Below are 56,708 nucleotides of genomic sequence, written 5' to 3' on the forward strand. Positions count from 1 at the left end.
ATGAGCGAAGCAGAACAGGATCTTGATATCGCCATCGGGCACTACGCGGAACTTCTCGCGTCGAACCTGCATGCTCAGCGCGCTGCGCACTTCCCACCAGATGCAAAGAAGGTGATGCGCACTTTGACCAGCGGCGAAGCTGCTGAGCTCCTTGGCGTCGACCATACCTATCTTCGGAAGCTTCATCGAGAAGGAAAGATCGTTGACGTCGAGACGACGGCGGGAAGTCATCGCCGCTATACGCTCGACGATATCTGGGAAATCCGGCAGACGCTTGAAGGAAATGCAAAAAAGTCTGGAACTTACGTGCCTGGGCGTCGCGACGGTGACGAGCTTCAAGTCATATCAGTGGTGAACTTCAAGGGCGGCTCCGGCAAAACGACGACGTCTGCTCACCTCGCTCAGCGCTTGGCGCTAAAGGGGTACAGGGTTCTTGCGATCGATCTCGACCCCCAAGCATCTCTTTCGGCTCTTCATGGAATCCAGCCAGAACTCGACCTTATGGAGGGCGGAACCCTCTATGATGCCGTTCGCTACGACGATCCGGTTCCGATCGCCGAAGTGATCCGCAAGACTTACATCCGCGGCCTTGATCTTATCCCGGGCAACCTTGAACTCATGGAGTTCGAGCACGAGACGCCTGCTGCTATCCAGCGAGGCGGAGCGAAGGCGTTCTTCGCGAGAGTTCATGACGCACTCGATAGTGTTGAAGCAAACTACGACGTTGTTGTGATCGACTGCCCGCCGCAGCTTGGTTTCTTGACGATGTCAGCACTTTCTGCGTCCTCGGGTGTCCTCGTGACGGTTCACCCGCAGATGCTTGACCTCATGTCGATGTCTCAATTCCTGCGAATGACTGCGGATCTCCTGGGAGTGATCAGGGATGCAGGCGCAAATCTGCGCTTCGATTGGCTGCGCTTCTTGCCAACGCGATACAAAGTCGGCGACGCGCCACAAACCGAAGTCATCGCCTTCATTCGCGGGCTGTTTGGGAGGTCGGTCCTGACCAATCACATGGTTGAATCGACCGCAATATCTGATGCCGGCTTGACCAAGCAAACGCTCTACGAAGCTGACAAAAAGGACTTCACGCGTCAGACGTTTGATCGTGCGATCGAATCCATGAACGCAGTGAACGATGAGATCGCTGAAATCATCCAGAACACATGGGGTCGGAATGGCAAGAAAGCCTAAACTTGGCCTGCCGCTGCAGACCCTTCGCAACGCTCCTGACGCTCTTGAAGGGCGCCGACTGCGTGGCGGTGTATTTGAGATCGATCCGGCGCAGATCCTTACCGAAGGACGGTTGGATGACAGGCTTCAGATTGAAGTTGAGGGCCTGAAGAACTCTATTTCCAAGAACGGTCAGCGTGTGCCCGTCTTGGTGCGCCCACTGGAAGGCGATCGCTACAACCTGATCTATGGCCGCAGACGCTTGGAAGCATGTCGCGAACTCGGTATCAAAGTTCGAGCCATCGTCACAGAGGTTGAGAGTGATCAAGCGCTTCGAGATCAGCTTCTCGAGAACCAAGAGCGTCGTGATCTGAGCTTTATTGAGCGTGCGCTCGTTGCGACGGCACTTCTGGACGGTGATCATTTGGAAGGGGCTGAGCGCACCAATCGAGGTGTCGCCGAAGTCCTTAACCTCCACGAAGCCGGGGTTTCACAACTCTTGAGTGTCGTTCGGACGGTCGGCGAGGAACTCATCCAGGCAATTGGTGCGGCTCCCGGGATTGGTCGCCCGAGATGGGAAGAGCTCAAAAAGGCTTTGGGTGCCTACGACGGTGATCGAGACCAACTGCAAGCCGTAGCTCATGCAGCCAAGTCCGAAAGTTCCGGCTCGGTCGATGAGGTTTCTGAGCGTGCGTTTCTCGCAGTTCTGGCAGCCGCGAAGAGCGCAGAGAAGAAAGCAAGCCCGTCTAGAAAAGGCGTGCCTGCTTTGGCGATCCCCGGTGTCGGAGCTGCGACGGTCAAGACCAGCCGCCAAGGCAAGCAGCTTAAACTCGATCTGACTACGGATGAACCTGATTTTATCAGCTGGTTGGAGGGCAATGCCCCAAAGCTGATTACCGAGCTTCATGAGCGCTGGAAGCGTTCAGAAGACTGAGGAAGAGCAACCAACAAGAAGGAGGCACGATACAGGCAAAAAGAAAAAGGCCCCGAGAAGCTAGCTTCACGAGACCTTTGTAAGGTTTCGCACCGGGATCAGCCCGCTACAAAATCTCAGTTTTCGCACTTCTGAATGTAGCGTTCTGGCCCCTACCCCGCAAGCGCAAAGCGATTCGCGGGCCCTAGAATTTTTGTCTTCGTGAACATTTTCATGGAGTACACACCAATTTCGCCGTTTATGCGGCCGATTTCGCACGCTCATTTGCGCGTCATCGAGCGACCCGAGGCATCTGTTCCGGCCAGACCCGTTAACAAGTGGGAACTCCTGCGCGAGCTCTCCAAGGCGCAAGCGGCCTTTGGGGTCTCGGAACGTGATCTGACTGTTTTGCAGGGGCTCCTCAGCTTCTTTCCGGACGATGCGCTTGGCGGGAACGCCGAGATGGTCGTCTTCCCCTCGAACAAGGCGATCTGCGAGCGCCTGAATGGCATGCCGTGCTCAACGATGCGTCGTCACCTCGCGCGTCTCGTCGAGGCTGGCTTGCTCCAGCGGCGCGATAGCCCCAATGGGAAGCGCTACGTCCGCAAGCACGGCGAAGACCGCGTCGCCTTTGGCTTCGATCTTTCCCCGCTCTACTGCCAGTCCGAGGAGATAGCACGGGCCGCAGAGGCCGTACGTGAGGCTGAGGAGCGCGTCAGGCGCCTGAGAGAGGTCGTAAGCCTCATGCGACGCGATCTCGCGGCCCTCGCCGAGTTCGGAGACGAGATGCAGCCAGGCCTAGGCTTCTGGGATCAGCTTCGCGACAAGGCTGCCCTCACAGCCCGCGCGCTTCGCCGCAAGCTTTCAATTGAGGACCTCGCGGCCTATCGAGCCGATCTTGAAGCTCTCCTTGACCAGGCACGCAACATCATTGATGGCCCTGAAACAGAAGAAATGAACACCAATGATGCCCAATCTGAGCGTCACCATCATAATTCAAATAAAGAATCTATAGATTTTGAGCCGGCTTTAGAAAAAAGCGGGGCGGCGGCGGGTGTGCCAGATGTGGATACGAATGAGCCGGTGGCTGACGTTGATGAACAGGACACAAGACATCTGCCAAAGATCCCGCTTCACCTAGTGATAGCGGCATGTCCCTCGCTGAAGACCTTCTACCAAGGTGAGATCCGGCATTGGCATCAGCTTTTCGATGCGGCGGGCCATGTGCGGCCAGCCATGGGGATCAGTGCGTCTGCATGGGAAGAAGCACAGCGGTTCATGGGTCCGGAGCAAGCGTCGATCGTCGTTGCTGCGATGCTGGAACGCTTCGCCGACATAAGATCGCCTGGTGGATACTTGCGAGCTCTGACTGCCAAAGCTGCGGCCGGCGAGTTCTCCTGTGGGCCGATGGTCATGGCATTGATTGGGCGACGATCTGCAGCTTAACAGCTGTTAAGGTTGAGAGACTGCGTACTTTTCCGCCACCTCGGGACTGTCGACTTAACAGCTGTTAAAGTCCTGCCTCGCGAGCGTCAGAATATGAGAGGGAAAGGGTTGTTGGTTTGAGGGTGACGGGAAGTGAGATCGGAAGAGTGGCTTCCGGCGCCCGTCGTGGAGGAGATCTGATGGCGAAACCTGCCCAGAAAGTCACCCAGTCCCCGTTCCGGGACATTCCCTTCGACAAGCTCGTGCTGAGCCAGTCCAACGTCCGGCGCATCAAGGCCGGCATCTCGGTCGAGGAACTGGCCGAAGACATCGCCCGCCGCGGGTTGCTGCAAAGCCTGTGCGTCCGGCCCGTTCTGGCGGATGATGGGTCCGAGACAGGCAAGTTCAAAATACCCGCTGGCGGTAGGCGCTTCCAGGCCCTGTCACTCTTGGTGAAGCAGAAGCGCCTGGCCAAGACGACGCCCATTCCCTGCTTCGTGCGGGATGCGAAGTCCACGATCCTCGCCGAAGACGACTCGCTCGCCGAGAACATGAAGCGCGCTGTCCTGCATCCACTCGATCAGTTCCGCGCCTTCGTGGCGCTGCAGGAGAAGGGTCAGGGCGACGAAGAGATCGCAACCGCCTTCTTCGTCAGGCCGCAGGTGATCAAACAGCGCTTGAAACTCGCCGTCGTGGCCCCTGCCCTGCTCGAGCTTTATGCCGAGGATGAAATGACGCTGGAGCAGCTGATGGCCTTGACGGTTAACCCGGATCATGAGCGCCAGGTTCAGGTCTGGGAGGCGATCCGCTCGTCCTGGAACAAGGAGCCCTATCAGATCCGGCGGATGCTGACGGAAACCTCGGTGCGGGCATCCGATCGTCGTGCTGTCTTTGTCGGCATCGATGCCTATGAGTCTGCTGGCGGCACCATGTTGCACGACCTCTTCCAGGGCGATGACGGCGGCTGGCTGGAAGACCCCGCCCTGTTCGATCGTCTGGTCAGCGAGAAGCTTCAGGCTGAAGCCGAAGCCATTGCGACCGAAGGTTGGAAATGGATCGAGGTCTCGCTCGACCTGCCCTATGGCTACAGCCACGGTTTGCGGCGGCTGAGCGGAGACCCGGCACCGATGACGGATGACGAAGGCGCGGCCCATGCCAAGCTTCTTGCCGAATACCGGGCGCTCGAAGAGGAATACGAGGGCCAGGATGAATTCCCCGAGGAAGTCGACGCGCGACTTGGCGAGTTGGAAATTGCGATGGAGAAGCTCGAGACTCGGCCGTTGATCTTCGACGATGAAGAGATCGCGCGGGCAGGGGCTTTTGTGACGCTTTATCGCATGGCGAGCTTGTCGTTAATCGCGGCTTTGTCCGGCCCGAGGATGAGCCTCGGGAATACGCTGATGTCTTCAGCTGTGAACCGACAGCAGGGCGCTGAGCTTTCAACGGGGAGTTACGCGGATGGTATCGGCCACGGTACGGAAATCACTTCTGCTGGTCAAGCGCTTGGCGCGAACGCACGCGACGACGAGGACGATGGTGCGTTGAAGCCCTTGCCTGAGCCCGTTCCCGACACCGAGCAGGCTGAAGATGCAGATCTTCTTGACTTCATCAGCTCAGACCGGCCAAGGATTAATGACAGGATGACAGTTCGCAAGATTACAATCCAGCGGCTTTCGTCAGGTTCACGCGGAAGCGGTCGCGGCGGCGTTGGTAGCGGCGGGTCATCTGTGCCGAAGCGTGGCCAAGGTGCTTCTGCACATACCGCTCGTCCACCTCGGCCGAACTGGCGAGACCTGCGCGCAGAGAATGGCCAGAGAACAGTGCCAGGCGTTCCTTTTCGGGCAGTTCGGATCGGATGCCGGCGTCCAGGACCGTTCGCTTGATCAGCCGCGCGACATGCTTGTCGTTCAGCCTTGTCTCCAGGGCCTTCTTTCCACCCCGAGTGGTGCCGACAAAGACCGGCCCGAAGTCGATCCTGGCGAAGTGCAACCACTGCTCGAGCGCATGCACAGGGCAGCTGGAGTTAGACGATCCCAGACCGATCTCGACCTCGCGCCAGCCGGTCTTGGCGTTGAGCGTCAGCACGGCGCCGTCGTCGAGGATCTCGATCCAGCCGCCTGAATCGGGCGTGTCGTCCTTTCCGACATCCAGGCTGACGATCTCGGAGCGGCGGAGCCCGCCGGCGTACCCGAGGAGCAGGATGGCGCGGTCCCTGAGCCCGCGCAGGTCGTAGGGCAGGGTGGCGACCATCGCGAGGATGTCCTCGGCCAGGATCGCTTCCTTCTGCACCGGCGGACGGGCGTGTTTGCGTTTGATCCCGGCCAGCACTGTTGCGATGTGGCGGTTCTTACGATCGAGGACAAAGCCGCGTTGCGCATAGTTCCAGGCAAGGCCGGAGAGGCGACGTTCGATGGTACTGACCGATAGGGCAGGGGAGGGGCCCGCTCCGGACGCCAGGTCTGCGAGATAAAGCCCGATCATTTCAGGCGACGGGGGCAGAGGCTCCGCGCCCTTCATCCGACACCACCGCGCGAAATGCGCCCAATCCTTGGCATAGGCTTTCAGCGTATTGTCAGAAGCTGCGGCGCGCGCATAATCTCGGGCGGCGTCGACCAGGCGATCAAGGCTGCCGGATCCCGCGACGTGGGCGGGTAGGGAGATGTCGTCGCTTTTTTCTTGATCGCTGTCGCCGTTCTGAGCGATACAAAACGCACCAGAGTTTGATGATGTCGACTTCTCGTCCTCTGAGGGCATTTTCCAGTGAATCCGGTGGTGAAATTAAACTGCGTCCTAGCATATCTCTTGATGTCCGATAATGTAAACTTATCGGACATTATGGCAAAAGATAGAGTGAGGCGTTTTCTGTGCTATTTTCTGGAGAAAAGCGCCGCGATGGTTTAGGCTTCAGTCATGACATTTGCCCGACCGGAACACTCCATCGACACAGACACTCTACCCCGGATGCCCGCATGGGTCACTTCGGCACGTCCTGAAGCCTTTGAAGATGTGGCGTTTTTGTCGGGCGCGGCGCTGAACCACCTGCATCTTGTGTTGGGACTCGAAGAGGTCCCCAAAGCCTTGTTGCGGGATCGGCTGGCGCTGCGAGCGGCCGAGGCCTGTGTCGGGTTTTCTGGTCGTCTGGAAAGAGCCCCAGAGCTGCGCGACGCGATTCATCTTCTGCGCCCTGGCGATCTACCTGGCCCGGCAGGGGAGACATATCTTTCTTGGCGTCGCGCCGCTGAACGACCGGTGTCGGTCAAGGCTCTGGGCCGAGCCTTGCCGGCCTTCGAGCCGGGCCATCTCGGTCTGATAGGCCATCCAGCTTTGCATCCAGTTCCCCAAACCCTGCGGCGAAAGGATTGCCTGAAGGGTCTTGGTCATATCGTCTGTCATCTGGGCGGTTTTCTGGGGGTCGATACCCGCAAACAAGGGATGGGTCTTGGCGGCCTCTTTCATCAATGTGGCAAAGGCGTCAGCGGCGTGTTTATCCATGGCGTGTTCCTTGTTTGCGGTTATGCGGTATCAGCTTCCTGTTTTAACCCGATATTCGTCACGCAGCATCCGTTTGAGCAGCATGCCCGTGGCCGTGCGCGGCAGATCGGTCCGAAAATCGATGCTGCGCGGACATTTGATGGAAGAAAGCCGCGTTCTGCAATGGGAAATCAACGCGTCTTGCAAGGCGGGGGCGCCATCTTGCCCCGGCATCAGCTGTACAATCGCTTTTACCTCCTCGCCGAAATCCTCATTGGGGACGCCGATCACGGCCGCATCCAGAACCGCAGGATGATCCAGCAGGACATTCTCGGTTTCCTGCGGATAGATATTCACCCCGCCGGAAATGATCACGAATGACTTGCGATCCGTGAGGTAAAGATAGCCCTCCTCGTCCACGCGGCCAAGATCGCCAAGGCTGGTCCAGCCCTGCGCATTTGTGGTTGAGGCGGTCTTTTCGGTGCCCGCGTAATAGTCGTGGATGATCGGGCCCCACCAGTCAATCATCTGGTGTTTGAAATTGATCGGGCAGGGCTTGGCGCGCCGCCGGTCCGGTTCTGGAAATAGGTGGGGCAGACGCGGTCGCCCAGGGCCACACGGGTGACACCTTCGCCGATGGCGACGACCTCTCCGACACCGTCGGAAACGGGGATCAGAGGCAGGTTGCCCGTCGCGCGGCCATCCGCCAGATCGGTTTCGGCCCGCGCCATGCCTCAACCGCCATCGTCTATGCGCAATGCAACCGGATCGGCGACAGCCGCCTTCGAGTTTGGTCGCCCGCATCGCTATCGCGGCAAAGTCAGAGCCGGAGGTCTTTTCCGTCAGCGCCGTGCAGGCAGTTTGGCAACCGTCCAGAAAGGCCGGAAGGTATTTCGCCTTGACCTCCGATGCCGCGCATTGTGATAGTTTATGCGTGTTGACGAGCGACATCGCAAAACCGAAATCGGCCGCCGCCAACACCTAAGAGGTCGCGGCCTTTAGGGCATAGCTGTGGCCCCGCCCCCCATCCGCGACTGGAACCTTGATGGCCATCAGGCCCAAGGCGGCGGGCTGCGGGGCAACCACTTGCGCGGCGAAATCACGGATCCGCTCAAGGGTGGCAGCTTGGCGCGGATCACATCCAGCAGCCCGATAATCCCGCGCGGCATAAAGCGCGCCCGCCAGCCCTGCAAACATCGCCGAGGTGACAAAGGCAAAGTAATGCCCCTTGACCTGCAGGCCGGGATAGCCGATGGCCAGCGCGAAAATCGCGGTCACAAAGGGCGCAAGGGTGATGGTCATCCAGACCGGAAGCCCGAAATGCATCCCCATCAAGGCGGTGCAACACGGTTTTCAGCTACGGCACCGGCCGCCTGAACGGTCTTGGTTTTCTCGACAAATACCGTCATGCCAAGGACCAGCGCCGCCGCCAGAATGACGTAAAGCCGCAATTCGGGAATGGTCACGCCGCCGATGTTGAACACATGGTTGAAATTGGTCGTAATGACGATCGGCTCGGCACCAAAGAATTGCAGGCTGATCCCCTCAACCATCATCGTCAGGCCAAGCGCTACGATAAAGGCGTTGATGTGATTGGCCTTTCATACGGGGCGGTAGGCCAAAAGCTCGATCGCGACCCCCAGAACCATACCGACCAGCAACAGCGGAAACCCCTGACCCGTTACAAGAAAAAAAGGTCAGATAGCCGCCGAACATCGATACCGATCCATGCGCGAAATGGGCAATGCCCGGAATGCCAAACACGGTTGTAAGGCCAAGTGCGATCAGCACATAGACACCGCCAATCGCAATGCCATTGATAATTTGTTGAATGATCTCAATCAGTTCACTTCTCTTTTCTCGCTAAACCGCGCAGGGCGGCGGCAATGGCTGCGGTGTCGTCAACATCGCCTGTGGCCTTTAGCGCGTCTTTTTGCGCATAGGTCTGGTCATAGGCATATGGGGGAGCTTGGCGAGGGCGCGATGCCGAATTTCCGGGTGAAATTCTCATGGTAGGCGGTGCCGTTGTCGGTGGCCGAAAACAGGGTCAGCTCTGTCGGGCGCAGGTCCCGGACGCCTTACATCTGGTCGGAATTGGCCACGCGCAGGAATTGGCCACGCTGCCGCTGGTAAAGCCGAAACGCGGCACATCGATGCCCAGTTCGACCGACTGGCGATAGATAAAGGCGGCAGGTTCCACATAGCCGACAACAAGGATCGCATCGGGTTCATGGCTGCTGCTGCCCAGCCGGAAAACCGAGGCCAGAGGGTTGGATTTCAGCGTGGCGCAGGCCCTTAGCCTGATCCAGCCAGAGCTGGACGCGGGCGTTTTGGTTCAGCTCTTTGATCAGACGTTCAAAAGCGCTTTTGCCTATCATCTTGTTGTCCCCAAGGAGACAATCCTGTCGCCCGCAGCAACCGGTTTCAAAGACTGGCTTTTGCCGCTGTGCCGCAGCGGGGCTGATGCTGCGTAAATTCCCCCGCGGCCTCGCCGCTTCATCTGGTCTTTTGCCGTGACAGGTCTTATCGGACCAAAGCCAGCTGAAATGTTTTGAAAGATCCCTGAATGGAAATTGCAGTTATCGGAAATATTCACCCCCGCGGGATCGCGTTTCTGGAAAATACGCCCGGTATCACGCCGGTCATCGTTGACGAGAATGACAGCGCCGGCGTCATCGCCGCCACCCGGACCGCGACCGCGATCCTGGTCCGGACCCTGCCCCTTACGGCCGCGCATATCGACGCTGCGCAAAATCTGAAAATCGTCTCGCGGCATGGCGTGGGGATCGACAATATCGACCTTGAGGCGCTGAACCGCCGTGCGATTCCCTTGACGGTGATCGGGGATCAAAACGCGGTAACGGTGGCCGAACATACGTTTTACCTGATGCTTGCGGCGACCAAGATGGGGTTGCGCTATGACAAGGCGACGCGCGCGGGCGACTGGGGGTTTCGCGATGCGCTGGCCGCGCGCGATCTGGCGGGCAAGACGCTTTTGGTGGTGGGCATGGGCCGGATCGGTGCCTTGGTTGCCAAACGCGCCGAGGCCTTTGGCATGAGGATCGCTTATTGCAACAGATCGACAGGCCCGGGCAGCCATGATCCCAATTGGACCAAGGTCAGCCTTGCCGAGGGGCTGCAAGAGGCCGATGTTGTCAGCATCCATGTTCCCTTGATGCCCGCCACCTGCAATCTGATCGGGGCGGAGGCCTTGGCGATGATGAAGCCCTCTGCGGTGCTTGTCTCCACCGCGCGGGGCGGGGTGGTGGATGAGGCGGCCTTGGCGCGCGCCCTTGCAAGCGGTGAAATTCGTGCAGCCGGTCTGGATGTGTTTGCGCAAGAGCCGGTGTCGATGGACAATCCGTTGCTGGCGCTGGACAATATCATCTTGTCACCACATATGGCCGCGATGAGCGATGATGGCGCGGCGCGTATGGCGCTGACGGCGGCGCAAAACTGTCTGGACGGGATCAACGGGCGGCTGGACCTTTCGCTGGTCGTCAACCCGCAGGTGCTTGTGCAGGCCGGATGATTTGTCCCGACAGGTGGGGTGGCGGGGTCTAATCCCAGCTGGCCCGTGCCTCCATCGCCACTGGCCCGTCCGGTGCGGCGGTCCAGAGCATAAGGTCGTCCCCCTGCCTTTGCGCATGTAAACAAAAGCTGCCCCCGCCGAAAATCGGGGCCATGCTGCGAAACGAAAACCCTGTCGGCGCGCGGCCCATCAGGTCACCGGCATATTGCGCCAAAAGCATCGCCTGCAACGGGCCATGAACCACAAGGCCGGGATAGAATTCCTCCTCCCGCGCATAGGGTTGATCGTAATGGATGCGGTGGCCGTTGAAGGTCAGCGCGGAATAGCGGAACAAAAACGCCGGTGAGGCGCTGATTTCGCGCCGCTCGTCACCTTGGGGGGCAGGGGTCGGCGCAGGATTGGCATTGCCGGTTGGTGCATCACGGTAAACGATGTCTTGTCGCTCGCTTAGGATGGGGCCGTGCGGGCTGCTGAAATCATGGCGCAGGGTCACAAAACACAGCGCGCCCGAACGCCCGCTTTTCATGGTCACATCCTCGATCACCGAGCGACGCGTGATGTCCTCGCCTATCCTTGGTGCCGAGTGAAACCGCAGCGCGCCGCCTGCCCACATTCGGCGTGGCAAGGGCACCGGCGGCAAAAACCCGCCGCGCGTCGGGTGACCATCGGGGCCAAGTTCCGCCGTGGGCACAAGGGGTTGGCACAGGCAGTGATGTGTCAACAGCGGCGCGTCAGCCCCTTCCTCGGTCGGGCCCTGACGGTCAAGCGTGGCATAAAGACGTTGCACCAGCGTCGGTGTCAGAACCTCATGCGCGTGATCTTTGCGTCCGATCCATTGGCGCAGATGGTCGATATCAAGTGTCATACCCTAATCCTCTAACGGGTTCAGTGCGGGCACCGGCCCAAAGCCGTGCGGATCATCGCCCCAGATCGGCGCAGGGGCGGGCATGGAGACCGGCCCCGCCTCGGTTTCCACAGTGATGCGCCGCAGATGCGGGTGATTGGACAGCCCGCCCATATCATTCAGCTGGGCCAGTGCCACATCCGCCCGGCTTAGGGCGGCAACCGCCTGGGGGGCGGTCATACGGGCAAAGGCCGCGCTTATAATTGCGTCGGTCTCCTCGCGGTTTTGTACCCGGTCGATGTTGCGGGCAAAACGCGGATCGGTCACAAGGTCGGGCGCCTGCAAGAACAGATTGCACAGGTTTTTCCATTCCCGATCACTTTGCACCGACAACAGGATCTGCGCGCCATCTTTGGCGGTGAAAACGCCGTAGGGTGCGATGGACGGATGGGCAAGGCCGATGCGTTTGGGACTGTTGCCCGCTTCATGGTTCAAAAGGGGCACCGTCAGCCAATCCGCCATCACGTCAAACATAGAGATAGAGATATTTGCCCCTTGCCCCGTCACCGCACGGCGTAACAATGCCTCAAGGATCGCGGCATGGGCGGTGGCACCCGTGGCGATATCGACAATAGAGATGCCAACGCGGGCCGGTTCGGACGGGCCGCCGGTGATCGAACACAGCCCCGATTCCGCCTGCACCAGCAGGTCATAGGCCTTGCGATCGGCCATCGGCCCACCCTCGCCATAACCCGTGATAGAGCAGCAGATCAGATGCGCAAAATCCTGTGCCAGCCGTTCCGGCCCAAAGCCAAGCCGGTCAAGCGCGCCCCGTTTGAGGTTTTGCACCAGCACATCCGCACCGGCCAGCAGTTCGGCCAGCACCTCTTTGCCCTTGGGCGATGCCAGATCAAGCGTCTGGGAGGTCTTGCCCCGGTTCAGCCAGACGAAATAGCTTGATTGCCCCTTGGCCACGCTGTCATAGCCGCGCGCGAAATCGCCCTCGGGGCGTTCGATCTTGATGACTTCGGCCCCTGCATCGGCCAATCGCGCGGTGCAGAACGGTGCGGCGACGGCCTGTTCAATAGAGACAACCTTGATCCCTTCCAGCGGCCGCATCAGAACGACCTCGGCAGACCAAGGATATGTTCGGCCACATAAGACAGGATGAGGTTGGTTGAGATCGGCGCAACCTGATAGAGCCGGGTTTCGCGGAATTTCCGCTCGATATCATATTCGCAGGCAAAGCCGAAGCCGCCATGGAATTGCAAGCAGGCATTCGCCGCCTCCCATGAGGCTTTGGCGGCAAGGTATTTCGCCATATTCGCCTCGGCGCCGCAGGGCTGGCCCGCGTCATAAAGTTCGCAAGCCTTTTTGCGCATCAGGTTGGCGGCCTCGATCTCGATATAGGCTTCGGCAATCGGGAATTGCACGCCCTGATTCTGGCCGATCGGGCGGCCGAAGACCTCACGTTCCTTGACATAACGCACAACGCGGTCGGTGAACCAATAGCCGTCGCCAATACATTCCGCCGCGATCAGCGTGCGCTCGGCATTCAGGCCGGTCAGGATGTATTTGAACCCCTTGCCCTCTTCGCCGATCAGGTTTTCCTCGGGGATTTCGAGGTTGTCAAAGAACAGCTCATTGGTCTCATGGTTGACCATATTCAGGATCGGCTGCACCCGCATCCCCGATTTCATCGCCTCTTTGATATCGACGATAAAGATCGAAAGCCCTTCGGATTTCTTCTTGACCTCAGAGAGCGGCGTGGTGCGCGCCAAAAGGATCATCAGGTCGGAATGCTGCACCCGGCTGATCCAGACCTTTTGGCCATTGATGACGTACTTATCGCCCTTTTTGACGGCGGTGGTTTTTAGCTGGGTGGTATCGGTGCCGGTTGTCGGCTCGGTCACGCCCATGGATTGCAGGCGCAATTCGCCGCTGGCAATGCGGGGCAGGTATTTCTGGCGCTGTGCCTCTGATCCGTGGCGCACCAGCGTGTTCATATTGTACATCTGGCCGTGGCAGGCCCCCGAATTGCCGCCCGCGCGGTTGATCTCTTCCATGATCACCGCCGCTTCGGTCAGCCCAAGCCCCGATCCGCCGTATTCCTCGGGGATAAGCGCCGCCATCCAGCCCGCTTTGGTCAACGCATCCACGAATTCCTCGGGATAGCCGCGCTGCTCATCGATCTTGCGGTGATATTCGTCAGGGAAATCTGCGCAAAGGGCGCGGACCGCATCGCGGATATCTTGGAAATCATTTGCGTCGTGCTGATACAACGGAAGGCTCCTCGGTGTTTTGGCGTCAAGAGGGGTTTTCCTGATTGTCTGACAGGGCGACTCATTTAACAAATATCTGAATGGCCTTTCAGATATGCCTGATCGGCATGGCCGGTTTGGGCCGAAATGCAAAGGACGGCCCTTGGGGCCAGCCCTTTGCATTTCGTGTTGCAGGAAAAACTTAGGTTGGCCAGATTTTGGCCAACCTTTCCCTCGATAGCTACCAAATGTGGTTTTTTCCGAGGGAGAAAGTATGCTCGCGCCCACGATTATTTCTTCGCCAGCACTTCAGCGCAGATTGCCGCATCCGAGATACGGGATCGACGTCAACTTCTGTCGCAACCCGCAGTGCGAGATCTTCGCAGAGCCGCCTGATCCATACATAAGACAAGGATGCCCACCCGCAAAAGTCAAGCATAATCAACCTGGTGGAGAGGTCATTGGCTCGGACAACGACAAGACTTTCAAGTGTGGTGTCTGCGGCCAGTCGTCGATCATTAAGAACAACACAGCGATCGTAGAGGAGTATCGGCGGCTGCGCGGACGCTTCCGGCCAGAGCTGCCCCCGCCCGACTTCTGCCAGAACGAGACCTGCGACAATCACCAGAAGCAGCTGTCCAAGAATACCGGCTTGTATCGAAAGTCAGGTCGCACAGCGACGGGCACGCAGCGCTACAAGTGCAAGGCCTGCCTGGGCACATTCACGGTTGGGTCGCGCATCCGTAAGCAGCACCGCAGTAGCGCGAACCGCGAGGTGCTTTGGATGATCACGAACGGGATGCCGATCTCGAAAATCAGCGATTTCACCGGCCTTTGCCCGCGGGATGTCTATCGCAAGATCGACTTCATCTACGATCGCGTCGTCGATCACACCGCCCGGCGAGAAGGCTCCTTCGCATCGGTGGATTGGAACAAGGTCGGGCGGCGCTTCGCGACTGATTCCCAGACGCTGCACCTCAACTGGCCGAACAAGAAGACGCGGGCGCAGATCGCCGTGCAGCACCTCTGCACCGCTCACGCTAACACCGGCTATATCATGGCGGCCCATCTTGGCCTTGACCCGAGCGTCGATCTCCCGAACATCGAGGCGCGAATGACGGCGGCAGGGGATTTCGCCTTACCCCGCGCGTTCCGGAGCCAGGCTCGGGTCTGGTCCGAAACCGAGTTCAAGGCGCACCTGGACAAGATCACCAGAGGCGTCCAAATCCATCCGCTCGAAGCGCCGGACGCGGATCTCGACCTGCAACTGCCGCACCGAGGCTCCCTGTTGCGTCAGGACATCGCACAACTCGCGCACGCGTTTCACCTGCGCCATATGCTCGGGAAAGGAGGCGAGCGGTTTGTCTTCGTGCTTGACGCCGATCCAGGCTTGGCGCTGTCCTTCGTCTCGGCATTCGCGATGTGGGTGAAGCAGGCGCGCGCCGATGTCATCGTCGTGCAGTTCAACAAGCACAAGTCCAATGACAAACGGAATATGCTCGTTGGCGAAGGGAAGGCGGCACTCGAACTCGCCACGGGACTCACGCAGGCGGCCTGGACTACTCTGGAGATGGAGGAGAAGCTGCAACGCACCGACACGGCCATCGAAGGCCTCCTGCGTGAGCATCTGCCTGGTGAGCCTTTCGCCTGGCCCTTCCACACCAAAAGCGAGCCGCACCGCCGCATCCGTATCCTGACGGACCGCGCGGATATGGCACCGGATCGGCGCGCCCGCCTGATGCGCCTCGCAACGCTCCGAGGCGTCGATGCCTACTTCCACAAGGTGCGCTCGAATATCCGCTTCGCCGCACGGCCCGCCCATACGCCCAGCGGGAACGGTCGGGCCTGGGATCGACATTACCTCTACAACCCGGAAACGATGGTGAAGATCATCGAAATTTACCGTTTCGTGCACAACTGGATCGGCTCATCGAAGACGAAGGAAACGCCGGCGATGAAGCTCGGTCTCGCTCGCGGCAAGATGCGGCTCAGCGAATTTTTCGAGTAGAAAATGGAACAGCCGCCGATCCCTCGGCGGCTGCAACACGAAATGCAAAGGGCTGGCCCTTGGGGGGCCGCCTTGTAAACCGTTCGAACGTCGTGTCTTTGGCTTAAATCGGGTCCCAGCTAAAGGTATCCGCCGAAACATCCAGCGGTACATAGCTGCCCCGCAGTGCCGGGATCGCGTGGCTGCGCACGCTGTCCAGATCCCAACCCTCGCCGCGGTGGACCGAACGGGTGGGGCGCGGCTGTGACATCAGGAAAATCTCGTTGTTGCGCACGGCAAAGATCTGGCCCGTGGTATCGGCGCCCTCATCCGATGCCAGATAAAGCGCGATTGGCGCGATCTTTTCGGGGGCCATTTCCTTCATCCGGTTCACGCGGGCCTCTTGTTCGGGGCTGTCAACCTTGATCGAAGAGGTCATCCGGCTCCAGGCAAAGGGGGCGATGCAATTGGACCGGATGTTCCAGCGCCGCAGGTCCAGCGCGATGGATTTTGACAGCGCGGCAATGCCAAGTTTCGCCGCCGAATAATTGGCCTGTGCCAGATTGCCGATCAGCCCCGAGGTCGAGGTCATATGGATCAGGCTGCCGGAGCCTTGCTCGCGCATCACATCTGCTGCCGCGCGGCTGGTGTTGAAGGTGCCGTAAAGATGGACCTTTACCACCGCGTCGAAATCCTCGTAGGTCATCTTGTGAAAGAAGCAATCGCGCAGGATGCCCGCATTATTGACCACCGCATCCAGCCGGCCAAAGCTGTCTGTGGCCTGACGCACCATCGCCTGCGCGCCCTCCTGGATGGACACATCATCACCATTGGCCACGGCCTTGCCGCCCAGCTTTTCGATCTCGGTGACGGTTTGCTCGGCGGCGGCGCTGGATTCGCGCTTGCCGTCAAGCGATGCGCCGATGTCATTCACGACAACCGAAGCCCCCGCCTTTGCGGCCTCCAGCGCTATGGCTCGCCCGATCCCGCCGCCTGCGCCCGTTACAAGGACGACCTTTCCGCCAAGGGGTTTTGGTTCTGACATATATCCTCCGTTATGTGGTCTGATCATGGGTCATTCAGCTGCGCGCCGGGCGCACGAAAAGACAGCGTTCAACCAGCTGTGCCGCCTCGGCCAGGGCTGTGCCGACCTCGGTCAGGCTTGCGTCGTCATGCTGTGCGGCAATGGTGATGCTGCTCATCCCCAGACGGGGGATACCGGCGCCGTCGCGGGCGACCGAGGCGACGATATCAAGCCCGCGAAAGAGCTGCCCGCGGTCGCGGCCAAAGCCGGTTTCCCTGGCGGTGGCGACATCCTGCCAATAGGCGTCAAAGCTGGGCGCTTGTTGCCAGCGCACGGCGTCGAACCCTTCGCGGGTCGCGGCCTTGCTCAGCCCCAGCGTGGCGGCGTAACAGCGCCCGACCGCACCGGCAAACACCGGCAGACGGGTGTTTCGCGCGATCACGGCCTGCACGATATTGGGCGCGGTGAACCTGTCGATCAGCACGATCCGCTCTTGCGGGGTGATCTGCCACAGGGCGATCACCACCTTATGATCCTGCGCGATATTGTTCAGCGTCGAGCGCAACAGATCCGACGGATTGGCACCCAGCAGCGGGGCCGCAAGCTCCATCAACCCCATGCCGACACGGTAGGCCTTGGTTGTCGGATCAAAGCTGAGCAACCCCTCATGCGCAAGCGTACGCAGGATGTTGAACGCCGAAGAGACGTTCATATCGGTTTCCCGCGCAATCTGCGTGGCGCCCATGGGGCGGTTGGTCGTGGCCAGCAGGCGCATGATCATCATGGCGTTCTGCACGGCGGGGACGGGTTTATGGCTTTGGTCGTCTGTCATATAATTCCCTGACCAGAATATAATTTACTATACAGAATATTCCTGCTAGTTCAAGACTAGATTAAGACCGTCCAATGGGAGGAAATTCGATGGCCGTAGGTGTGGATGATGATGTTTTTGAACAGCTGATAGATACAGTAAGCCGATTCGCGCGCGAACGGCTTATCCCTGCGGAACGGCAGGTCGAAGAAGAGGATGCGATCCCCGAAGAGATCATTGCCGAGATGAAAGAGATGGGACTTTTCGGCCTCTCAACCCCCGAAGAATATGGCGGCATCGGCCTGAATGTGCCGCAAGAGGCGCGGCTGATCGAGGCGTTGTGCTATGCCTCGCTGACCTTCCGGTCACTGATCGGGACCAATGTCGGCATTGGCGCACAGGGCATCGTGATGGATGGCACCCCTGCGCAAAAAGACCAATGGTTGCCGGGGATTGCCAGCGGTGACACCATCGCCTCTTTTGCGCTGACCGAACCTGATAACGGGTCGGATGCGGGTGGTATCCGTACTGCTGCACGGCGCGACGGCGATGATTTCGTGATCAATGGCACCAAGCGCTATATCACCAATGCCGTGCGCGCCGGTGTGTTCACCGTCTTTGCCCGCACTGATGCCGATAAGCCCGGCGCCGATGGGGTTTCCGCCTTTATCGTGCCTGCCGATACGCCCGGCATCACCGTGGCCAAGCCCGACCGCAAGCTGGGCCAGCGCGGCACCAAGACCTCGGATGTGATTTTCGACGATGTGCGCGTGCCGCAATCGGCGATCATCGGCGGGCCGGAGAACCTGCACAAGGGCTTCCGCACCGCGATGAAGGTGCTGGACCGTGGCCGCATCCATGTCGGCGCGATGGCCGTGGGGCAAAGCCAGCGGATGCTCGATATCGCCACCGATTACGCGCTGGAGCGTAAACAGTTCGGCAAGCCGATCGGGGAACACCAGCTTGTGCAGGGGATGCTTGCCGATTGTCAGGCAGACCTTCATGCCGCCCGCGCCCTTGTGCGCGCCACTGCCGATACATTCAACCGCGAAGGCAAGGCGATCCTTGAGGCGTCCTGCACCAAGTATTTCTGCACCGAGGCCGCGGGCCGGATCGCGGATAGGGCGCTGCAAATCCATGGCGGTGCGGGCTATATGGCGGAATATGATATTGAGCGTCTGTACCGCGATATCCGCCTTTTGCGCATCTATGAGGGCACCAGCCAGATCCAGCAACTGGTGATCGCGCGCCGCACCCTTGCCAATCGGGCGGGTTGATCATGGCATCTTATCCAACACGCGATGCCGCTGATATGCCGCCGCGATCGCGTTTCGCGGCGTTTCTGGACATCAAAACCGTTGTCTGCACCCCCGAAGAGGTGATCTGCCAGATGGTCGTCACCCCCGAGATGGGCAACCGCAACGGGGTGCTGCATGGCGGCGCGCTTATGACGCTGGCCGATACGGCGGCTGGGACATCGGCCTTTATCAACAGCCCTGCCGATGTGTCCAACACCACAGTAGAGGCAAAGACCAACTTCACGCGCCCGATCAAGGTGGGCGACACGGTGACGGCGCGCTGTGTGCCGTTGCATGTTGGCCGGACCACGGTTGTCTTGCAGGTCATCATGACGCGAGGCGACGGCAAGACGGTCGGAATGACATCCCAGACGCATCTGTTTCTGGGCTGGAAAGAATAGGGGGGAGCTATGACAGCGATTGAAACTCTGGGGCCGCAGGCGGCCTATCAGGCCCATCTGGAGGCGGGCCGCTTTATGATCCAACGGGCCAAAAGCACGGGTGAATATGTGTTTTGGCCACGGGTGTTGACGCCCTCGGGGGCGACCGATCTGGAATGGGTGCCCGCCAAGGGGACCGGCACGGTCTATGCGATCACGGTGAACCGGGCGCGCGGGGGCTCATGGAATGTGGCCCTGATCGAGCTGGATGAGGGCGTGCGCATGATGTCGACCTTGCCAGCGGTGGAAACGGCCCCGATCGGCGCGCGGGTCAAGGCACGGGTTGAAACAACAGAAGACGGCCCGCGTGTGGTCTTTGATCTGATGGAGGATGCGAAATGAGGGGTAAGAGCGCAATTGTCGGCATGGCAACCGCAGGCATGGGGGAGGCCCCCGGTTTTTCCGCGATGGAGCTGTTGGGACAAGCCGCCGTGGCGGCCGTGGCCGATGCCGGGCTAAAGATGCAAGACGTCGATGCCGTGTTCTCCGCGACCAGCAGCCACGCCTTTCCCACCATGAGCGTGGTTGAATATCTGGGCCTGAAGCCGCGCTATTTCGACGGCACCAATGTTGGCGGCTCCAGCTTTGAGCTGCATCTGCTGCAGGCGACCATGGCGCTGGAGGCGGGGCTCTGTGATGTGGCGCTGGTCTGCTATGGCTCGAACCAGCGCACCGCAGGCGGGGCGCTTGTCTCCATGAGCGAACCACAGTGGCACGAGACCCCCTATAAGCCGCGCCACCCGATCACCGCCTATGCTTTGGCCACCAGCCGCCATATGGCCCAGTACGGGACCACGCGCGAAAATCTGGCCGATGTGGCGCTTGCGGCGCGGGGCTGGGCGAACCTCAACCCCGAGGCTTTTGCACGCGGCCCATTGACCAAGGATGAGGTGCTGTCGGCGCGGATGATCTCGGACCCGCTGAGCAAATCGGACTGCTGTCTTGTGACGGACGGGGCTGCGGCCTGCGTTCTGGTGCGGGCGGATCGGGCCAAGGATCTGGCGGCCAAGCCGGTTTATTTCCTCGGGGCGGGGGCGGCCAATTACCACCGTTCCATCGTGGCGATGCCGGATCTGACCACCACCGCCGCTGTTGATAGTGGCGCGCGGGCGCTGGAAATGGCCGGCGTGTCGCGCCAAGAGCTGGATCTGGTGATGCTCTATGATGCCTTCACGATCAACACGATCCTGTTCCTTGAGGATCTTGGCTTTTGCCCCAAAGGGGAGGGCGGTCGCTTTGTCGCGGACGGTCGCATCGCGCCGGGCGGAGAGCTGGCAGTCAATACCAACGGGGGCGGGCTGTCTTGTGTGCATCCGGGGATGTACGGGCTGTTCCTGATTGCCGAGGCCGTGGCCCAGATCCGTGGCGAGGCGGGCGAGCGCCAGATCGACGGCTGTGACCTTGCGCTTTGTCACGGCAACGGCGGCACGCTTTCCAGCCAATGCACGGCGATCCTCGGGTCAGAGGCCACATTATGAGCAGCTTTTCGGATATCGACGGGCTGATCGCCCCGCGCTCGGTCGCGATCATCGGCGCATCGGATGATGTGACGCGGATCGGCGGGCGGCCCATCGCGGCGATGCTGCGGGCCGGGTATAAGGGCCGGATTTTGCCGGTGAATCCCAAACGCGACAGGGTGCAGGGCTTGCCCTGTTATGCCAGCGTCCAAGACCTGCCCGAGGTGCCGGATGCAGCTCTGATCGCGGTTCCGGCCAAGCTGGTGCCCGAAACGATTGAGGCACTGGGGCGTATGGGCTGCCGTGCCGCGACGCTTTTCTCGGCCGGTTTTGCCGAGGTGGGGGCCGAAGGTCTGGCCGCGCAGCACGCGCTTGAAGAACTGGCCAAACAGCACGGGATGCGCTTGCTTGGGCCGAATACATTGGGCGTCTACAATGTGGATATCGGCTATTACGGCACGTTTTCATCCTCGCTGGATACCGGATTTCCCAAGTCGGGCAATGTTGGCATTGCCAGCCAGTCGGGGGCGTTCGGCGCACATCTGGGCGCATTGGCACGCGATCGCGGGATCGGCTGTTCGGTTCTGATCACCACGGGAAATGAGTCCGATATCACCGTGGCCGATGCCATTGGCTGGATGGCGCAAAGCGATACGGTGGATGTGATCTGCACCTATATGGAGGCGGTGAATGATGCGCCCGCGCTCTTGGCCGCGCTGGATGCGGCGCGGGCGGCGGGCAAGCCGGTGCTGGCGCTGAAATCGGGGCGCTCGGCGGTGGGGGCGCGGGCGGCGGCCTCACATACGGCGTCATTGACGGGGGATGCGGTGGTGGCGGATGCGGTGCTGAGCGATCACGGCGCGATCATCCTGCGTGATCCGGAATCGATGATGGATATCGCCTATGCCGCCTCTAAAAAGGTGTTCCCGAAACAGCATTCCTTTGGCGTGATTACCGTCAGTGGCGGTGCGGGGATTGTGGCCAGCGATGAGGCAGAGCGCGTCGGCCTGCCGATGCCCGCCATGCCCGATGCCGCCCAAGAGGCGCTGCGCGAGGTGTTGCCCTATGCCGCGCCGGCCAATCCGCTGGACTGTACCGCGCAGGCGCTGAATGATCCGTCCTTGTTGGAAAAATTCACCCGTGCGGCGCTGGAGGATGGCGGTTACGGCGCGGTGATGTGTTTCCTGACCTATGTGGCGGGAAGCCGCGCGATGTCGCAAGTGATCCTTGATGCCATCGCCCCGCTGCGCGCCGAATATCCCGACCGGATCATCGCCTTTTGTGCGCTTGGCGATCCGGAGGTCTTGCAGCATTATGACGATGCGGGGATCCTTGTGTTCAACGATCCTTGTCGTGCGGTGCGGGCGCTGGATACGGTCTTGCGGCTGGGTCGGTCGATGGAAAACCCCACGCAGGCCGATCTGCCCGCTGTGGCGCCGGTCACCCTTCCGGCCAGCAACCCTGATGAGGCGACGGCCAAGATCATTCTGGCCAAGGCCGGAATTGCCGCCGCCCCCGAACAGGCCGTCACGGATGCCGATCAGGCAGTAGAGGCCGCCGAGGGCTTTGGCTATCCGGTGGTGATGAAGATCCTCTCGCCGGATATTTTGCACAAATCCGACATTGGCGCGGTCAAGCTGAACCTGCAGGACACGGATGCGGTGCGTGCCGCCTATGCCGAGATCATGGCCGCAGTTGGTGAACATGCGCCCAAGGCCTCGGTGACGGGGATGCTGGTGGCCAAACAGCTTTCGGGCGGGGTGGAATGTTTGATGGGGATCAACCGTGACCCGACATTCGGTCCGATTGCGGTCTTCGGCCTTGGCGGGATCTTTGTCGAGCTGCTCAATGATGTTGCGGTGCGGGCCTGTCCGTTTGGGGTCGATACCGCGTGTAAGATGATCCTGTCGATCCGCAGTGCGGCGATCTTGCAGGGCGCGCGAGGCACGCCGCCTTCCGATATCGACGCGCTGGCGCAGATGCTCTCTAACCTGTCGGTCTTTGCGGCGGGGGCGGGCGAGGGGCTGAGCTCGATTGACCTGAACCCTGTGCTTGCGATGCCAGAGGGGCAGGGCGCCTATGCGCTGGATGCGGTGATTGAAGTTGCACAAGAGGGGGCTGCCGATGGCCATTGATTATGAAACCCTGCTGAACTTCGATATCCCCGAAGTGCAACAGAGCTATGGCCCGATGGAGGTCGCACGCTATGGGCTGACGGTCGGCATGGGACAGGACCCTATGGACCTGCGCCAGTTGGCCTATGTGGACGGGCTGGCCGATGATCGCCGCGTGATGCCCGCCATCGTCAATGTGCTGGGGCATCCGGGGTTCTGGTTGGGCAATCCCGAAACCGGCGTCAACGCCCTCAAGCTGGTGCACGGTGAACAGGGGATGACCCTGCACAACCCGATCCCGATGGCGGGCACCATTCGCGGCAAGACCCGCGTGACCGGGTTGATCGACAAGGGAGAGGGCAAGGGCGCGTTGCTCTATAGCGAAAAGCAGTTGCATGACGCGGAAACCGGCCTGCATCTTGCGACCTGTCGTAACACGACATTTTTGCGCGCGGATGGCGGTTTTGGCGGGCCAACGGGGCTGGCCAAAAAGCCGCATCAACTCCCGGGTACCGCGCCCGACCATGTGTTCGACACCCCCACGCGGCCCGAACAGGCGCTGGCCTACCGCTGGAATGCCGATCCCAATCCGCTGCATCTTGACCCGCGCGTGGCGGCCAAGGCCGGGTTTGAGCGGCCCATTCTGCACGGGCTTTGCAGTTTTGGCTGTGCGGCACATGCTTTGCTGGCGGTGTTGTGTGATTATGACGCCAGCCGCTTTGGCGCGATGGATTTGCGCTTTACGGCGCATGTCTTTCCGGGTGAAACATTGCGGACAGAGGTTTGGGCAGACGGGTCATTCCGCACCCGCGCTGTGGAACGGGATGTGATCGTCATGGGCAACGGAATTTTCAAGCATAAGGAGGCCGTATGAGCATCGATGTCGAATACCGGTCCGACGGGCTTTGCGTCATCACGATAAATGAGCCTGCGCGCCGTAACCCCATTGGCCATGCCGCCCGTGTCGAATTGATCGCCGCATTGTCGCAGGCCGAGGGCGACGATGCCGTGCGGGCGGTCGTTCTGACGGGGGCTGGCGGGAACTTTTCTGCCGGGGGCGATATCCGCGATCAGGGGGAACGCAGCGTATCCGAGCACCGCGAACGGTTTTCGCGGATCAAGGACCTGGTGATGCGGATGACGCGGTTTTCCAAACCGCTGGTTGCGGGGGTTGAGGGTTGGGCGGCCGGGGGCGGCTTTGCCCTCGCACTGGCCTGTCCGACCATCGTCGCATCCAAAGAGTCGCGTTTTGTCGCCAGCTTTACCAAGATCGGACTGATCCCCGATATGGGTATTCTGGCGACCATGCCCGCCCGGATCGGTGCTGCGCAGACCCGTCGGCTGCTCTTGACCAACCGTGTCATTGATGCGCCGGAAGCCCTGACTTTGGGCGCGGTGGACGTGCTGGCGGATGCGGGCGATGTGCTGCGCCGTGCCTGTGAGATCGCATTGCAAGAGGCCGAGGGCGCGCCCCTGCCACGACAGTTCATCGTCGATTGGTTCGCGCGGGATGTGGCTGCGGCGTTGGACTATGAGCAATCGATTCAACCGGCCTTGCTCAATAGCGCGGATTCCGCCGAAGGGCGCGCAGCCTTTGCGGAGAAAAGACCTCCGCAGTTTCGCGGATGCTGAACAGGGGGGGGGCAGGTGCCCTCTGTCCCGCTTTTATCGCTTGGCTGCGATCTGCGGCGGGCCTTGATGTTGGGGGTGATGATCGCGGCGGTCATGCAGATTTTCGCGCCCTCGCATCTGGTGATCGGCCTTGGCACGGGGCTGTTGGTCGGGTTTCTGGCCCTGTCGTGCAAGATGTTCGGCATTGGCACTTGGGTGCCGGTGCTACTCTCGCTGGGGGCGGCGGCGCTGGCGATGGTGCAGCATGTCCCGGCGGATGTCATTTGGCGCGGGCTGGACCGGATGCTGTTTCTGGCGGCGCTGATTGCGATGCTGGCGACCTTGCGATCCGCGGCGGCATTGGCGCCCGAGGTGCGGCTGGCGGGGGCGCTGGTGACCAATCAACCTGCCTCACGCCGCTATCTGTCCATGACCTTTGGCGGTCATCTCTTCGGGGTGTTGGTCAATTTCGGCGGGTTGGCGCTTTTGCTGGATATCGCAAAGCAGTCGATGGACCGCGAAGGCACCGCACAATTACCCCCCGAGGTTCAAGAGGCCCGTTTGCGCCGCATGACCCTTGCCGTGATACGCGGGTTTTCAATGATCGCACTTTGGTCGCCGTTCGGATTTGCCACCAATGCGATCTTGCTGACGTTGCCGGGGATTTCCTATGTGCAATTCGGGCCGATAGGTTTTGCGATGTCATTCGTGCTGACGGCGATTGGTTGGGCCTGGGATACCTATGAGGGCCGAAGGTTCCGCGGTCGCGGATTGCCGACCACCACGCCGCCGCCCAAAAGCGGCTTGGCGGTGGCGTTGCTGCTTGGGCATGTGTTGGCATTGGGGGCGGGGGTCTTTGTCCTGCATGGGATGACCTCGCTCAGCTTTCAGCAGGGGTTGATTGTGATTGTGCCCTGCTATGCCGTGCTTTGGGCCGGGGCGGCGATGCGCCACGAGTCGCGGGGCATCTTGGGCGGCATCGGCAAGGTCGCACAGACAAGCTGGCTGCGGCTGGCAAATATGGGGCCAGAGGTCGGTGTCTTTGCCTCGGCCGGGTTTTTGGCGGTGGTTCTTTTGGCGCTGATCCCGATGGACGCCCTGCGAGAGGTGATCGCCCATTGGGGTCTGTCCGCCTTCTCTTATGCCTTTGGCCTTACGTTTTCGATATTCATACTGGCACTTGTCGGGGTGAACCCGATTATTACGGCCTCGGTTCTGGGGGCTATTGCGGCGCAGCTGGCGGTGCCGGGCCTTAGCAATGTCGCAATTGCCCTGTCGATTATCGGGGGCTGGACCGCCGTGATGGGGCTTTCGCCCTTTATCACCACGCTGGCGATTTCCGCCGCGATCATTGACCGACGGGCAGAAGTGATCGGCCCTGTTTGGAACGGACCTTATTCCATCCTTATTCTGATGATCTGGTCAGCCTTTTTGTGGGCGCTGATACATTTCGGATGGGTCTAGAGCGTCGTCCCCGGCCATTCGCCGGCGGTCACCATCTGGTGGACCTCGGCGGTGATGAACTCGGCAATGCTGGTGGTCAGTCGGGAACTTGGCCGGTTGAGCGGTGACATCAGCACCAGGGTGCGGTCGATCGGGCTACGCTCTATCGGGCGGGCGACCAGCTTTTTGTCGCGCACCTGTTGCAGCACACTGACAAGCGGCAGGATTGTACCACCCAACCCGCGCTCGACAAAGGCCAGCATGGTCGTCAGGATATCCACATCCAACACCACATCAAGGGCAAGGTTTTCCCGCGCCGCAATCGCCTCGATGCGCGCGCGCAGGCCGTGTTCGGGATTGGGCAGGATCAGGGGCTGTTGCAGGGCCGTATGGGCGTCAATCGGGACACCGTCCTGCGCGCCCTTTGCTGCCGATTGGATGAAGAAAAGTTTTTCGATAATAATGGGTTGCGCCTTGATCAGATTGGATTGCTGACCCTCATAGGCAACCCCCAGATCAATCTTGCCGCGTTGGAGCCAGTCTTGCACATGGCCGCTGAAACCCGAAATAATCCGCAGTTTGACGTTCGGATAGATCTGCATCACCCGCTCGATCAAATGTGTGGCGAGGATTTCAGAAACGGTCGGCGGCAGGCCCAGCCTGACCATCCCCGACAGCGGGGCGCGATGCCCCGAGATGTCATTGGCCAGATCCTGAACATCTTCCAGAATGGTTTGCGCCCGGCGGGCCAGCCGGATCCCCTCTTCTGTTGGCATGACCCCGCGCCCATGCCTGCGCAGCAGGGCGACATTCAACTCTTCTTCCAGCGCCTTTACCTGTCGGCTCAGCGCGGGCTGTGCGATGTTCAGATGATCCGCGGCGGCGGTAATGCTGCTGAGTTCAACCACTTGGATAAAGTTTCGGAGCTGACGGAAATCCATTCATGCCTCATGAGTATCTCTGATATATCAATAATGCATTTGAAACATGGCTTCCAGTCCTTATGGTCAAATGAGGAGAGGCACAGCGCCGTCCGGCGTGCGGCCCCCAAAGGGGTCATGCCGGATAAAAGCCGATGGAGGATCGGTGAGGCGCTTTGTCTGGAATCAACAGGGAAAAATAACATGAAAACGACCTTTCGACTCGGGCTGGCTGCGACCGGCTTTCTGGCGGCATCAATGATGGCCCCGGCCGCAATGGCACAAGAAATGCCGGACACGATGGTCTGGACATCTTATGATGTCGGCTCGGCCGGCTATGCCGAGGCCTCGGCCATTGCCGATGCCTTTGGCAAGAAGTTCGGCACCCGCGTGCGGATCCAACCCTCGGGCAGCGGCATCGGCCGTTTGCAGCCCTTGTTGCAGGGCCGCGCCGATTATGCCTTTCTTGCGACCGAGGCGTTTTTCGTATCCGAGGGCGCCTTTGATTTCGCCACCCCCGATTGGGGCCCTACTGAGCTGCGCGCCGTCGCCGGGCGTCCCGCAGGCATCACCTTGATCACGGCAGAGGATGCAGGCATCAGGACCGTAGCCGACGCGCGCGGCAAAAGGATCGCCTTTGTGGCCGGCAACCCGTCGGTGAATGTCAAATGTGAGGCGATTTTGGCCTTTGGCGGGCTGACGCTGGACGATGTGGAGGTGATCACCTTCCCGACCTATGCCTCGGCCATGGCATCGATGACGCGCAACGAATCCGATGCGACCTGCACCACCCCCACCACCAGCCAGCTTTATGAGCTTGCCGAAAGCCCGCGCGGCATTTTCTATGTCCCGCTAGAGGCGGATAACGCCGAAGGGTGGGAGGGGCTTCTTAAGGTGCTGCCGATCATGGGCCCATCGGATGAAGATGTCGCCGCCGGCCTGCCCGAAGGTGAAATCGCCAAGATGGCGGCCTATCGCTATCCGGTAATCACCACCACCGCCGGGAAATCCGCAGATGAGGTTTACGCCTTTATCAAGGCGCTGGATGAAACCTATGACCTTTACAAGGACGGCACCGCCACGATGAAGCGCTGGACGCTGGAGCAATCGGGCAAGCCTGCGATTGACGTTCCCTTCCACGAAGGGGCGATCCGCTATCTCAAGGAAAAGGGTATCTGGACCGCCGAGGATGACGCATGGAACGCCAAGCGCACCGCGCGCATGGATGCGCTGCTGGCCGCCTGGGCCGAATTCAAGCCCGCCAATGAGGGCTTGTCCGAAGAGGCATTCTCCGAGGCCTGGATGGCACACCGCGCCGAGGTGGTTGCCGCGCTGAACTGATCCGCAGCGCGCTCTTTTCCCCCGGCGGGTTTTCACCGCCGGGGGTATTCCAGGTAATGTCAGGATAAGATTATGGTTTCGACAAAAGATGCCGTTGCCGAAACGGTACCCCCCCAGCGTCCACGGCAACATGTGGTGCAGATCATCACGATGATCCTTGGCACGATCGGCGTCATCATGGCCATCAACCAACAGTTTTTATTGGGGATTTTCGGGTTTCAGCCTTTGGGCAATGCCTATCTTTATTATCTGATCGGGATATTTCTGGCCATCGCTTTCCTGACATTGCCGTTTAGCATCATGCACCCTGAACGGCTGTTCTGGCTTAACCCCGTCCTGGCGGTTGCGAGTTTGACCAGCGCCGGTTGGCTTGGGTTTCACGGGTTGGATATCTTGCAGCGGGGTTGGGAATATGACGCGCCCTTGATGGCCGATATCATGGCCTCAATCCTGTTGTTTCTGGTACTCGAAGGGGTGCGGCGCGCGGGGGGGACGGTCTTGCTGTTCACCGCGTTGCTGTTTGGTTCCTATCCGCTTTGGGCCGACAGCATGCCCGGCTTTTTGTGGGGGACGGAATATTCGCTGATGGGCACGGTGCGCGCGCATGTTCTGGGCGTGGAATCGGTGATCGGCATTCCGATGCAGGTCGTGGCCGAACTAGTCATCGGCTTTGTCATTTTCGGCTCGGTGCTGGTCATCACCAAGGGCAGCGACTTTTTCATGGAGCTGGCCTCGGCGCTTTTGGGTCACACCCGCGGCGGTCCGGCCAAGGTTGCGGTGCTTGGATCTGGCATCCTAGGGTCGCTTTCGGGCAGCGTGATTTCCAATATCCTGACCTCGGGGCCGTTTTCCATCCCGACGATGCGGCGCGTGGGGTATCCTGCGCATTACGCCGCCGCCGTTGAGGCCTGCGCGTCAACCGGGGCCACCTTGATGCCGCCCGTGATGGGGACGGTTGCCTTTGTGATGGCGTCATTCCTCGGCGTGCAATATTCGAGCATCGTGATTGCGGCGCTTATTCCGGCGATCCTGTTCTATGTCGCCCTGCTGTTTCAGGTCGATATGTATGCCGCCCGGCGCGGCCTTGCGGGCCTGCCCCGCAGCGAGACCCCGCCCGTCTGGCCGGTGCTGAAATCCGGCTGGCCCTATCTGCTGAGCCTTGCGGTGCTGATCTATGTCTTGATGATCATGCGGATGGAGGCGCGCGCGCCCTATTACGCCTCGGTTGTGATGCTGGTCGCGACCTCTTTTCGCAAGGAAACCCGCCTGACGGTGAACCGTGTCATAGAGCTGGTGCAGGACACCTCGCGCAATATCGCGGGCCTTGTGGCGGTGCTGGCGGGGATCGGGCTGGTGGTGGGCGGGCTGTCCTATACCGGTGTTGCGGGGGCGTTTTCGCGTGAATTGCTGCTTTATGCCAATGGCAATACCGCGCTGATGTTGATCGCGGGCGCGGTGACAAGCTTTGTGCTGGGCATGGGGATGACCGTGACGGCCTGCTATATCTTTTTGTCGATCCTCTTGGCGCCTGCCTTGGTGCAGGCGGGCTTGCATCCGATCGCAAGCCATCTGTTCATCCTTTATTGGGGGATGCTGTCCTATATCACGCCGCCGGTGGCGCTTGCCGCGATTACCGCCGCCAGTGTGGCCGGATCGCGCCCGATGCAGACCGGCTTTTACGCGATGCGTCTGGGGATGCCGCTGTTCGTGCTGCCGTTCATCTTTGTCTATGATCCGGCGCTGATCATGGAGGGCACGGCCTTGCAGATCATCGAGCGCGTCGGCCTGACGCTGGTGGCAATCTGGGCGATCACCTCGGCCTTTGAAAGCTGGATCTACAAGGTGGGCCGGATTGGCACAATCAGCCGGATCGCCGTGGCGGTCGGGGGGGTGTTGATCTTGTTCCCCGACCTTCCGACCAGCCTGCTTGGCGGTGCGATTCTGGTTGCGACCATCGGGATCAATTTGAAATTCAGACGGCAACCCGCCGTGAAAACGTGAGGCAGCTTTATGGATAAGACAGTAGCGGATCTGGCGCGGGCGGTCGCGCCGATCACAGATGGCGCATCGATCATGATTGGCGGGTTCGGATCATCGGGCATCCCCTTCGGGCTGATCGATGCCCTTTGCGCACAAGGCACAACCGGCCTGACGGTGATTTCCAACAACGCAGGCGCGGGGGAGACGGGCATCGCCACGCTGCTCAAGGCGGGGCGGGTGGCCAAGGTGATTTGCTCTTATCCGCGCACGCCCGGGTCAATCTGGTTCGAGCGCCGCTATGAGGCGGGCGAGGTTGCGCTGGAGGTCGTCCCCCAAGGCACATTGGCCGAGCGTATCCGCGCGGCGGGCGCGGGGCTTGGCGGTTTTCTGACCCCGACCGCCTATGGCACCCGTCTGGCCGAGGGCAAGGAGACCCGTGTCATCGACGGGCGCGGCTATGTGCTGGAGGCCCCGCTGCATGCCGATTTCGCCCTGGTCCGTGCCGAGCATGGCGACCGTTACGGCAACCTCAGCTATCACGCGACGGCGCGTAATTTTAACCCTGTGATGGCCATGGGCGCACGCCACACCATCGCCGAGGTCCGGCATCTGGCATCGGAACCGCTGGACCCGGAAACGGTGATAACACCGGGAATCTTTGTCCAAGGCGTTGTGGAATACGGGGTACGGCCATGAAATCACTTAGCGATAGCGCATTGGCGGCACGGGTTGCGCAGGACATTCCTGACGGGTCCTATGTCAACCTCGGGATTGGCAAGCCGACACATGTCTCCGCGCATCTGCCCGAGGGGCGCGAGGTGCTTTATCAATCCGAGAACGGTCTTTTGGGCGTTGGTCCCGTGCCACCGACAGGCACCGAGGACCCCGAACTGATCGACGCCAGCAAACGTTTTGTCACGCCTGCGACGGGGGCGGCCTATTTCGATCAGACCGACAGCTTTGCGATGATGCGCGGCGGGCATATCGATATCGCGGTTCTGGGCGCCTATCAGGTGGCCGAAAACGGCGATCTGGCAAATTGGGCCACGCTGGACGAAAAATACCCCCCCGCGGTTGGCGGTGCGATGGATCTTGTGGTTGGCGTGCCGACCATTCTGGTGATGATGCGGCATGTCAACCGTGACGGCAGCCCGAAGCTGTTGAAAACCTGTAGCTTTCCATTGACGGGCCTTGGGGTGGTCAGCCGTGTCTATACCGATCTGGCCGTGCTGGACGTCACGCCCGCGGGCTTTCGTCTGGTTGAACTTGCACCCGGCAACAGCCTCGATGCGGTGCAAGCCTTGACCGAAGCCACAATCCTGACCTGAAAAACAGCCTTTGAACATAGGGAGAAACAGGATGACACAAGGCCCGACAGAGGTTCTGAAAACGGGATTGGAATTGCCCCTGATCGGCGCGCCGATGTTTTTGGCCTCGGGGGTGGATCTGGTGGTGGCGCAATGCTGTGCGGGGGTTATCGGCACTTTTCCCGCGCTGAATGCCCGCCCGGCCGCCGAGCTGGACAACTGGCTGGTCCAGATTGAGGCACGGCTGGATGCACACCGCCACGCCACGGGGAAAACCCCGGCCGCTTACGGCGTGAACCTGATCGTGAACGATTACAATGAGCGGCTGGAAGAGGATCTGGCGACATTAGTGCGTCATAAGGTGCCCTTGGTGATCACCTCGCTTTCGGCGCCCGATAAGGTGGTTGAGGCGGTGCATGGCTATGGCGGGTTGGTGTTTCATGATGTGGTCAAGGCCCGCCATGCCCGCCGCGCGGTGGCCGCAGGTGTTGACGGGTTGATCCTTGTGGCCGCCGGTGCGGGGGGGCATGCAGGCACCCTTAGCCCCTTTGCGCTGATTGAGGAAGTGCGCGCCTTTTACGACGGCCCGCTTGTGCTGTCGGGGGCGATTGCCAACGGGCGCGCGGTGCTGGCGGCAGAAGTGTTGGGCTGTGATTTCGCCTATGCGGGCACGGTTTTCATCCCGACCGAGGAATCCACGGCCCCGCTTGCGCATAAGGAAATGATCATCGCGGCGGCCGCTGACGGCATCATGTACACGCCGATGTTTTCCGGCACCCCCGCCAATTATCTGATCCCCAGCATAGAGGCCGCTGGCGTCGATATTGACGCCGCACAGCAAGCCTTGCCCCAAAAGATGCGCGCCAAGACCGATTCAAACCGCCCCAAAGCGTGGAGCGATGTCTGGAGCGCGGGCCAATCCGTCGGCCAATCACAACATCTTAGCCCTGCCGCCGAGGTGGTCGCGCGCATGGTGGCAGAATATCGCGCGGCCCGGTCGGCGCTTTGCGATACTGCCAGCCGCATTAACAAATAGAGGAACGCCCCGATGACACTCGCCCGCAGACTTGGCGATTTTGCCGCTGGCCCGATCAATCCGACAGTGGCCATGCGCGATTTCGTGCGCCTCTCATTGTTTGACTGGGCCACAGTCGGCATTGCGGGTGGGGATGAGCCGGTCGCACAGGCCGCGCGCAAAATGGCCTTGGACAGTGCGGCGATGGAAACGGGCGCGACTGTGTTTCGGGGCGGGCGCGTGGCACCGGCAACGGCGGCTCTGGTCAATGGGGCCACCAGCCATGCGCTGGATTATGACGACACGCATTTCGGCCATATCGGCCACCCCAGCGTTGCCGTGACACCCGCAGCCCTTGCCCTGGCCGAGCGCGAGGGCGTGAATGGCGCGACCCTGTTGGGGGCGCTGGCCGTGGGGCTGGAAACTGCCTGCCGTGTGGGGGCCTGGCTTGGCCGCGCACATTATGAGGCGGGGTTTCACCAGACCGGCACCTCTGGCGCATTTGGCGCGATGGCGGCGGCGGGGCGGATTTTGGGCCTCGATGCCGATCAGATGGCGCAGGGGTTCCGCCTGACGGCCACCCGCGCCGCCGGATTGAAAAGCCAGTTCGGAACGATGGGCAAACCGCTGAATGCCGGGTTTGCGGCCGAAGTCGGCGTGACCTCGGCCTTGCTGGCCCAAGCGGGGGCGCAATCGGCGCAAAACGCAATCGAGGGCGTGCAAGGCTTTGGCCCGACCCATGCAGGGGTTGCGGATGAGAGCGCCTTTGACGACCTAGGACAAGCGTGGCTGTTCCCCAATATCTCGTATAAATTCCACGCCTGCTGCCACGGTCTTCACGCGATGTTAGAGGCGGTTCGCAGCCTGCGCGACGGTCCTTTGCATGAAAACCGGCCCAATGACCTGCAATCCATCACCATCCGCACCCATCCGCGCTGGTTTGCGGTGTGCAACAAACCCGCGCCCGCAACCGGATTGGAGGCGAAATTCAGCTATCGGCTGACGGCGGCAATGATGCTGACAGGTGTCGATACCGCGGCACTCGGGACATATACCGACGAGATTTGTGCCCGTCCCGATCTGGTTGCCCTGCGTGACCGTATCAAGGTGATCGCCGATGACAGCTTGGCCGACAGCGCCTCTGAGGTGACGGTGACCACGGCGGGACAGGGGGATGTTACCGCCCGATATGACATCCTGACCGAGAATGACCCTGCGGTGCTGGAAGGGCGGCTGCGCGATAAGGCCACCTCTTTGTTGGGCGCAGAGGGGGCCGCGGATCTGTGGCAAACCGTGGCGGGGCTGGACCAGCAAGACGGGCTGGCAAAACTGATTGCCCGGATTGCCGCCTGACCTTGGGCAAGCGTTGAATGGCCGACCCATTTTGCGGGGCCGGCCATGCTTTTGATCAGGATTTCTGCGTCACCAATTTGGTGTAGACATAGGATTCAATCGCCTCTGGCCCACCTTCGGAGCCAAAGCCCGAATCCTTGATGCCGCCCAATGGCAATTCGGGCAGGCCAAGCGCGGTGTGGTTGATCGCCAGCATCCCCGTCTCTATCTTGTTTTGCAGGATCTGTGAGGTACGGATCGAGGTCGTAAAGGCATAGGCCGCAAGACCGTAGGCCAGACGGTTCGCCTCGGTCACGGCCTCATCCACCGTGTCAAAGGCGGCCAGCAAGGCCACCGGACCAAAGGGTTCCTCATTCATGATCCGCGCGGATTGCGGCACGTTTTCCAACAGGGTCGGGCGGTAGAAGAACCCCGGATGGTCAACACGTTCCCCGCCTGTCACCAGCTTCGCGCCCGCGCTGACCGCCTCGGAAATGATCTCGGTCACGGCCTCAACCCGGCGTTTGCTGACCAAGGGGCCCATACGCGTTGCAGGGTCGATACCGGCGCCGGGGGTGATGCTGACGACCTCGGCCTTCAAGGCGGCAACGAAACGGTCATAGACGCCGCGCTGCACCAGAATGCGCGTCGGAGAGATACAGACCTGACCGGCATTGCGGAACTTGAAGGCGGCAATATCGCGGGCGGCGGCCTCAATATCGGCATCCTCGAACACCAGAACGGGGCTGTGACCGCCCAGCTCCATCGTGATGCGCTTCATATGCTGACCGGCCAGCGAGGCCAGCAGTTTGCCCACCGGAACCGAGCCGGTAAAGGACACTTTGCGAATGGCGGGATGCGGGATCAGATAGTTGGCGACATCGGGCGGGTTGCCGTAAACAAAGTTCAACACGCCCGCAGGCAGCCCCGCTTCGGTCAGGATCTCGGCAAGGATGGCGGGGCTTGCGGGCGTATCCTCTGGCGGCTTGGCGACCATCGTGCAGCCTGCGGCAAGGGCGGGGGCCACTTTGCGCACCAGTTGCGAAAAGGGGAAGTTCCACGGCGTAAAGGCCGCAACCGGCCCGATCGGCTGTTTGAGGGCAAGCTGCATCACATCGGGGCTGCGCGCAGGGATCACACGGCCGTAAATCCGGCGGGCCTCCTCGGCGAACCAATCCAGAAGATCGGCAGCGGTGCGCAGCTCGTTCTCGGCCTCGGCCAAGGGTTTGCCCATTTCAAGGGTCAGCACCCGCGCCACCTCGGGCATCCGGTCACGCAGGGCCGTTGCCGCACGGCGCAGGATCGCGCCCCGCTCCATCGCGGACACCTCACGCCAGGTCGCAAAGGCCGTTTCGGCGGCCTGCACCGCCTCTTCCAGATCGGCTTTGGTTGCCATCGCGTGCTGGCCGATCACCTCGCCGGTGGCGGGGTTATGGACCGGGGCGCGGGCCTCATCGGATGCGGGGCGCCAAACACCGTTGATGAACAGTTTTGTATCAGTCAGCATAAGATATTTCCTTCGTGGCGTGCCCTTTATGGCAACATATTCTGGGTGAAGAGGATCATGTCAGGAAAGGCGACCATCAGGCAGATGATCGCAAGGTCGGCCATGATGAAATAGGCAACCCCCCTGAAGATTGTACCGGTCGAAACCCGCTCGGCCATCACCCCCTTGAGGACAAAGACATTCAACCCGATTGGCGGCGTTATCATCCCGATTTCCAAGAGTTTCGCGACCAGCACCCCGAACCAGAGCAGTTCAATCCCGGCGGTTTCGACCAGCGGCAACAGGATCGGCAGCGTCAACAACATCGCGCCAATCGGCTCCAGAAACATCCCCAGCACCAGATAGAGCAGGGTAATCGCAAAGATCAGCATCAGCGGCGACACGCCCATTTCCAGCACACCATCGGCCAGCGCATCGCTGACACCGGAAAAGGTAAAGAACCGCGTCAACATGCTGGCCCCGACCGCGATGATAAAGATCGAGGAGGAAATCGTCAGCGTCTCCATCAGCGACGACCAGATCCCTTTGACATCAATAGAGCGGCGCACAAAAGCGATCACCAGTGACATAGACGCACCAACACCGCCCGCCTCTGTCGGGGTGAAAATACCGGCAAAGAGGCCGCCGAAAACGCCAAGGACCAGCACCAGAACCGGCCAGACCTCTTGCAGGGCGGCAAAACGGTCGCCCCAGCTGATGTCTTCCTCTACCGGCGGGGCGAGGGCGGGATCCAGCATCACGCGGACCACGATCACCAAAGTATAGGCCAGCACCGTGATCAGCCCGATAACCGTTCCGGCCAGAAACAGCTGGCTGACCTGTACCTGCGCAATCATCCCGTACAGGATGAACAGGATTGAGGGCGGGATCAGCGCGCCAATGGTGCCCGCCGCCGCAATTGTGCCGGTAGCAAGCCCCGGATCATAGCGATAGCGCAACATCTCTGGCGCGGCGATCCGCCCCATCGCCGCCGCACAGGCAATGGAGGATCCGGTCACGGCGGCAAAACCCGCACAGCCCAGAACCCCCGCAATCGCCAGCCCACCCGGCAAGGCCGAAAGCCACATGCGCGCGGCCTTGAACAACCCCGTCGTCAGCCCCGCGTGAAAACAAAAGAAACCCATCAAGACGAACATCGGAATAGAGGACAGATGCCATGTGGCGGTAAAGCTGTAGGGAATAACCCCCAGCGCGCCCCAAGCCGCCTTGAACGAGACCAAAAGCCCGATGCCGGTAAAGGAGACACTGATCAGCGCAATCGCGATGGGCACGCGCAGGGCAATAAGCGCCAGCAAGATCGCGATGCCGACAAAACCGATCTGGATATCAGTCAATGGACGCTCCCTCATGACGTGGATGGGCCTGACCCACAGCCAGCGCAGAGGCATCCTCTATTCGCATCAAGAACGCAGCCAGCCGCCATAACAGTACCAGCGTTATCAACGCGGTTCCGGCAGGCACGATGAAATGCGTCGGCCAGATCAAAATCTTGACGCCCTGCTCATAGCTGAACGACCCCATGGCGTATTTCTTGAGCGCCTCATTCCAGCTGGCCCATGTCATCGCCGCAAAGACGACACTCCCCAAGGCCGTGGCACAAAGGGTCAGAACCGCCCGCAGCCTGCGCGGAAAGGCCGTGAACAGAACCTCGACCGAGATATGGCCCGTCAGCCGCTCGACAATCGCCAAGGGCAAAAAGGCCGCGACCACCATGTAATATTGCGAGACAATCGGGGTTGTGCCGGGCAGGGGACGGTTGAATATGAATTTGCCGATAACATCGGCCGTAATATGCAGCATCATCAAAAAGATCGCGGCCGCACCCACGGCCCCGTAAACCGCAATCATAACGCGCAATAGCTTGTCTGTTTTTTGCATAAAAACCTCTCGGTTCAGGGGGCGGGCCGATGAATCAGCCCGCCCTAAGGCTCACTCCATGCCGTAGCTTGCAGCATCCAATTTTGAGAAAACCTCGGTCCAGAGCAGCTCTGTCATGGCGTCTTTGTCGTCATAGATTTCGGCCGTCAGACCTTTCCACTTCTCGATCAGACCAGCGATGGTGTCGTATTTTGCATCGACATTTTGCAGCCCGTAATCGTCTTGGAAACTCTTGCGGATGACATCGGCATCAGCCGCAACAAAGGCCTCGGTTGCCTTGCGCATCTCTTCTGGGGGTGCGATGATTTCGGTGCCCATTCCCTGTGCTTTTTCAATGTCCTGTGCTGCGGCAAGGTAATAGTTCACCGTGATCGCCGCCGAGTTGAACGCCGAAAGCCGGATCAGGGACGTGCGTTGTTCGGGTGACAGCCCGCGCCAGGTATCAAGGTTCACATTCATCGAGCCCACACCCGCAAAGCTGCCGCCCGGCAGGCCAAGCGTGATGTATTTGGTGACATCGAAAAGTTGCAGGTTGCCCAGTTCGGGCGCCGAAATCATGGTGCAATCAACCACACCTTGCGACATCGCCTCATAGATATCATTCGCCGGTAAGGATACTTTGGTGCCGCCGAAACTTTCCGCCCAACGGCCCATCGCATCCATGGAGGACCGCATCTTTTTGCCCTTGATATCAGCGATGCTGCGGATCGGGGTGGTGCAAAGCTGCACATATTCCGGCGTGCCAATCGCTCCGAGGAAAATCTGGTTCTGCGCCGTATATTGTTGCTGACATTCGTCACAATGCAACATGATGTATTCGCTCATCGCACCGGCCATAACCGCGCCCGAGGATTTTGCCGGTGTGCCAACCGTTGCCAGCATCGACATATTGGCCGGCAGGTTGGTTTCCGAAAACTCGGCCGGGTAATAGGGCGTGATGATATAGCCCGCATCGGCCATCCCGTCGCGCACCCCCGGGGGTGTTTCCTTCAGGTCGAGCAATGACAGCTCATAGACTTTCAACTCCAGATCGGTTTCGGCCTTGAGGCGTTCGTTGAACTCGGCAACCCCGTCCGTCGCGGCCCCGCCGGGGGGGAAGCCGATGGCATAACGCAGGGTTTCAGCATGTGCGGTGAGGCCGGATACAACGGTGCAGAGCATCGTTGTCGCAAAGGCCAGTGTTTTATAATTTTTCATGATTGCTCCTCCTGTTTTATGGACCGGCGGCCCGAGCGGGCCGCCGTCGTTAGGTTTTCGCCAAAATAGCCCGGCCAATAACCTTGCCGCCCTCCAGCATATTCAGCACGTTATCTGCATCGGTCAGGGGATAGATCTTGGTCGGAATCGGGGTGATCACGCCGGTGCGGGCGATCTCCATCAGCTCCCGAAAATCGGTCAGCGAGCCGGTATAGCTGCCCTGAACAGTGACCGATTTCAGCGCCAGCATCGGAAGCGCCCAAGGGGCTGCGCCGCCAAAAAGACCGACAATGATGATGGTTCCACCCTTGCCCACCACATCCATCGCAAATTCGGCAGTTTTTTCCGCCCCGACAAAATCAATCACCGCCATGGGGGTGCCGCCACAGGCCTTTTGCACTTGCTGCAAGGCATCCGCATCGGTTGGGTCAACGGCCGCTTTGGCCCCTGCGGCCATGGCGGCCTCGCGCTTGTCCGCCGCGATATCGACCACGACCGGCATTTTCATGTTCTGCGCCTTGAGCAGCTCCAGACACATCAGCCCCAAACCCCCGCCGCCGATCAGCACCGGCGTATGGGTGCTTGCCGTCGCCGCGATCTTTTTCAGCGCGGCATAGGTTGTAAGCCCTGAACAGGCCAAAGGTGCCGCGATTTCAGGCGCAATACTGCCCGCATCCACCAGATAGCGCGGATGCGCCACCCGCACATGGCTGGCATAGCCGCCATCGCGGTGGATCCCCAGAAATCTGGGATTGGCACAAAGCTGTTCGGCGCCGGTTTTACAGACATCACAGCTGCCGCACCCGCTCCATGGATAGACCACATAGGTCTTGGACGTATCAATCGGCTGGCCATCCGCCCCCACTGCATCCGGCCCTACGGCCGCAACGACACCGGCCACCTCATGCCCCGCAACCATCGGCAATTTCATCCCGCGTTCGGCATAGCTGAGCCGACGCCCGTGGCCCAGATCAAAGCCGCCCTCACGGATATGCAGGTCGGTGTGGCAAACGCCCGCCGCCGTGACGCGGATGATAACTTCGGTTCCTTGCGGGACCATGTCGGGGCGATCTTCGCCATCAAGCGGTTGGCCGAATACACGTAGGCATTGGCAATACATATGTCTCTCCTCCTAGAGTAGTAACCTTTGTGTGGCCAAGGGGTCTGTTGCGGCGCCATGCATCGGCCAACCCCTTCTTGCGCGCCTCCTGGTCTCCTCTCGCGGCAAATGATGGCCCATCTGTTGCGAACCTGATGGAGACACGCGCGTTATCCGGGTCGAAATGAAGAATCATTCTTGTGGATAGCCTCCCAAGGTCATTCTGTATAAAAAACACCCTTCTGCAAGAGAAATTTTGTTGACGGGTAAGCATCCCCCGCTTGCGCAAGCCGAAACCCCAAGGTCCTGTAATATCGATGACTTTATTCAGGCAGGACCACAGGGCCGCATAAAACGGTTTTAACGCCGCCTGATAAAGAAGGCGCAATTTCGGGATATGTGGTGCAGCGGCCCTTGCTCAGCTTGGCTGATTATAGGGCGTCACTGACATCCTGTACGGCGATCCTGGCCATTTCCAGAATGGCCTCACGGGTTGTCGCAACCGCGATAAAGCGCGCGTTATGGCAAAACTTTGCGCCCTTGACGCCGCTTGCCGCTTCAAGTGCCTCGTCCGTCAGACCCGCCCATGCCGCAGGCAGATCGGCGCGTTGCTCAAACGTGTCGCCCGACAGCTTGATCCCTCCCAGCGTCCAGTCGTCACCGCGCGGATGGACCACAAACAGGATATGGTCTGCCTCTGCCTGATCCAGCACCGAGCGATAGGGCATCCCCATTGGCAGCTCCAATATGGGGGATGGGCCGGCCTTGGCGATGGCCTCTTCTACGATACCGACGGCGCGTGCTTTGGCGGCAAGATTGCGGATCTGCGCCTCGACGAACTGTCGGGCAATGGGCAGGGTGGTGAAAAACGCGTCATCATTGGCCGTTGGCGATACGTCGTCAAAGACCGGCTTCAGGCTGCCCAAAAGCGTGGGAAGGGTCAGGATCGACAGTGGGCCCGCCACAGATGGTTCCATCGCGCCATTGTCGAGCAGATCAATCGGCAAGACGAAATTGGTGTCAAACTTGTGGTGAATCGCCTCAACCTGATCGGCGGGCACGCCCAGCGTCGTCAGATAATCGCGCCCGTAATGCGCCCAGATCAGCCCGAAAGAGCTGAAAGGCTGGCCATCTTCACGCAGGGGGCCGGGGCGTTGGTGGTGATCAAAGATTTGCGCCGCAGGATCATAATCCCCGCCGACGTCATATATAATCCGGTCCGGTTGGGGCGAAATCCATTGCCGGTCGCGGCTCCGGCACAAGACGGCCTGCGGGAGTGGGCAAAACTTGGTGGTTAAGCGGCCCGCTTTGAGACGCCTAGCCTTCTGTCAAGGACAGCGGCCCGAGTGACGGCAACCCGTTGCGCGCCCCGCGGTGACCATCTCATGCGCCGCCGCTTGCCCATGCGGGTGTTGCCGATGTCATCAACACAGCCTTCTGCCCGGGACGACGAAACTGCGAGGCCATTCCGGTGTCGATGGCCGTAGTCTACGAGCGCGTCGAAGTTGTTCGCAAGGTAGGAATAGAGGTCCTGGCACCGGGCTTTGACCCGCTTGGCCGCTTCTCGTAATTCTCGGGTTTCGGCGTGCAGACGATCGCAATCGATCTGAAGAACCTTGAGGATTGTCGCGGCGGTCATCACTTTGCCGTGCCAAAGGTGCCAACGCAGTGTATCAGCAGGTCGCTCGAAGAGTAGCGGCAACCCTGAAAAGCCCTTCGATTGCAGAAGTCCCCGCACCGCATTTTCAATGTGCTTGACCCGCATCGAGATATGCCACCAGTCCAGTATGTGGGTGACGGGACCTCGAACGGCACGCCTCACCAAATTCGGCAGTGCAGGTTCGCCGTCTGAAATCACGGTCACTTTGCTCTGACCGTCCCAGCCCTGCGCGATCAGGTCATGTCGGAGCTGCTTTGCTGGAGAACCGGCGGCTTGCTGCACGAGACCAAACCGCCGGCTCATATTGGGGCTTTCAACCTTGCCGACTACAACATCGAGGTGCCGTTTCTGGTATTCAGGTCGACATCGTATGTGCGCACCATCCAGGAAAACGGTCAGTGGTGATGGCGGAGCGATTGTATCCGCGTCTCCTTGGCTTACGTTTTCGCGGCCTAGCTCGTCGGCGATGCGACCCAAACGATTTCGAACGGTCGTGTTCAATTGAGCCGAACAGGGCATGAACATTTCGATTAATCGAGCGGCTTCCCGAAACGAGTGCCTGGCCCCCAATTCAGCCTGCAGGCGCCGAAGTTCGGCAGTCGCACGGTCAGAGAATAACCCGGCAAGTGGTGATTGTGGCCCAGATTTCGCGACCCCAGCCGGTTGGCACAAGCAGCGTCGAAGCCTTGGCCACTTCACCCGAATTCGCCCGAAAAGAGTGTCGAGAATACGGCCTCGATCATCATGGATCGCGCGTTGTTTGCCACAGCCATCGCATTTCCGGCGAGCCTCCATTGCTTCACCGACCTGATCTTGCACAATCGTCTCCTGCAAACGCCTCAGTAAGGTCTTTGCGTCATTGAGGAGAAGGCCCAAACTCTCGGAACCAAACTCGTCCGGCGCACGGCGAAGTCGACCGATATTGCGCTTCTTGGTTTCTCCATCGTCAAACGTCGTCTCGACAAAAATGTTTACTTCCATGGTGGGTCCCGCCTTGTTCCGATACCTTACCCTACCACGTCGACCACCAGGTTTTGCCCACTCCCAGCTGAGCTTTGAAGACGATAGCTTTGGTGGTGGCCATGGGGCATTTACAGCGGCCCTTTTGGAAGGGTTGGGTGGTCTGGCCGACAGCCGTGTAGGAAATCGAGATGGGTTTAACTCGCTGCAGGAGATTGTCCTCTTTACTTCAGGAAGGGTGCCAGAGCTTACTGAGGGTCAGCAACGGCCACAGTTCCCGCAGCTTAGCTCAGGCGTGGATTATAGACTAAGTGTGACGCTGAATTGAACCTCCACACATGGCAATGCCCCAAATCCTTCTGATCTTGTCTGAATCATTCTGGCACATAAGTGCCGTCAGGAGGGGCTACCCAAACCCAACATCAGAGCCATAACGGATGCGCATGATTGACGCGCATCCGTTATGGGCGTAATCTGATCGCAGTAAGGAGGCCGAGCATGCAAACTCAACCCAGAAAATCTACCAACCTGTCGCTCGACGGTGCGTTGTTGTCTGAGGCGAAGTCTTTGAAGGTGAATCTGTCGCGCGCGGCGGAGGAAGGCGTTCGGCGCGCTGTGGCTCAAGTGCGTGCCGAACACTGGCGCGCTGAAAATGCCTCTGCTCTAGAAAGCTCAAACAGGTATGTCGAAGACCACGGCCTTCCGCTTGAACGTTTCCGGCAGTTCTGATGGCAAGATATGATGTCTTCCGCAACCCAGACGGTCGAGGCTTTCTCTTGGACGTCCAATCCGATCTTTTGGACGGTCTGAACACCCGGGTCGTTGTGCCGCTGATGTCCCTGGGCAGTGCCCCCAAGCCTGCCAAGCGGCTGAATCCGCAGTTCGAACTTGCGGGAAAGCCATATGTTATGGTCACGCAGTTCATATCGGCGGTACCACTATCCATTCTGAAGACGCCGGAGGCAAACCTCAGCGCACAGTTTTCAGAAATCACAGTCGCCATTGATATGCTGACGCAAGGGTTCTGACCGGAGACAGACGGCAGTGTCGCAGGTTATGTCGCAAACTTCGGGGTAGATTGAGGGCGTCCAATCTTTCGAAATGATTATGCTGCGAGGGGCCGCGAACTGTTGGAATGCGGAAAGATCATTTGTGCCGAACTGGCCCTTGCGGATCATGTGTGCGATCTCAATGCCGGCGACGGTTGCTGCAGCGGAATGGAACGCCTTGAAGCCTAACATCGGAGCGGTGATGCGCTTGATGAAACGGTGGTCCTGTTCAAGAATGTTATTCAGGTATTTGACCTGCAGGACTTTGATGAGGGGTAAACCTACGCCGAGGACCGTCTGGATGGGTTGTGTTCTGATCGGTTACGGAGTGTCCTTATGGACGCACACGAGAACACCCCCCGCATGCAAGTTTTATCTGTCTCTGATACCGGTCGCCGTCGCCGTTGGACGGATGATGAGAAGGTCCGGATCGTTGAGGAAAGCCATTGTGATGGCGTGACATTGGCGGAGGTCGCACGGCGCCATGACATTTCGCGATCACAGCTTTACGATTGGCGATACAGGCACAAGAATGGGCTGCTTGGGGCTGGCCCACGATTTTTGCGCGTTCTTCAGGTCGAAGACGGTTCTGGCCCTGATGATGTTCCAGCGCCGCCGGTGCCAGTATTGACGATTGACCTTGGCCCTCGGTGTCGCGTGACGATCCCCTCCGGCTTCGACATGGAGGCTGCTGCGCGTCTGCTCAATGGCCTGATGGTGCGGTCATGATCGCGTTTCCGGCGGGCACGAAGGTTTGGATCGCGGGTGGTGTGACGGATATGCGGCGCGGGATGAACACCTTGGCGCTGTCGGTGCAACAGGGCCTCGGGCGCGACCCGAATGCCGGTGAGATATTCTGCTTTCGAGGCCGCAAAGGTGATCTGGTGAAATTGCTCTGGCATGACGGGGTTGGCATGTCGCTGTATCTGAAACGGCTTGAGGCGGGCAAGTTCATCTGGCCTGTGAGCCAGGACGGGACGGCTGTGGCGATATCATCCGCCCAGCTCGGTTATCTTCTGGAAGGGATCGACTGGCGTAATCCGCGCTGGACGCAAAGGCCTAAGACGGCTGGATAATCTGCGGTGAAGCGCCTGTTTTTATTGGCCTTTCGTGGCGTTCATGGTAGACATCTGCCATGTCAGATGCCGCCTTGCAGATCGCTGAATTGCGCGCCGCACTTGCTGCGCAGACTGCCTCGGCTGAGGCTGCACAAGCCTGCGCACAGGCGGCGGAAGCCGAATTGGCACAGGCCCGCGCCCTGGCATCCTGCACGGAGGCAATGATCCAGGAGTTGAAGCTGGAGATCGCCAAGCTGCGGCGCGACAAATACGGCATCTCTTCCGAAGGTCGTGCGCGACTGATCGATCAGCTGGAATTGCAGCTTGAGGAATTGGACGCGACCGCCACCGAGGATGCGCTGGCGGCTGAACAGGCCGCCGCGACAGATAAGACCAGCACCGTGCGCGCTTTCACGCGGCGCAAGCCGGTGCGCAAACCCTTTCCCGACCATCTGCCTCGCGAACGTGTGGTGATTGAAGCTCCAACCAACTGCACCTGCTGTGGTTCGGACCGCATCGTGAAGATGGGCGAGGATGTCACCGAGACGCTGGAAGTGATCCCGCGTCAGTGGAAGGTGATCCAAACGGTCCGTGAGAAGTTCACCTGCCGGGCCTGCGAGAAGATCAGCCAGCCACCCGCCCCGTTCCATGCGATCCCGCGTGGATGGGCAGGACCGCAACTGATCGCCATGATCGCCTTTGATAAATACGGACAGCACCAGCCGCTGAACAGACAATCCGAGCGGATTGCACGAGAAGGTATCGACCTCAGCCTGTCCACTCTGGCTGATCTGATTGGTCATGCCTGTGTCGCGCTGGCCCCGATCCATGCGCTGATCGAACGTCATGTGCTGGACGGCGGCCGTCTGCATGGTGATGACACGACCGTGCCGCTTTTGGCGCGCGGTGGCACAAAAACCGCGCGTCTGTGGACCTATGTGCGTGATGACCGCCCATGGGATAGCGGCGCGCCGCCTGCCGCCTTCTTCAAGTTCTCAACAGATCGTCGGAAAGAACATCCGACCCGGCATCTGGCCGGATGGTGTGGTGTGCTGCAGTCGGACGTCTATGGCGGCTACAATGACCTGTATCTGGCAGATCGCAGCCCGGGTCCGGTGCGCTCTGCGCTGTGTTGGAGCCATGCAAGGCGCAAGTTCTTCGAGCTAGCCGATATCAAAGCCATCGCCCGCAAGGGCAAAAAGGTTGCAGAAGAGATCTCGCCCATTGCGTTCGACGCCGTGACGCGGATCGATGCCATCTTCGCTGTAGAGCGTGAAATCACTGGCCTGTCAGCCGCAGCGCGTCATGAAGTTCGCCAGCAGCGGGTCGCGCCGCTGGTCAATGATCTGCATGACTGGATGCGGGCCGAGCGGGCACGGATGTCAAAGCACAACCCTGTCGCCAAGGCGATCAATTACATGCTCGACGGGACAGGTCGCTGGGACGCCTTTACTGCCTTCCTTGATGATGGGCGCCTCTGCCTGACCAACAATGCCGCCGAGCGCGCTCTACGCGGCATCGCATTGGGCAGAAAATCATGGCTTTTTGCAGGGTCTGAACGTGGTGGCGACAGGGCAGCCTTCATGTATAGCCTCATCGTCACGGCAAAGATGAACGACATCGACTCTCAGGCTTGGCTGGCCGATGTGCTCGCCCGTCTGCCGGATATCCCGATCTCGCGCGTGCATGAATTGCTGCCTTGGCATTGGAAGGCCGCCACTGAATTGAAAAGGATTGCCGCATGACACTGGTCGCACGTCTCAAGGTGACATTATCCGATGTAGAGCCTCAGGTGCTGCGGCGCTTCGATGTGCCACTCAAGATCAAGCTGAACCGCCTGCACGACGTGATCCAGGCCGCGATGGGATGGACCGACAGCCACCTTTATGAGTTCCGGGTCGGCGGTGTTGGCTGGGGCGTGCCAGACCCTGACGGCTATTACGATGGCCCGCTGCCCGCGAACAAATCCAGCCTGCTGGATGTCCTCGAAGATGTCGGCACCAAGACCATCCTTTACATCTATGACTTTGGCGACAACTGGCACCATGTGATCAAGGTCGAGAAAATCGATGATGCCATCCCGGGTGCTGCATACCCGCGCCTTGTCAGGGCCATCGGGGCATGCCCCCCTGAAGATGTGGGTGGCTTCCCCGGATACGCCGACTTCGTTGACGCCATGGCCGACCTCAAACACGAAGAACACCATCGGATGCTGGAATGGTATGGGGAAAAGTTCGACCCTGAAGAGGCAGAGATCGGTCGCATCCTCGACAACTTCGAGCGCCTCGCCAAAAAGTGGACCCCAAAACCCCGCAAACCAAAAGCAGTTCCAAAACCCGTTTGATCAATAGGGCACGTCAGCGGCCTTCGGCGGATACTTACTCTGAACGAAGCCTCGTGCATTTATTAGCGACAAGGCATTCCCTCCTCATCGTTGTGGGCGGAGAGCCGACTTTCGGCGGCGCAGCGCAGCAACGGCAGCATTCCTGAGAATGCGGTCACCGGTGCACGGCGCAGCGATGATCCGGCACCGCGCATTGTGATCGGGTGGGGAGCGGACGGATGCCAAATGTACCTAATTTATTCCAATAACGAAATCGTGCGAGCCACTCTCGGTCTAGGGTCTTGCATCTACGACGTAAAAGTTGTCACCGGCCGCTTCGATTACCTCGTCCGGCTGATCTTCGACGACAGTTAACGTGAGGACGCTGCAGTCATCCCGGTCTTCGGAAGGCTGGAACGCACCGCCCCGAAGAAACGCGGTCTTCTGTTCGGGATCGAGTGAGGCCCAGAACCCATCAGTCGTGAGAACCAGGCGCTGACCTGCCCCGAATGTTTGGACGGTCTCTTGGGGAACCATGAATCGTTTTGTGCGAAAGCTCCGCGTAAGGAGGTTACGCGACTGTGACCGTGCGAGCTCATCAATCGCTACCGGCGATATGGCGTTTGCCAGGGTGTGCGGCTGTATCGACCACTCGATGTCAGACGTCTCTTGAACCAATCCTGCAAGACAATCACCGGCGTGGAGAATGCAGGTCGCACCCTGCCTTTCGATAAGTGCAATCACGACACTCGCCGAGTCTCGCCGATATGTGCGTGAAAGTTCCGCGTGGATCACGCGCAAACGGTCGATGATGGTCTTCGGTGTCACGACTTCCGCAACGACGAACCAGTCAATCAGATTGCGCGCCACGTCGCGAGCGAAAGCACCACTGGCTTTCCCGTTCGAGGAGCCGTCGAGCACAACAGCAAGAACAGCATCGTCACGAAGTCCAACCCCGCAACAATCGCGATTGTCATTGGTGCGATGTCCTTGTTCGCTGCGCCACCTGATCTCTACTCCCATCTCAGCCACCGCCATCGCAATTCGCGAGCGCGTCGATACGGTCGCGGACAATGTCGACTCGTCCAGCCGGGCCTCTGATATTCCCTTCCAGGAAGTTGTCGAAGTCCGCGTGTTCTTTGAATGCCCGGAGTTCTGAAGCGATAAAGTTGCGCACGTCTTCGTCTGCGCCTTGAACTTCAGCAAGAAGTTCCTCCCGCCCGTCCACGACGATTACGACATCTTCGAGATCATGGCTCCCCAACGGGTCGTCGCCACCACGCCCGCGGTAGGCTTCGAGCTTCGTCGCGATAAAGAGCGGCGCAGTCAGATGCTTGATCTCCAGCTCGCCCGTCAACGGATGTGAGACTGCTGTTTCGATGCCCTGCGCATACCAGCGGTTCGAGAAACCGAGGATGCGTTCGTCGTCCGGCATGAAATCGACGATGAGTTCGCCAAGTCTCATACGACAGATGACTTCGTCCTGCGGGGAAATCGTGAAGCCCTTCCCGAACAGTTGTTCCTCCAGCTCTATCCACTCGCCGTAACCGGCCAGGTCGACGATGAGATCGACATCATTTGTCAGTCTCACGTCTTCCAGCGTGATCGGATCGGTGATGAAGAGTGCCGTCGTACATCCGCCGACAAATACAAGGCGATCGCGCAGATCGTCCCCGATGGCCTCGGCCACGGTTTCGAGCATATAGAGAAGCTGCCCCTGGACTGTCATTTGTTCAGGAGCCTTTGCTTGAGCCGCTCGACGGCAAGATTGGATTCACGCTGCTTGCCAAGCCTGATGGCGTCGACCAGTGCGAGATATTCGTACAGGCGCTGGTCTTTCTGGACGGCCTCGGGGACAGATTTGAACAGCGGTTCAATCGAAAGTCCGCGCACTCGACCCTCCGCATAAGCCCATACATAGATGTCTTGGCCGACACTAATGAGCTGACCTTCGAGCATCGGCGCAGAGAACCCAGTTGGAACGCCTCGCTCTGGCGCGCCGGGTTTCGCCGGAAAGACAAACTTCAGACCATTGGCGATAAACTCGCACAGGTCACGACGATTTGGCTTCACCCGCCGATAGCTACGATCCCTTATGGCCAGGCCGGACTCTAGGCTACGGTTGAGCGAAGCGCTGACTTCTGTCTTGCTGATACCAAGAGAATTGCCCAGACCACGGACCGAGTAAGGCTCTTCGCGACCCGAGGACCAGTCGGGGCTATCTAGAAGATCGGAATCTTCCTGATTTTGCAGGCTCACAAGCTTGAGCAAAATGACAATATCTTGACTTTTCATCATCTTGTACGAAATGTCCTCTGTCCCCGGACCAAGGACACTTAACCACACGAGGGACGTTTTGTCAAATTGCAGGTCCACACCGCTGTTGCAGGTATCGGTGAGAGGGGCTCTGAAGCGTTCCGGGTTTTCCGGCAACTGTATTCAGGTTGGCTGAACTTCCCGGAAGTAGGTGCCGTTCACGACCATGCTGTTGAGCACGCTGAGCAGCTTCCTGGCCGTCGCAGCCAAAGCAGCTTTCACCGGTTTCCCTGCCTCCTGCAGCTTCTGCCAGAACGCTCTGAACGTCGCCGAGTGACGAGACGCGTGGGCCGCCGCCACCGCCGGCAATGCGCTGCGCTTTGGAGCCGGTGATGCCGCCTTCGATGGCGGCGGCAATCCGGTCCATCGCGTCGTTGATCTCGACGAGGCTTTCGGCGCGATCCGTGAGGGGCAGATAGGTCAAATCGATATCGACCGAGAGGCGCGGAAGGTCGCGATAGAAGAGGTTGATGGCCGTCCCGCCCTGCAGCGTAAATATCTCCTCCTTGGCCACATATGGGAGTATCCGGACGAGCAGCGCCACTTGGGCGGCATAGTTTTCACGCGCCATGACCACGTTCCTTTCCTACAAACTCTTCGGGCACCATGATCCTGTAGCGCGGATGTATCCTGCCGCCTTTGACCAATGCGCGATCCCCGCGGCCGAGGTCGAACTCTTCCGGATCGAGACGCTTGCGCCAGGCATGGTCGTGGCGGTCGGCGAACACGAAGAACAGGCGTTTGACCTTGATCTTCTTGCAGCTTTTGAGCAGTGCCGAGAGGGTTCTCGGTCGCAACGTCGTCAGGCTTTCGAACACCATGTCGAGGGTGTGAAAGCTCTCTTGATCCGGCAACTCGTCCAGCGCCTCAAACACCGCGCGTTCCGGTGAGGACATCACCAGTTTCCAGTCCCACGGCAGGGAAGATGCTGTCTCTCCCTGATTTTCTCGCGCGCCATCGACACCCAACTCCGGGTCGGAGAACAGCGATACGCTGCGTGTGCGGAGTTCGGTGTTGAGCGGCAGTTTTTCGAGCCAGTTGGGGATTTTTGAGCCGTAGAGCCAGACTGTGCTCTTGTCGCCGAGGGAGAGATAGTGCGCATAGCCTTGCAGGCTCAATGCCGTCACCCCGCCGATATGGAGAGGGTAGTGCATGATGTGCTTGAGCGAGAGCAGGCAGGTCTTCCAGTCGAGGGTGTTCGTGGTGGCGCTGCTTGGTGAGGGGCGGCGGAAGACGCCGCGGCCAAGGCGTTCCAGCCAGCCGCGTTGGACATAGGCGTAGGACGAACGCCGGCCTATCCCGTGGTGCTCAAGCCAGACGGAGTCCACGAGGAACCCCGTGGGGACAGCCTCAAGAAGGCTCTTTAGCTTTTCGTGCTCTTGTCCACTCATGTGCGACACAATGATGTATTTTTAAAGAGACCGCCATTTGTTTCTGTGAAAACCTGTGAGATAGTCCGTCAAGGATTGACAAATTCTGTAATTCTCAAAGAGACTGGTGTTTGTCAACTCTGAAGCTCAACAGCAAAGCAGGGCGTGGATGCCCTAGATTGGCAGAGGACCGCTCGACCATCCGGATCGAAAAGTTGGCGCTTTGTGCCCCTGTCGAAGCCGCTGCGCCGAACCAGAGTCAGATTTCACTTTCGATTGTGGCGTTCTTTTGCCCATACAAACATCGCACCGACGGCAGCATTGGCTTGCTGCACGCTGAACACTTCCGGTTCGAACGCGCCCGCCCATTGCTTTGTATCGCGATGTTCCGGGTGGTGTTTGTCGGTCAGCGCGTCGAGAAACTCTTCGTATGAGTAGGGCCCTCCACAGTCCTCTGGCGGGCACGCTCGCTCTCCGGCAACACAGGCGGGAAAGTCCAGATCTGGTCTTCCGGTTGGTTTGCTAATCTTCTCAACGGTGACGAGATGCCGCCAACCATCGCCGAAATCATAAGTATATGTGAACTGACTGCCTTTCTTGACCAGCTCTCCAAGAGCAAACTTCTTTTCGTCCTTCCGGCCATCGTTTGGGTCCCAGCTGTCGTCACTTTCGTCGCGGGCCTCGAACCTGTCTTCGCCAATCTCGAACTCATGCAGATGATAGTCTTGCCAAGGCATAGCGCCCTGGAGAACGGAATGCAGGATGTCCAAGCTGATGTCATTCGGCACGAGGATACGGCGCCAGATGGGTGGTTTGATGCCAACAAGTTCGATTTTCAGCTCAATCAAAGTGTGTTCCGCCTGTCTCAATGGCCCTGCCGTTGAAGTAATTTTTGATTCTTAAGCTGAAGCATTCAAGGGGAACATTGGCCCCTCCTGCCCTTTGGTCAGGACCGCGCCCTAGTCGGTTGGCTGCACGCAGCCGTCCTCCCCGAACTGAAACGCCACTTCACCCTGCGACGTGCCGCTGGCAGTGCAGTCTCCTCCGGAGCCAGCCCGACCAGCCGTCGCATGGTCGTGGCAACGCTTCGTCTCGGCCGTTCCGGTTACGGTCACTGGGGCGGGGGTGTGCCCTCAACGGTGCGAACAGATGTATGTGGTCATCGGCCCAATCAAGCATAAAGCATAGGAAGTGCTTCAACCATGACGTTAGTCGTTGCAAAGATGGCTGTGCAAAATAGTGTGGTTCGGAGAGGGTTCCGATAATGTCTTCAATACTCAAGTTTTTCCGAATTACATTCTTTCTCGTCCTATATTTTTTCTTATGCATGGTCGTGGTGTCCACAATGCTTCAGGGTTGGCCGATTGGCGGCCAGATGTTGTTTGCATTTGGTGTTCCCGTCATTCTGGTCTGGTGGCAAGAAAAACGGAGATCGCGGAAAGTCGCTGCAAAGGCGCAAGCTGAGGAGAGTTCCGAAAACCTACCCCCCCGACCTGAGCCGGTGCCGCGCCCAAGTGCCTACGACAAGCGTATCGAGCGTGAGCGCGAACGAACTCGCGAAGCCAACGCGTCCAAAGAGCCGGCTGCCGTTCAGGCCTATTCCCCACCAAAGCAGGACTACGCTGAAATCGTTCGGGCTGGAAAGTCTGCAGCTTTCGCCATTGAGGAGGCCATCATGAGCAAACAATCGACGCAAAAGCTGAAGGCACGTTCATCCGTTTCCCAAGAGAATTGTTGGGTTCCCTTAGGTCAAACCGCTCACGCTGCTGGCCGCGACATCGGCGGAATGATTTATGTAGGCACTCGACCGATGGTAACTGCCAACTGGTCTCGCCGTAAGAGCTATGCCTACATTGATCCCAGCCAATCGGTTTCCAGCGTAAGTGCTGACAAAACTGAAGACGTAACGTCCAGCTGGCCGCCATACTCCAGCATATCATCGCGGATCCGGGCAACCTACCTCGATTGGCTGGCGAGCGGGAAAAACGATTCCTCCTACAATTATGGTTACCTAATTCTGTACTTTTACGGGCTGGAGCGCCGCTTCTTCGTCGACCGGTCAAAGGAAGATGCCAAGGATATTTTCGACGAAGTTCAACGGCTGAAGTTAATTTATCCTGAAAACCGCCTGGTTCAGCGTTTTCTAGGTGAGTTCCTTGATGTTGCTACGCTTGTAGACGCCAACTTGAACACCATCAAACCGATGTTTGAGCGTTTAGGATGGGAGTTACCGTTCTCACTCAAATACGCAATCGGCGCCCGGATCGACAAAGGCGAGAACCTGACAGCTGACTGGTTGCTGAGTTGGTTCATGTGCCATCCGGAAACAAGCCTGCGAACACCTGCCATGCGATGTCGCGCCGAATTCATAGCTCTTTTTCGTTTGCGTTTTGCGCAACGATTTGGGGACGGCCTGAAGGTCGCCAAGCCAAAGAAAGTTCTCACCGCGACCTACCGAGCTGCGTCCTGCGAGTTTGAAGCCACCTTCAACCCAACCGTGGATGGCAATCCGGTCCCTGATATCTCCGGCCTGCGCAAGCCGGTCGAGATAGCCCAGGAGTTGGCAGACGAGGTGATGAACGACCTCGACAAGCTCAGTCGCTTCCTGGGCCGAAATCCTGATGGCCGCGGAAGCGTGGAGGCCCATGCCTTGCTGCCCTCTGAACTGTGGGATGCCTTCCCATCAGAGGAAATGGACCGCTTGAAATCTTGGGCAAGCACTATCGTCGATCGGGGCGGATTGGTGCCGCTTGAGGAAGTGATCGGACGACTGGAGGGAGAAACGAACGAGAAGATCGGGAAACGGCAGATGACAGGAGCGGCCGACGCGCTCGCTCGCCTCGGTTTCGGTTTGGCGCCCGACCCTCGGTTTGCGCTCCGGTCGCCCAAGGCGGAGGAGCCTGTAGTGCTGTTTAGCCTGGGCGAACCCATCGAAAGATTGGAGGAAGTTTCCGACAGCTATCGAAGCGCCTTGATTGAATTGGCACTTGGGTCGTTCGTTGCTCATGCGGATGGTCGCATCGCGGATCCTGAACGCAGGGCACTGGAAGATCAGGTTTCTGCCGCGTCCCTCAGCGATCAGGAACGCCGCAGGCTGCGTGCAAACATAGCGCAGCGCGGCGGTGCGTCTGCAAGCGTGGTCTACAACGTGCTCTGCCGCGAAGGCCCTTTTCGGAAGGTCACAACCGAAGTCTTCGCAGATGTGTTGCGTGCAATCGGCCACCCAGAAACCGGCTTGATCGAACAGGCCGGCAGCGGGCTGCTACTTTTGGGACCCGCGGGCGAAAAGCTGGTTGAGCATTACAGCTTCTATGCGGTGTTCCAGACACCTGAAGAATTCCGTTTGGTTGCAGAGGGGCGGGACCTTGGAACCCTGCCGATCGACAATGTTCTTGCCCCTGGGATGCTATTAATATTCTCTGGGCGACGTTGGGTTGTTCAAGAAATCCATGATCGTGAAAAGATCATTGTCGTCAAACCCGCGAAGGCTGGTGTGCCTCCCGTCTTTGGCGGCGATGCAGGCGACATTCATGACAAGGTGATCGACCGAATGTTCGCCGTGCTCGAGGGGGATTCTAGCCCAGATTACATGGACACAGTCTCTTTGATGATGCTCGAGGAAGCGCGTGCTCACTATGAACAGCTGGGGTTTAGGGCCAATAACATACGCAGCATCGGCGAGCGTACATCAGTCATTGCGACGCGGGTCGGTACGGTGAAGACATCAACCCTCGCGCTCGCTCTGAGAAGCGAGGGGTTTTCAGTCGAGCAGCACGACGGGTTTCTGCTGGTGGAGAACGGGGACGAAACCCCCGATCTACGGGCGGTGCTTGGAAGGATTTCGGCGGAAGATGCGCGAGACCTCTTCGGTGATGCTGGAAACCTTGTTTCGGAAAAGTTCCACCCCTATCTGCATCACGAATTATTGGTTCTCGACGCGTGTTCTTCCAAGGTCGATCTTAGTTGCCTTAGCAGGTTGTCAGAGCGGTTGAGATCATGACAATCATGCCCGATTACCTCAAATTCCGTAAATCGGTGCCGTATAGTGACCCCGGATCAACTGCGGCGAAGCTCCCATCCGTACGTACATCAATCCTTCGGTAAAGATCCAAGTATTCGTTCCCATGGGTGACCGTACCCTCGCGCGTAGGGATTATCAGTAGATTCTCGGGGTACTTGTATGGATCGGCATAGCCGATTTCCCAAGGACACCATCGCGAAGAAACTGAATTTGAGGTGGCAAGAAACAGGAAATAGTCGAGTTCCCTGATGCGCTTCTTGATTTTGTCTGCGGTTGTCCGATTGGGTTTACTCGGCATGGAATTGTCCATCCAATCCACATATACGTGCCAACCCGCCCTTGTCAGTAGGTTAATCAGGCCCTGCACGAGGTCGCGATCTTGGTGGGAATGGCAAAGGAATGCTGTAGTGAGTCTGTTCTGTTGGGCTTCAGCCAGCGACTTCGCAACACGCCTGTCCCCCATTCGTGCTTGGAGCCTGATATCTGTTATGGAAATTGGCATGGTATTTCTCCGCAGCTTCAAGGGAAGGATCGTTACTTTCCGAACTTTTCGGTGATGCGAACCAGATCCACGATCGGTTGCAGGAGTTCGTCCAACGAAGTCACAGGATCATTCAGCTTCTCAATGAGTGGCAGTAGCTCTGAGGGAACACTCGGATAAGATGTGGGGTCCTCTAGTATGCGTTTCGCAAGAGCACCAGCGGTGGAACCAGTGGCACCCACTGGTAGCAAGACGAGGCCGTGTTCCGCAGCGATTTCGAACTCGGAAACCATCCCATTCGCTTCAACGACCTTTCCTTCAACGATCTTGTTTCCAAACAAGAAAATTGCCATTCCAGCTGAAGGAATGAAATCGTCCCGGTATGTCTTCCACAACTTTTCGCGTTCATCCTTATCTTCGACAAACTGAGGAAATGGGCGAACAAGCAGGTGATCATCTACCTGGCGATCTAGATTTCTATACACCTCCTCTAGGGCTCCGGTGAAAAGCGCATTGCCTACGCCCAGACCGAGGCCCGTGCTAATCCGAAGTGAGTTCTCAACCAGCAGCGAACCGAGTTTTCGCATAAAGCCCGTAACTGCGTCTTCTCCCCAGGGCGAAAATTCAGATGCGCTAGCAGAAACGAATATGGTTCTCATGCGGAAACGCCGTGCCACCTCTCGAAGCGCTTCCGTGATTTCTTCATACTCATCCACCAAGATTGCGTGAATGTTGAACCTCTTCAGGTCCTCAATCATTAGGCGTTGTCGTGTCAGCGCGAGCCTAAAATCTTCGTCACTCTCGTCCGCTTGCCGTGATCGGTTCTTAAAGAATGCAAAGTGCCGTCTTTGGTTCTTCTCAAACGTTACGCGAACGCGCGAAAGAATGTAGTCCAAGTTGGGGTCAGAGAAGCTGAACCCAATGAAGACAAATGTCTTTGAGACCAGGTCCCCAGAAAGTGCCGTAATATATGCGCCGTGAGTCTTGAAGTACTTTTCGTAGTCATCTTTTGTTAGAATTGCGTTGGCCGGGTGTTCAACATCACCATGCATTTTATAGACGATGGCATGTCGCTTCGATCTCGTGGTTGCGAGCTGGGGAACCGTGTATTTTACATCTGCGATTTTACCAGCTTCACGAAGAGAGTCCTCAATAAGCCGGTCATAGTTCGTCGTCCAGAAAACCGGGATGTCGAGGGACGCCAGTATTCGGTGATTTTCGGTTGGTTCGACATTTCGACCCAACGCATCCAATATCGCCTGATTGATCGTCGCCCGGTCTCGGGTCTGGTTTTCGTAGAATTGCGCCAAAGCGACAAGATCACTCTCTTTTTCGATGTCAAGTTCAAGCTCTTTCGCCAACGGCGCAAGAAGCTCCGACCAGTCCACATGTCCTGCAGCTTTGGACGCACCCGCACCAAGGAATACAGCTGCATTTTCGGAGCGGATTTCTTCGACAAACTTTTCGACAAAGCGTTCTACGTCTTTCTTCATGTGGATAATGCTCCGAATAAAAGTCTGCCGATATTCCTGGTTCAGATTGCACTGAAGCCCAGTTTGGGTCCGTGATCTTATTTGTACTTGGCGCGATTTTGGATTGCCTCTTCAATCCAGCTTTCGATGTTAGTTTGGATGCTGGCGTAGATATCCTTGCTCGTGCTTCCGGCAGGATTCTTCAGTGTCGGAGCTGATCCCAGCGTCACAAGTCTGCCATCTTCAGACACCTTGAGGTCTGTAAAGGGACTGGTACCTTTTGTGGAAGTATTGCCGTTCAAGTCTTTGAGTCCGTGGATATGAATGCCAAGGACGCCTTTCCCTTCTTCCCAGGCCTTTCTTATTTCGTACCGAACCCATTGCCGGGATGCTGTTTCGCTTCCTACTAGCACTACCACGCAGGATTTCCCTGCCATATTGTCACTTATCCACTTCTTGATGGCGGCTTCGCCTGTATTTTTGATTTCTTCCCAGCGGTTGGGCGTCACGGGACTGTTGCCCTCAAGAGAGTTCATATTCCGTACGAGCTGGGTGCGTGAGTGATCGTTATTGAAGTGAAAACTAAAGAAAACGCGACGGGCCATTTGGGTTCCTCGG

General features: G+C 59.1%; 51 protein-coding genes and 7 pseudogenes. 29 read left to right on the forward strand and 29 right to left on the reverse strand.

The window, feature by feature from the left end:
• The 4 genes and pseudogenes from repA to AADW22_RS14885 form a co-directional block, all read left to right on the forward strand.
• A partial coding sequence (repA, locus tag AADW22_RS14870) for a plasmid partitioning protein RepA (protein WP_009827042.1) occupies positions 1 to 1,194 on the forward strand: 1,194 nt, incomplete at its 5' end.
• The gene (repB, locus tag AADW22_RS14875; RefSeq protein WP_100161449.1) at positions 1,178 to 2,107 is read left to right on the forward strand and encodes a plasmid partitioning protein RepB; all 930 of its coding nucleotides are present in this window, start codon (positions 1,178 to 1,180) and stop codon (positions 2,105 to 2,107) included. The genes repA and repB, both read left to right, overlap by 17 nt.
• Before the next feature lie 213 nt (positions 2,108 to 2,320).
• Positions 2,321 to 3,532, forward strand: a complete 1,212-nt coding sequence (gene repC / locus AADW22_RS14880) for a plasmid replication protein RepC (protein WP_037954835.1) — start codon at positions 2,321 to 2,323, stop codon at positions 3,530 to 3,532.
• Positions 3,533 to 3,711: 179 nt separating this feature from the next.
• Positions 3,712 to 5,070, forward strand: a pseudogene (locus tag AADW22_RS14885) (ParB/RepB/Spo0J family partition protein); the annotation flags it as partial.
• Positions 5,071 to 5,167: 97 nt separating this feature from the next.
• Here AADW22_RS14885 and AADW22_RS14890 read toward each other — a convergent pair.
• Positions 5,168 to 6,265, reverse strand: coding sequence for a tyrosine-type recombinase/integrase (locus AADW22_RS14890; RefSeq protein ID WP_084353840.1), 1,098 nt, complete (start codon positions 6,263 to 6,265; stop codon positions 5,168 to 5,170).
• 156 nt (positions 6,266 to 6,421) lie between these two features.
• Between AADW22_RS14890 and AADW22_RS14895 the strand changes: the two are divergent.
• A pseudogene (locus AADW22_RS14895) lies at positions 6,422 to 6,814 on the forward strand (DUF1403 family protein); the annotation flags it as partial.
• Here AADW22_RS14895 and AADW22_RS14900 read toward each other — a convergent pair.
• The 5 genes and pseudogenes from AADW22_RS14900 to AADW22_RS14920 form a co-directional block, all read right to left on the reverse strand.
• Positions 6,704 to 7,003 (reverse strand): hypothetical protein, encoded by a 300-nt coding sequence (locus AADW22_RS14900; protein WP_407474632.1) that lies wholly within the window; start codon positions 7,001 to 7,003, stop codon positions 6,704 to 6,706. The pseudogene AADW22_RS14895 and the gene AADW22_RS14900 sit on opposite strands and share 111 nt — an antisense overlap.
• A 30-nt stretch (positions 7,004 to 7,033) precedes the next feature.
• Positions 7,034 to 7,543 (reverse strand): annotated as a pseudogene (locus AADW22_RS14905) (AMP-binding enzyme); the annotation flags it as partial.
• A pseudogene (locus AADW22_RS14910) lies at positions 7,528 to 7,683 on the reverse strand (alcohol dehydrogenase catalytic domain-containing protein); the annotation flags it as partial. The pseudogenes AADW22_RS14905 and AADW22_RS14910, both read right to left, overlap by 16 nt.
• A 280-nt stretch (positions 7,684 to 7,963) precedes the next feature.
• The gene (locus AADW22_RS14915; protein ID WP_407474601.1) at positions 7,964 to 8,284 is read right to left on the reverse strand and encodes a hypothetical protein; all 321 of its coding nucleotides are present in this window, start codon (positions 8,282 to 8,284) and stop codon (positions 7,964 to 7,966) included.
• A gap of 29 nt (positions 8,285 to 8,313) precedes the next feature.
• Complete coding sequence (locus AADW22_RS14920; protein ID WP_407474602.1) at positions 8,314 to 8,538, reverse strand: hypothetical protein; 225 nt, start codon at positions 8,536 to 8,538, stop codon at positions 8,314 to 8,316.
• 726 nt (positions 8,539 to 9,264) lie between these two features.
• Here AADW22_RS14920 and AADW22_RS14925 point away from each other — a divergent pair.
• Both AADW22_RS14925 and AADW22_RS14930 read left to right on the forward strand, forming a co-directional pair.
• Positions 9,265 to 9,456 carry a hypothetical protein gene (locus AADW22_RS14925; RefSeq protein WP_407474603.1) on the forward strand — a complete coding sequence of 64 codons (192 nt, stop codon included), beginning with the start codon at positions 9,265 to 9,267 and terminating at the stop codon, positions 9,454 to 9,456.
• Positions 9,457 to 9,548: 92 nt separating this feature from the next.
• Positions 9,549 to 10,514 carry a hydroxyacid dehydrogenase gene (locus AADW22_RS14930; protein WP_216339803.1) on the forward strand — a complete coding sequence of 322 codons (966 nt, stop codon included), beginning with the start codon at positions 9,549 to 9,551 and terminating at the stop codon, positions 10,512 to 10,514.
• Between the two features lie 28 nt (positions 10,515 to 10,542).
• On the opposite strand, the gene AADW22_RS14935 is transcribed toward AADW22_RS14930, so the two are convergent.
• Genes AADW22_RS14935 through AADW22_RS14945 form a run of 3 tightly spaced genes read right to left on the reverse strand, consistent with a single transcriptional unit; the run spans position 10,543 to position 13,640 of the window.
• Positions 10,543 to 11,379, reverse strand: a complete 837-nt coding sequence (locus tag AADW22_RS14935) for a MaoC family dehydratase N-terminal domain-containing protein (protein ID WP_216339805.1) — start codon at positions 11,377 to 11,379, stop codon at positions 10,543 to 10,545.
• Positions 11,380 to 11,382: 3 nt separating this feature from the next.
• A complete protein-coding gene (locus tag AADW22_RS14940; RefSeq protein WP_216339808.1) occupies positions 11,383 to 12,477 on the reverse strand; it encodes a CaiB/BaiF CoA-transferase family protein in 1,095 nt (364 codons plus the stop codon).
• A complete protein-coding gene (locus AADW22_RS14945; RefSeq protein WP_216339810.1) occupies positions 12,477 to 13,640 on the reverse strand; it encodes an acyl-CoA dehydrogenase family protein in 1,164 nt (387 codons plus the stop codon). Before AADW22_RS14945 ends, AADW22_RS14940 begins: the two co-directional genes overlap by 1 nt.
• 253 nt (positions 13,641 to 13,893) lie before the next feature.
• On the opposite strand from AADW22_RS14945, the gene AADW22_RS14950 reads away from it, so the two are divergent.
• The gene (locus tag AADW22_RS14950) at positions 13,894 to 15,627 is read left to right on the forward strand and encodes a hypothetical protein (protein ID WP_216339812.1); all 1,734 of its coding nucleotides are present in this window, start codon (positions 13,894 to 13,896) and stop codon (positions 15,625 to 15,627) included.
• A 103-nt stretch (positions 15,628 to 15,730) separates the two neighbouring features.
• Here the strand turns inward: AADW22_RS14950 and AADW22_RS14955 are convergent, their stop codons facing one another.
• Positions 15,731 to 16,651: an SDR family NAD(P)-dependent oxidoreductase gene (locus AADW22_RS14955; protein WP_216339814.1), complete on the reverse strand. Its 921-nt coding sequence runs from the start codon at positions 16,649 to 16,651 to the stop codon at positions 15,731 to 15,733.
• Positions 16,652 to 16,685: 34 nt separating this feature from the next.
• Positions 16,686 to 17,462: an IclR family transcriptional regulator gene (locus AADW22_RS14960; protein WP_216339816.1), complete on the reverse strand. Its 777-nt coding sequence runs from the start codon at positions 17,460 to 17,462 to the stop codon at positions 16,686 to 16,688.
• Between the two features lie 89 nt (positions 17,463 to 17,551).
• Here AADW22_RS14960 and AADW22_RS14965 point away from each other — a divergent pair, with 89 nt between their 5' ends.
• From AADW22_RS14965 to AADW22_RS15000, 8 genes are read left to right on the forward strand one after another with little or no spacing between them, the layout of a single operon-like run.
• On the forward strand, positions 17,552 to 18,718 hold the full coding sequence (locus AADW22_RS14965; protein ID WP_216339818.1) for an acyl-CoA dehydrogenase family protein: 1,167 nt from the start codon (positions 17,552 to 17,554) through the stop codon (positions 18,716 to 18,718).
• A 2-nt stretch (positions 18,719 to 18,720) separates the two neighbouring features.
• Positions 18,721 to 19,140, forward strand: a complete 420-nt coding sequence (locus AADW22_RS14970) for a PaaI family thioesterase (protein WP_216339820.1) — start codon at positions 18,721 to 18,723, stop codon at positions 19,138 to 19,140.
• A gap of 9 nt (positions 19,141 to 19,149) precedes the next feature.
• Entirely contained in the window at positions 19,150 to 19,521 is a 372-nt protein-coding gene (locus AADW22_RS14975; RefSeq protein WP_216339822.1) for a Zn-ribbon domain-containing OB-fold protein, read from the forward strand.
• Positions 19,518 to 20,657, forward strand: coding sequence for a thiolase (locus AADW22_RS14980; protein ID WP_216339824.1), 1,140 nt, complete (start codon positions 19,518 to 19,520; stop codon positions 20,655 to 20,657). Before AADW22_RS14975 ends, AADW22_RS14980 begins: the two co-directional genes overlap by 4 nt.
• Positions 20,654 to 22,771 (forward strand): acetate--CoA ligase family protein, encoded by a 2,118-nt coding sequence (locus AADW22_RS14985; protein ID WP_216339826.1) that lies wholly within the window; start codon positions 20,654 to 20,656, stop codon positions 22,769 to 22,771. Before AADW22_RS14980 ends, AADW22_RS14985 begins: the two co-directional genes overlap by 4 nt.
• Entirely contained in the window at positions 22,761 to 23,624 is an 864-nt protein-coding gene (locus AADW22_RS14990; RefSeq protein ID WP_216339828.1) for a MaoC/PaaZ C-terminal domain-containing protein, read from the forward strand. The genes AADW22_RS14985 and AADW22_RS14990 overlap by 11 nt, the downstream gene beginning before the upstream one ends.
• Positions 23,621 to 24,382 (forward strand): enoyl-CoA hydratase/isomerase family protein, encoded by a 762-nt coding sequence (locus tag AADW22_RS14995; RefSeq protein WP_216339830.1) that lies wholly within the window; start codon positions 23,621 to 23,623, stop codon positions 24,380 to 24,382. Before AADW22_RS14990 ends, AADW22_RS14995 begins: the two co-directional genes overlap by 4 nt.
• 15 nt (positions 24,383 to 24,397) lie before the next feature.
• Entirely contained in the window at positions 24,398 to 25,825 is a 1,428-nt protein-coding gene (locus AADW22_RS15000) for a hypothetical protein (protein WP_407474604.1), read from the forward strand.
• Here the strand turns inward: AADW22_RS15000 and AADW22_RS15005 are convergent.
• Complete coding sequence (locus tag AADW22_RS15005; RefSeq protein WP_253196355.1) at positions 25,822 to 26,745, reverse strand: LysR family transcriptional regulator; 924 nt, start codon at positions 26,743 to 26,745, stop codon at positions 25,822 to 25,824. The genes AADW22_RS15000 and AADW22_RS15005 overlap by 4 nt on opposite strands.
• 183 nt (positions 26,746 to 26,928) lie before the next feature.
• On the opposite strand from AADW22_RS15005, the gene AADW22_RS15010 reads away from it, so the two are divergent.
• The 6 genes from AADW22_RS15010 to AADW22_RS15035 all read left to right on the forward strand — a co-directional run bounded on the left by AADW22_RS15010 (position 26,929) and on the right by AADW22_RS15035 (position 33,720).
• Positions 26,929 to 28,065 carry a TAXI family TRAP transporter solute-binding subunit gene (locus tag AADW22_RS15010; RefSeq protein WP_216339837.1) on the forward strand — a complete coding sequence of 379 codons (1,137 nt, stop codon included), beginning with the start codon at positions 26,929 to 26,931 and terminating at the stop codon, positions 28,063 to 28,065.
• Positions 28,066 to 28,215: 150 nt separating this feature from the next.
• Positions 28,216 to 30,066 carry a TRAP transporter permease gene (locus AADW22_RS15015; RefSeq protein ID WP_407474630.1) on the forward strand — a complete coding sequence of 617 codons (1,851 nt, stop codon included), beginning with the start codon at positions 28,216 to 28,218 and terminating at the stop codon, positions 30,064 to 30,066.
• Positions 30,067 to 30,075: 9 nt separating this feature from the next.
• Positions 30,076 to 30,741, forward strand: coding sequence for a 3-oxoacid CoA-transferase subunit A (locus tag AADW22_RS15020; RefSeq protein WP_216339841.1), 666 nt, complete (start codon positions 30,076 to 30,078; stop codon positions 30,739 to 30,741).
• Complete coding sequence (locus tag AADW22_RS15025) at positions 30,738 to 31,373, forward strand: 3-oxoacid CoA-transferase subunit B (protein ID WP_216339843.1); 636 nt, start codon at positions 30,738 to 30,740, stop codon at positions 31,371 to 31,373. Before AADW22_RS15020 ends, AADW22_RS15025 begins: the two co-directional genes overlap by 4 nt.
• A gap of 31 nt (positions 31,374 to 31,404) precedes the next feature.
• Positions 31,405 to 32,388: a nitronate monooxygenase family protein gene (locus AADW22_RS15030; protein ID WP_216339845.1), complete on the forward strand. Its 984-nt coding sequence runs from the start codon at positions 31,405 to 31,407 to the stop codon at positions 32,386 to 32,388.
• Positions 32,389 to 32,400: 12 nt separating this feature from the next.
• Entirely contained in the window at positions 32,401 to 33,720 is a 1,320-nt protein-coding gene (locus AADW22_RS15035; protein WP_216339847.1) for an MmgE/PrpD family protein, read from the forward strand.
• Positions 33,721 to 33,775: 55 nt separating this feature from the next.
• On the opposite strand, the gene AADW22_RS15040 is transcribed toward AADW22_RS15035, so the two are convergent.
• From AADW22_RS15040 to AADW22_RS15070, 7 genes and pseudogenes are all read right to left on the reverse strand, one after another.
• Complete coding sequence (locus AADW22_RS15040) at positions 33,776 to 35,206, reverse strand: NAD-dependent succinate-semialdehyde dehydrogenase (RefSeq protein ID WP_216339849.1); 1,431 nt, start codon at positions 35,204 to 35,206, stop codon at positions 33,776 to 33,778.
• Between the two features lie 26 nt (positions 35,207 to 35,232).
• On the reverse strand, positions 35,233 to 36,540 hold the full coding sequence (locus AADW22_RS15045; RefSeq protein WP_216339851.1) for a TRAP transporter large permease: 1,308 nt from the start codon (positions 36,538 to 36,540) through the stop codon (positions 35,233 to 35,235).
• Positions 36,533 to 37,084 carry a TRAP transporter small permease gene (locus AADW22_RS15050; RefSeq protein ID WP_407474605.1) on the reverse strand — a complete coding sequence of 184 codons (552 nt, stop codon included), beginning with the start codon at positions 37,082 to 37,084 and terminating at the stop codon, positions 36,533 to 36,535. Before AADW22_RS15050 ends, AADW22_RS15045 begins: the two co-directional genes overlap by 8 nt.
• 51 nt (positions 37,085 to 37,135) lie before the next feature.
• Positions 37,136 to 38,281: a C4-dicarboxylate TRAP transporter substrate-binding protein gene (locus tag AADW22_RS15055; protein ID WP_407474606.1), complete on the reverse strand. Its 1,146-nt coding sequence runs from the start codon at positions 38,279 to 38,281 to the stop codon at positions 37,136 to 37,138.
• Between the two features lie 49 nt (positions 38,282 to 38,330).
• On the reverse strand, positions 38,331 to 39,401 hold the full coding sequence (locus tag AADW22_RS15060) for a zinc-binding dehydrogenase (RefSeq protein ID WP_216339857.1): 1,071 nt from the start codon (positions 39,399 to 39,401) through the stop codon (positions 38,331 to 38,333).
• Positions 39,402 to 39,811: 410 nt separating this feature from the next.
• Positions 39,812 to 40,654, reverse strand: a pseudogene (locus tag AADW22_RS15065) (MYG1 family protein); the annotation flags it as partial.
• Positions 40,655 to 40,674: 20 nt separating this feature from the next.
• Positions 40,675 to 42,021, reverse strand: coding sequence for an ISKra4 family transposase (locus tag AADW22_RS15070; RefSeq protein WP_078543006.1), 1,347 nt, complete (start codon positions 42,019 to 42,021; stop codon positions 40,675 to 40,677).
• Positions 42,022 to 42,498: 477 nt separating this feature from the next.
• Here AADW22_RS15070 and AADW22_RS15075 point away from each other — a divergent pair, with 477 nt between their 5' ends.
• Entirely contained in the window at positions 42,499 to 42,729 is a 231-nt protein-coding gene (locus AADW22_RS15075) for a type II toxin-antitoxin system CcdA family antitoxin (protein ID WP_407474607.1), read from the forward strand.
• Positions 42,729 to 43,028 (forward strand): CcdB family protein, encoded by a 300-nt coding sequence (locus tag AADW22_RS15080; protein WP_407474608.1) that lies wholly within the window; start codon positions 42,729 to 42,731, stop codon positions 43,026 to 43,028. The genes AADW22_RS15075 and AADW22_RS15080 overlap by 1 nt, the downstream gene beginning before the upstream one ends.
• 93 nt (positions 43,029 to 43,121) lie before the next feature.
• Here the strand turns inward: AADW22_RS15080 and AADW22_RS15085 are convergent.
• Positions 43,122 to 43,319 (reverse strand): annotated as a pseudogene (locus AADW22_RS15085) (DDE-type integrase/transposase/recombinase); the annotation flags it as partial.
• Between the two features lie 66 nt (positions 43,320 to 43,385).
• Between AADW22_RS15085 and tnpA the strand changes: the two are divergent.
• The 4 genes from tnpA to AADW22_RS15105 are packed head-to-tail and all read left to right on the forward strand — an operon-like array spanning position 43,386 to position 46,451.
• Entirely contained in the window at positions 43,386 to 43,778 is a 393-nt protein-coding gene (gene tnpA, locus AADW22_RS15090; protein WP_407474609.1) for an IS66-like element accessory protein TnpA, read from the forward strand.
• The gene (gene tnpB / locus AADW22_RS15095) at positions 43,775 to 44,125 is read left to right on the forward strand and encodes an IS66 family insertion sequence element accessory protein TnpB (RefSeq protein ID WP_149766380.1); all 351 of its coding nucleotides are present in this window, start codon (positions 43,775 to 43,777) and stop codon (positions 44,123 to 44,125) included. The genes tnpA and tnpB overlap by 4 nt, the downstream gene beginning before the upstream one ends.
• A 59-nt stretch (positions 44,126 to 44,184) precedes the next feature.
• Complete coding sequence (gene tnpC, locus AADW22_RS15100) at positions 44,185 to 45,852, forward strand: IS66 family transposase (RefSeq protein ID WP_407474610.1); 1,668 nt, start codon at positions 44,185 to 44,187, stop codon at positions 45,850 to 45,852.
• Positions 45,849 to 46,451 carry a plasmid pRiA4b ORF-3 family protein gene (locus tag AADW22_RS15105; protein ID WP_407474611.1) on the forward strand — a complete coding sequence of 201 codons (603 nt, stop codon included), beginning with the start codon at positions 45,849 to 45,851 and terminating at the stop codon, positions 46,449 to 46,451. The genes tnpC and AADW22_RS15105 overlap by 4 nt, the downstream gene beginning before the upstream one ends.
• 273 nt (positions 46,452 to 46,724) lie before the next feature.
• On the opposite strand, the gene AADW22_RS15110 is transcribed toward AADW22_RS15105, so the two are convergent.
• The 6 genes and pseudogenes from AADW22_RS15110 to AADW22_RS15135 form a co-directional block, all read right to left on the reverse strand.
• Complete coding sequence (locus AADW22_RS15110) at positions 46,725 to 47,504, reverse strand: PP2C family protein-serine/threonine phosphatase (protein ID WP_407474612.1); 780 nt, start codon at positions 47,502 to 47,504, stop codon at positions 46,725 to 46,727.
• On the reverse strand, positions 47,455 to 48,132 hold the full coding sequence (locus AADW22_RS15115) for a hypothetical protein (protein ID WP_198963366.1): 678 nt from the start codon (positions 48,130 to 48,132) through the stop codon (positions 47,455 to 47,457). The genes AADW22_RS15110 and AADW22_RS15115 overlap by 50 nt, the downstream gene beginning before the upstream one ends.
• Before the next feature lie 23 nt (positions 48,133 to 48,155).
• Positions 48,156 to 48,725 (reverse strand): hypothetical protein, encoded by a 570-nt coding sequence (locus AADW22_RS15120; RefSeq protein ID WP_037207778.1) that lies wholly within the window; start codon positions 48,723 to 48,725, stop codon positions 48,156 to 48,158.
• A 310-nt stretch (positions 48,726 to 49,035) separates the two neighbouring features.
• Positions 49,036 to 49,317, reverse strand: a pseudogene (locus tag AADW22_RS15125) (nucleotidyl transferase AbiEii/AbiGii toxin family protein); the annotation flags it as partial.
• A complete protein-coding gene (locus AADW22_RS15130) occupies positions 49,307 to 50,137 on the reverse strand; it encodes a type IV toxin-antitoxin system AbiEi family antitoxin domain-containing protein (protein WP_407474613.1) in 831 nt (276 codons plus the stop codon). The gene AADW22_RS15130 and the pseudogene AADW22_RS15125, both read right to left, overlap by 11 nt.
• A 245-nt stretch (positions 50,138 to 50,382) precedes the next feature.
• Positions 50,383 to 50,964 (reverse strand): plasmid pRiA4b ORF-3 family protein, encoded by a 582-nt coding sequence (locus AADW22_RS15135; protein WP_245890225.1) that lies wholly within the window; start codon positions 50,962 to 50,964, stop codon positions 50,383 to 50,385.
• A gap of 416 nt (positions 50,965 to 51,380) precedes the next feature.
• On the opposite strand from AADW22_RS15135, the gene AADW22_RS15140 reads away from it, so the two are divergent.
• A complete protein-coding gene (locus AADW22_RS15140) occupies positions 51,381 to 54,116 on the forward strand; it encodes a TerB N-terminal domain-containing protein (RefSeq protein ID WP_407474614.1) in 2,736 nt (911 codons plus the stop codon).
• Between the two features lie 13 nt (positions 54,117 to 54,129).
• Here AADW22_RS15140 and AADW22_RS15145 read toward each other — a convergent pair whose 3' ends face one another.
• The 3 genes from AADW22_RS15145 to AADW22_RS15155 form a co-directional block, all read right to left on the reverse strand.
• The gene (locus AADW22_RS15145) at positions 54,130 to 54,639 is read right to left on the reverse strand and encodes a toll/interleukin-1 receptor domain-containing protein (protein WP_407474615.1); all 510 of its coding nucleotides are present in this window, start codon (positions 54,637 to 54,639) and stop codon (positions 54,130 to 54,132) included.
• Positions 54,640 to 54,671: 32 nt separating this feature from the next.
• Positions 54,672 to 56,111: an SIR2 family protein gene (locus AADW22_RS15150; RefSeq protein ID WP_050524417.1), complete on the reverse strand. Its 1,440-nt coding sequence runs from the start codon at positions 56,109 to 56,111 to the stop codon at positions 54,672 to 54,674.
• 77 nt (positions 56,112 to 56,188) lie between these two features.
• A complete protein-coding gene (locus AADW22_RS15155; protein WP_407474616.1) occupies positions 56,189 to 56,695 on the reverse strand; it encodes a TIR domain-containing protein in 507 nt (168 codons plus the stop codon).
• Positions 56,696 to 56,708 lie beyond the last annotated feature (13 nt).

The organism is Sulfitobacter sp. PM12, from assembly GCF_045586035.1.
Classification (GTDB): domain Bacteria; phylum Pseudomonadota; class Alphaproteobacteria; order Rhodobacterales; family Rhodobacteraceae; genus Sulfitobacter; species Sulfitobacter pontiacus.

Bases quoted from the DNA above. Each gene is read 5' to 3' on its own strand.
- repB (WP_100161449.1), top strand. From the start codon at position 1,178: ATGGCAAGAAAGCCTAAACTTGGCCTGCCGCTGCAGACCCTTCGCAAC.
- repC (WP_037954835.1), top strand. From the start codon at position 2,321: ATGGAGTACACACCAATTTCGCCGTTTATGCGGCCGATTTCGCACGCT.
- AADW22_RS14890 (WP_084353840.1), bottom strand. From the start codon at position 6,265: ATGCCCTCAGAGGACGAGAAGTCGACATCATCAAACTCTGGTGCGTTT.
- AADW22_RS14900 (WP_407474632.1), bottom strand. From the start codon at position 7,003: ATGGATAAACACGCCGCTGACGCCTTTGCCACATTGATGAAAGAGGCC.
- AADW22_RS14915 (WP_407474601.1), bottom strand. From the start codon at position 8,284: ATGACCATCACCCTTGCGCCCTTTGTGACCGCGATTTTCGCGCTGGCC.
- AADW22_RS14920 (WP_407474602.1), bottom strand. From the start codon at position 8,538: ATGATGGTTGAGGGGATCAGCCTGCAATTCTTTGGTGCCGAGCCGATC.
- AADW22_RS14930 (WP_216339803.1), top strand. From the start codon at position 9,549: ATGGAAATTGCAGTTATCGGAAATATTCACCCCCGCGGGATCGCGTTT.
- AADW22_RS14935 (WP_216339805.1), bottom strand. From the start codon at position 11,379: ATGACACTTGATATCGACCATCTGCGCCAATGGATCGGACGCAAAGAT.
- AADW22_RS14940 (WP_216339808.1), bottom strand. From the start codon at position 12,477: ATGCGGCCGCTGGAAGGGATCAAGGTTGTCTCTATTGAACAGGCCGTC.
- AADW22_RS14950 (WP_216339812.1), top strand. From the start codon at position 13,894: ATGCTCGCGCCCACGATTATTTCTTCGCCAGCACTTCAGCGCAGATTG.
- AADW22_RS14955 (WP_216339814.1), bottom strand. From the start codon at position 16,651: ATGTCAGAACCAAAACCCCTTGGCGGAAAGGTCGTCCTTGTAACGGGC.
- AADW22_RS14960 (WP_216339816.1), bottom strand. From the start codon at position 17,462: ATGACAGACGACCAAAGCCATAAACCCGTCCCCGCCGTGCAGAACGCC.
- AADW22_RS14965 (WP_216339818.1), top strand. From the start codon at position 17,552: ATGGCCGTAGGTGTGGATGATGATGTTTTTGAACAGCTGATAGATACA.
- AADW22_RS14970 (WP_216339820.1), top strand. From the start codon at position 18,721: ATGGCATCTTATCCAACACGCGATGCCGCTGATATGCCGCCGCGATCG.
- AADW22_RS14975 (WP_216339822.1), top strand. From the start codon at position 19,150: ATGACAGCGATTGAAACTCTGGGGCCGCAGGCGGCCTATCAGGCCCAT.
- AADW22_RS14980 (WP_216339824.1), top strand. From the start codon at position 19,518: ATGAGGGGTAAGAGCGCAATTGTCGGCATGGCAACCGCAGGCATGGGG.
- AADW22_RS14985 (WP_216339826.1), top strand. From the start codon at position 20,654: ATGAGCAGCTTTTCGGATATCGACGGGCTGATCGCCCCGCGCTCGGTC.
- AADW22_RS14990 (WP_216339828.1), top strand. From the start codon at position 22,761: ATGGCCATTGATTATGAAACCCTGCTGAACTTCGATATCCCCGAAGTG.
- AADW22_RS14995 (WP_216339830.1), top strand. From the start codon at position 23,621: ATGAGCATCGATGTCGAATACCGGTCCGACGGGCTTTGCGTCATCACG.
- AADW22_RS15005 (WP_253196355.1), bottom strand. From the start codon at position 26,745: ATGGATTTCCGTCAGCTCCGAAACTTTATCCAAGTGGTTGAACTCAGC.
- AADW22_RS15010 (WP_216339837.1), top strand. From the start codon at position 26,929: ATGAAAACGACCTTTCGACTCGGGCTGGCTGCGACCGGCTTTCTGGCG.
- AADW22_RS15015 (WP_407474630.1), top strand. From the start codon at position 28,216: ATGATCCTTGGCACGATCGGCGTCATCATGGCCATCAACCAACAGTTT.
- AADW22_RS15020 (WP_216339841.1), top strand. From the start codon at position 30,076: ATGGATAAGACAGTAGCGGATCTGGCGCGGGCGGTCGCGCCGATCACA.
- AADW22_RS15025 (WP_216339843.1), top strand. From the start codon at position 30,738: ATGAAATCACTTAGCGATAGCGCATTGGCGGCACGGGTTGCGCAGGAC.
- AADW22_RS15030 (WP_216339845.1), top strand. From the start codon at position 31,405: ATGACACAAGGCCCGACAGAGGTTCTGAAAACGGGATTGGAATTGCCC.
- AADW22_RS15035 (WP_216339847.1), top strand. From the start codon at position 32,401: ATGACACTCGCCCGCAGACTTGGCGATTTTGCCGCTGGCCCGATCAAT.
- AADW22_RS15040 (WP_216339849.1), bottom strand. From the start codon at position 35,206: ATGCTGACTGATACAAAACTGTTCATCAACGGTGTTTGGCGCCCCGCA.
- AADW22_RS15050 (WP_407474605.1), bottom strand. From the start codon at position 37,084: ATGCAAAAAACAGACAAGCTATTGCGCGTTATGATTGCGGTTTACGGG.
- AADW22_RS15055 (WP_407474606.1), bottom strand. From the start codon at position 38,281: ATGAAAAATTATAAAACACTGGCCTTTGCGACAACGATGCTCTGCACC.
- AADW22_RS15060 (WP_216339857.1), bottom strand. From the start codon at position 39,401: ATGTATTGCCAATGCCTACGTGTATTCGGCCAACCGCTTGATGGCGAA.
- AADW22_RS15070 (WP_078543006.1), bottom strand. From the start codon at position 42,021: ATGGAAGTAAACATTTTTGTCGAGACGACGTTTGACGATGGAGAAACC.
- AADW22_RS15075 (WP_407474607.1), top strand. From the start codon at position 42,499: ATGCAAACTCAACCCAGAAAATCTACCAACCTGTCGCTCGACGGTGCG.
- AADW22_RS15080 (WP_407474608.1), top strand. From the start codon at position 42,729: ATGGCAAGATATGATGTCTTCCGCAACCCAGACGGTCGAGGCTTTCTC.
- tnpA (WP_407474609.1), top strand. From the start codon at position 43,386: ATGGACGCACACGAGAACACCCCCCGCATGCAAGTTTTATCTGTCTCT.
- tnpB (WP_149766380.1), top strand. From the start codon at position 43,775: ATGATCGCGTTTCCGGCGGGCACGAAGGTTTGGATCGCGGGTGGTGTG.
- tnpC (WP_407474610.1), top strand. From the start codon at position 44,185: ATGTCAGATGCCGCCTTGCAGATCGCTGAATTGCGCGCCGCACTTGCT.
- AADW22_RS15105 (WP_407474611.1), top strand. From the start codon at position 45,849: ATGACACTGGTCGCACGTCTCAAGGTGACATTATCCGATGTAGAGCCT.
- AADW22_RS15115 (WP_198963366.1), bottom strand. From the start codon at position 48,132: ATGCTCGAAACCGTGGCCGAGGCCATCGGGGACGATCTGCGCGATCGC.
- AADW22_RS15120 (WP_037207778.1), bottom strand. From the start codon at position 48,725: ATGAAAAGTCAAGATATTGTCATTTTGCTCAAGCTTGTGAGCCTGCAA.
- AADW22_RS15130 (WP_407474613.1), bottom strand. From the start codon at position 50,137: ATGAGTGGACAAGAGCACGAAAAGCTAAAGAGCCTTCTTGAGGCTGTC.
- AADW22_RS15140 (WP_407474614.1), top strand. From the start codon at position 51,381: ATGTCTTCAATACTCAAGTTTTTCCGAATTACATTCTTTCTCGTCCTA.
- AADW22_RS15145 (WP_407474615.1), bottom strand. From the start codon at position 54,639: ATGCCAATTTCCATAACAGATATCAGGCTCCAAGCACGAATGGGGGAC.
- AADW22_RS15150 (WP_050524417.1), bottom strand. From the start codon at position 56,111: ATGAAGAAAGACGTAGAACGCTTTGTCGAAAAGTTTGTCGAAGAAATC.
- AADW22_RS15155 (WP_407474616.1), bottom strand. From the start codon at position 56,695: ATGGCCCGTCGCGTTTTCTTTAGTTTTCACTTCAATAACGATCACTCA.